The sequence below is a fragment of the Deinococcus sp. genome, from assembly GCF_018260555.1.
GTDB lineage: Bacteria > Deinococcota > Deinococci > Deinococcales > Deinococcaceae > Deinococcus.
This window is the reverse complement of record NZ_JAGLBB010000022.1, coordinates 1-41,045: the sequence shown is the minus strand read 5'-3', so window position 1 is coordinate 41,045 and position 41,045 is coordinate 1. Positions and strand designations below refer to the sequence as shown.

Here is a 41,045-nt window from a genome sequence, read left to right as displayed (position 1 = left end):
ATTTGAAAGCAGCTTCTTAGCAATTTATAGGGCTGAATTCAGATTCTGAGCAATTTACCCTGCTGAGCAGTTACCAATCGGAGTCCGTATCAGTTCAGGCGCAGCCAGTAGTAGTCGTACTTGCCCAGAATCATCGGGTACGCGCTGGCACCCACGACCGGGAAGTGGCTGGCACCGGCCAGGGTGACCGGCGTGCGTCCAGCGTACGCACCGAGGTCCAGGTGTGCGGACTGGGCGTTCGCGGCGAAGTTGCTGACGATCAATAGCGTCTCGTCGGCGGTGCGGCGCACGAAGGCCAGGATGGCCGGGTTGTCCGTATCGATGAATTCCAGCTCCCCGACCGCGAAGGCCGGGTGGCGGCGGCGCAGTTCGAGTTGCCGGGACGTCCACTTGAGCAGGCTGCTCGGGTCCTGCTCCTGGCTCTGGACGTTCACGCGGGCGTACCCGTACACGGCGTCACTGATGGGCGGCAGGAAGCAGGCTTCGGGGTTGGCAGTCGAGAAACCGCCGCTGATGCTGGCGTTCCACTGCATGGGGGTACGCACGCCGTTCCGGTCGGCCTGTGACAGGTCGTCGCCCATGCCGATCTCGTCGCCGTAGTACAGGATGGGGCTGCCGGGCAGGGCCAGCAGGACGGTGGTCAGCAGTTCGATGCGGCGCCGGTCGTTGTCCAGCAGCGGCGCCAGGCGGCGGCGGATGCCCACGTTGAGCTTCATGCGGGTGTCCGGCGCGTACGCGGCGTACATGAAGGCGCGTTCGTAGTCGCTGACCATTTCCAGCGTCAGTTCGTCGTGGTTGCGCAGGAACGTCGCCCACTGCCCGAAGCTGGGAATGGCGGGCAGGCGGTCCATGATCTGGCGAATAGAGGTGGTGTCCTCTTTTTTCAGGCTCATGAACAGGCGCGGCATGACCGGAAAGTTAAAGCACATGTGGAATTCGGGGTCCTGATCGGTCCCGAAGTACTCGGCGACCTCCTCAGGCCACTGGTTCGCTTCGGCCAGGAGCAGACGGCCGGGGTACTCGCGGTCAACCATCTGGCGCATCTTTTTCAGGATGTCGTGCGTTTCGGGTAGGTTCTCGCAGTTGGTGCCTTCCCGCTCGATCAGGTACGGCACGGCGTCCACCCGGAAGCCGTCCACGCCCAGGTCCAGCCAGAAGCGCGCGGCGGCGAGCAGTTCCTCGACCACGCGGGGGTTGTCGAAGTTCAGGTCCGGCTGGCTGGAGAAGAAGCGGTGCCAGTAGTAGCGTCCGGCCTGCTCATCCAGCGTCCAGTTGCTCGTCTCGGTGTCCGTGAAGATGATCCGTGCCCCGGCGTACTCGGTGCCCGTGTCGCTCCAGACGTAGTAGTCATGGTACTCGTTGGGGCTGCCGTCGGGCAGGGTGGGGCCGCGCCGCGCCGCCTGGAACCAGGGGTGATCGCTGCTGGTGTGGTTGGTGACCAGGTCGCTGATCACGCGCAGGCCGCGTGCGTGCGCCTCGCGCAGGAACACCCGGAAGTCATCCACGGTGCCCAGGTCCGGGTGGACGCCTGTGTAGTCGGCCACGTCGTAGCCGTCGTCGCGCAGGGGGCTGGGGTAGAAGGGCAGCAGCCACAGGCAGTCCACGCCCAGGGCTTTCAGGTACTCCAACTTGCCGGTCAGGCCGGGAAAGTCTCCCCTGCCGTCGCCGTTCCCGTCGGCGTAGGTGCGCACGGACAGTTCGTAGAAGACGGCGCTCTTGTACCAGTCGGGGATGGTCTGGGTCATGCCCCACAGTCTAGTTCAGCCCGCGATTGGAAACGCTGCCACGAGGGTTTCTTGCACACCCTGACGCGCAGGCCCCCGCGCAACAACGGACGGGTCTGCACGAACGAATCACGAAAAAACCCCGTCCGGAGACGAGGTTCTTTCAGTTGGCTGGGGCACTAGGACTCGAACCTAGATCGACAGTGTCAGAGACTGTTGTCCTGCCATTAGACGATGCCCCAACGCGGCTTCGCTCTGACCGAACTTCCCTTCAGGGGAAGCGTGAGGGAGTATAGCCACAGCCTGGGCTGCGCGTCAAGCCTCCTCCCCCAGCCCCGGTGCAGTCCCGCCCAGGCGAACGCCGCTGAAAACTCAGTGCACTGCGTACAGACCGCAGTTGCCGCCTTGAGCGGACTCTGATACACTAAGGTGTTGCCGCGCCGTATGCACCGGACCCCCAGGGGGCGGAATAGCACGGAAAGCAGGTATCAGGCTGGCGCGAGACCGAAAGGCCGCGCGCCCAGGAGGACAGGAGTTCATGGAAGACAACACCCAGACCCCCGCCCAGCAAGGCGGGATTCAGCCCGCGACGGGCACCACCCAGACCAGCGTTCCCACCCCCGTGGAGGAACGCGAATACCCCGCCATGACCATGGAGGACATCCTCGCCAGTGAGGCGCAGGAACCCCAGAGCGTCACGCGTGGGGACATCGTGGACGGCACCATCGTGTTCATCGGCCAGGAAGGCATTGCCGTGGACATCGGCGCGAAGGTCGAGGGCATCATCCCCCTCAACCAGCTCGGCGACGAGCCCGTCACACTGGAACAGGCGCAGGAAATGTACAAGTCCGGTGAGCAGATCGAGGCGTACGTCGTGCGCGTCGACCTTCCCAACAGCCAGATCGTACTGAGCAAGAAGCGCGCCGATCAGGACAAGGGCTGGCGCGTCCTGGAGAAGATGCAGGAGGCCGACGAAGCCTTCGAAGTCGAGGTGCTCGAGAAGGTGCGCGGCGGTCTGGTCGCGCAGGTTGAAGGCATCCGCGCCTTCCTGCCCGCTTCGCAGGTGGACACCCGCCGCGTGAACGACCTCGACCCCTACGTCGCCAAGCCCCTGATGGTCAAGCTCATCGAGCTGAACCGCAAGCGCAACCGTGTCATCATCAGCCACCGCGCGATCCTCGAAGCCCAGAAAGCCAAGGCCCGCGAGGAAACCGTCGGCCAGCTCGAAGCAGGCGCGCAGTTCGAGGGTGAAGTCGTGGAAATCACCGACTTCGGCGTGTTCGTGAACCTGGGCGGCATCGACGGCCTCGTTCACCGCAGCGAACTCACCTACGGCCGCTTCAACCACCCCCGCGACGTGGTCAAGGTGGGCGACAAGGTGCAGGTGCAGGTCATGGACGTCGACGGCGGCCGCGAGCGCATCAACCTGAGTATGAAAGCCCTCACCCAGGACCCCTGGGAAGGTGCCACCGACCGCTACAGCATCGGCCAGAAGGTCACCGGTAAGGTCACGAACCTCACCAACTTCGGCGCCTTCATCGAACTGGAATCCGGTCTGGAAGGCCTGGTTCACGTCAGCGAGATGAGCTGGACCAAGCGCGTGCGTCACCCCAACGAAGTCATGAAGGAAGGCGACGAAGTCGAGGCCGTCATCCTGCGCATCGACCCGAAGGACCGCCGCATCTCGCTGGGTATTCGTCAGACCACCGACGATCCCTGGAGCGCCCTGCCTGACCGCTACCCGCCCGGCACCCCCGTCAAGGGCAAGATCACCGGCATGACCGACTTCGGCGTGTTCATGGAGATCGAAGAAGGCATCGAGGGCCTGATCCACATCAGCGAGCTCGACGTGCAGCGCGTCAACAACCCCGCCGACCTGTTCAAGAAGGGTGACGAGATCGAAGCGGTCATCCTGAACATTGACCCGGTCGAGCAGCGCGCCAGCCTGAGCCGTCGCCGCTTCCTGGGCGGCGGTCCGGTCCCCACCCAGCGTGACTACGTCAGCCAGGGTGGCGGCGCCCGCAGCGACCGCTTCAGCAGCGGCCCCGGCGGCGCTCCCCGCGCCGGTGGCCGTGGTGGCCGCCGCGGCGACGCCGACTACGCCTACAACGCCAAGGACGCCAGCCAGGGTGGCAAGATCAGCACCAAGCTGGGCGACGTCTACGCGGACCTGTTCGCGCAGTTCGGGCTGGCCGGCGACAAGAAGGAAGAAGTGCAGGCTGACGCCAGCACCAGCACCACCGAAGAAAACCAGAGCTGAACCGGACCGCTCAGGCCACTGCGCCTGAGCCTCCGCAGCCCTGACAGGCAGCGCCCGCACCGGAAACGGTTGCGGGCGCTCTTGCGTTATCCGATAACCAGTAGGAGGGAGCCGCCGCGCAGATTCACGGTGGCCCCCTTTCGAAATCCCACCGGTTTACGCGGGGTGCCGGGCTGCTGCGAAGACCTGCTGGGCGCTGAAGTCTCCTGGCAGTTTCTGGTACTCACCGGTGGCACTCAGTTCCCAGGCACCACGGGTATCGGCCCACTCGGTATCCAGGATGCTCAGGAAGGTTTCGCGGTGCCGGTCATCCAGGACGGGCGCGATCACCTCGACGCGGCGGTCCAGGTTACGGCTCATCCAGTCGGCGCTGCCGAAGTAGACCTCGGGGCTGCCAGCGTTCCCGAAGGCGAAGACCCGTGCGTGCTCCAGGTAGCGGCCCAGCAGGCTGCGCACGCGGATACTGGCCGACAGGCCGTTCACGCCGGGGCGCAGCCCGCACACGCCACGAATGATCATCTCGACCCGCACGCCCGCCTCGGCCGCCCGGTACAGCGCGTCGATCATGCCGGGGTCGGTCAACTGGTTGACCTTCACGCGCACCCAGGCGTCCAGTCCGGCGCGGGCGTGCATGGCCTCGCGCTCCAGCAGCGCCTCCAGGCCCGTGCGGGCGGTATCGGGGGCGACCAGCAGGTGCGTGTATTCGGCGGCGGCGTACCCGGTCAGGTGGTTGAACAGTTCGGCCACGTCCGCGCCCAGGTCCGGGTGCGCGGAGAGGAGGCTCAGGTCCGTGTACAGGCGCGCGGTCTTGGCGTTGTAGTTCCCGGTGCCGATGTGCACGTAGCGGCGCAGACCGCCCGACTCGCGCCGCACGACCATCGTCACCTTCGCGTGCGTCTTCAGGCCCGGCACGCCGTACACCACGTGCGCGCCCGCCCGCTCCAGTTTCCGCGCCCAGGAGATGTTGCGCTGCTCGTCGAAGCGGGCCTTCAGTTCGATCAGCGCCACAACCTGCTTCCCGTTCTCGGCGGCGGTTCGCAGGGCGCCCAGCAGGCGCGGGTCGTCACCGGTGCGGTAGAGCGTCTGCTTGATCGCCAGGACCTGCGGGTCGCGGCTGGCTTCCTCCAGGAAATCCAGGATGTTCGTGAAGCCGTCGTACGGGTGGTGCAGGATCACGTCGCCGCCGCGCAGCGTCTCGAAGATGCCGCTGTCATCGTCACCGTCCAGGTCCGGCACAGCTGGCGCGTACGCCGGGTACGACAGGTCCGGGCGGTTCACGGGCAGGCCCATCAGGTCGGCGGTGCCCAGCGGCCCTTCCAGCTGGTAGATGTCCTCGGACGCCAGTCGCAGCCGCACCTGCAGGAAGTTCACGATCTCCGGCGGGGTGTCGCGCATGACCTCCATGCGGACCGCCGCCCCGAACCGGCGCCGCCGCAGACCGTCCTCGATGGTGGCCAGCAGGTCCTCGGCTTCTTCCTCCTCGAACTCGTAATCGGTGTTGCGTGTCACCCGGAAGACGTGCGCGGCCAGTACCTGCCGCCCCTTGAACAGCTCGGCGATGTGCGCCGCGATCACGTCCTCCAGCAGCAGCAGCGACTCACCGATCACCACGGTGCGGGGCAGCACACCCACCGGCACTTTCACGCGCGCAAATTCCGGCTCCTCGTCGTTGCGGGCTTCGAGCAGCACGGCCAGGTTCAGGCTGAGGTTGCTGAGGTACGGGAACGGATGACTGGGGTCCACGACCAGCGGCGTCAACACCGGCTGAATCTGCGTGAGGTAATGCTCGCGCAGTTGCGCGCGCGCCCGCTTGCCCAGTTCATGCACGCGAACGAGCTTCACGCCCTGCACGTGCAGGTCCCTCAGGGTGCGGCGCGTGGCCCGCTCGATCTCGCGCAGCATCACCTGCGTGCGCTCACGCACCAGCGCCAGCGTCTCCAGTGGCTGCAACCCATCCGGGCCAGGGGTATTCACGCCCGCCGCGATCTGCCGGTGAATGCCGGCCACGCGCACCATGAAGAACTCGTCGAGGTTACTGCCACAGATGGCCGCGTACTTCAGGCGCTCCAGCAGCGGATTGCGTTCATCACGCGCCTCGGCCAGCACCCGCTCATTGAAGGCCAGCCACGACAACTCACGGTTCAGGAAAGGACTGTCGGGATTCGCGACCGTACTGTGCGTCACCGTCTCACCCACCCCGGCAGGCTGCGGCGCACGGCGCTTACGAGAACCAGCCGAAGCCGCTGAGGACGGATCGGAACGCTTGGATTTACTGGGGGACACAGTCATGACTCCTCTTCACTAAACAGGCAGGTGGTCAGGGGAACGTCACCCCCGATCCTTGCGGTGACACCCACACTGTTAACTCTTCCCCGTATTAAAGCAGAAACCCGCACCCCGCGGCCCGGTCCTCTTATCCGGCCGTGTCGTCCTGCGGAACTTCCTCGCTGTCCAGCGGGGCCAGCATCACGTCCCGGAAGGCCCGCACCGAATCCTGCACAAGCCCCAGGTAACGCGGCAGGAACGCCATGAACGCCTCCGGGTTGCCGTGCAGGGCCTCGACTCCCGCCCACACGTCACCTTCGACCGTGTGCAGTTTCACGAGTTTGGACTCGCGGTTCACGGCGTCACACGCCAGCAGCGCCCGACCGTATTCCTCGTCCGATTCCAGCTCCCAGAAGTTCGGGAACAGCAGGTGGTAGAACGCCGTGTCGTCCCCCTGCGCGGGTATGTAGTATTGCCCGCCCTCGAACATGAACGACAGCCCGGACTCCGCGTCCGACTGCACCGCAAACCCCAGCGCTCCCAGCGCAGCCCGCACCGCCGCCAGACCCTCCGGCAGGGGCGCAGCCGCCCGGGGTGGAGGGGCGACCTTCACGACCTTCTTCTTTACCGTCTGCGTAGCCATGTCATTCCTCCGGTACACACCCGCCCGCCCACACCGCAGCGGCCGGACACACTTCCTAAGTACGTTGGTAACTGCTCAGCACGATAAACACGGCAAAAAACGCTTGTTCCCGTTTTGTATGAGCATAATATTTACTGCAAATCTGCCTTGGACGAACCAATTCGCCCATATCGGCAATTTCAGTCATTTGAAAGCAGCTTCTTAGCAATTTATAGGGCTGAATTCAGATTCTGAGCAATTTACCCTGCTGAGCAGTTACGTTGAAGCTAACATTGCGAGATTCCGGGAAAGCGCCGGAACCTCTCCATTCCCGCTCCAACGTACTTTCTTCTGGTACGCGCTCCGCGCGGTTTATCTACAAGATAAACACAGTGTACTTAGTTGGGTCGGTTCATTTCATCCGAGTACAGGTCCTCCGGGAACTCCTCCGCGAGGAACGTCAAGTACCGCATGTTCAGCAGGTGCCGCGTCGCCACCCGCTCGAACGCCGCGCCGTTCTCCTCGGTCTTCGCGTTCCCGAACCCGTACTCGCCCACCACGAACGTCCCGTCCCGCCGGAAGTACGCAATCGCCGACCCGCCCGGATCACGGAAGTTCCAGCCGCTGTCCCCCGCGTTCCCCGGATCCCGCACCGACTGCGAGAGCCGCTCCTGAATCCGCACGTACCGCCCGTCATCGGTCACGGCGTGCCGGAATCCGCGCGTCCCCGTCTCGACCATGTACCCGAACCGCCAGCCGAAGAACCGCACGTCGAACCGCAGCGGCCCCGATGCAAGCAGAATCGACGTCGCGTCCCGGCGCAGTTCCTCGGCCTGGTACTTCTTGCGCATGAACACCGCGAACGCATCCGACGCCGTCGGGTACACGTTGAAGCCCTCGCCGTAATGGAAGCCGCCCTGCCACTGCGTCACCGAGGGCCGCGCGGCCTCCGTGAACGGCAGCCCCAGGTACGCCCGCGCCGCCATGACCCCCTCCTCTAGCATGAACAGCGCCACGTCGATGAGCGTATCCGCGCGGAACTGCCGGTCGAACCCCGCCGACTCCACGGCTAGCACCAGCTCACCCGACACCGGATCGAACCGCGCACGCACACCCGCGCACGTCACGCACACATGATCGATGCAGCGGTACGCGAACGCCTTCTCCGCCACCGACCCCGCCCGCAGCACATTGCACTCCGGCACCCGGGTCGTCAGCGACAGACCGAGCACATTCCGGGTGAACAGCGCTTCTATGCGCAGTCCCCGGTAGGTCAGGTGAATATCGGGCAGTTCCGTACCGATCTCAACATTCTGGAATCCAGCGTCCACTTCGGTCAGGGTCTGGATCGCATTGATAGCGGACTCGCGCATCTCCCCCACCTCGACGCCTTGACGCAGGTGGGGTTCCGCCTGCTTTTTCCTGAACAGGCCTAACATCAGTCGTCGGCCTTCATGTTCAGCTGCTTGGCGGCGTCATCCAGAATTTCATCTGGGTTCAGGCTGGGGAAGACTTCATTCAGGACGTCCTCGGTGACCGGGGAGGCGACCTTCACGACCTTCTTCTTCACCGTTTGCGTAGCCATGTCATTCCTCCGGTACACACCCGCCCACCCACGCCGGGGCGGCGGGACACACTTCCTAGTTGGGTCGGTTCACTGCATCCGAGTACAGGTCCTCCGGGAACTCCTCCGCGAGGAACGTCAAGTACCGCATGTTCAGCAGGTGCCGCGTCGCCACCCGCTCGAACGCCGCGCCGTTCTCCTCGGTCTTCGCGTTCCCGAACCCGTACTCGCCCACCACGAACGTCCCGTCCCGCCGGAAGTACGCAATCGCCGACCCGCCCGGATCACGGAAGTTCCAACCGCTGTCCCCCGCGTTCCCCGGATCCCGCACCGACTGCGAGAGCCGCTCCTGAATCCGCACGTACCGCCCGTCATCGGTCACGGCGTGCCGGAATCCGCGCGTCCCCGTCTCGACCATGTACCCGAACCGCCAGCCGAAGAACCGCACGTCGAACCGCAGCGGCCCCGATGCAAGCAGAATCGACGTCGCGTCCCGGCGCAGTTCCTCGGCCTGGTACTTCTTGCGCATGAACACCGCGAACGCATCCGACGCCGTCGGGTACACGTTGAAGCCCTCGCCGTAATGGAAGCCGCCCTGCCACTGCGTCACCGAGGGCCGCGCGGCCTCCGTGAACGGCAGCCCCAGGTACGCCCGCGCCGCCATGACCCCCTCCTCTAGCATGAACAGCGCCACGTCGATGAGCGTATCCGCGCGGAACTGCCGGTCGAACCCCGCCGACTCCACGGCTAGCACCAGCTCACCCGACACCGGATCGAACCGCGCACGCACACCCGCGCACGTCACGCACACATGATCGATGCAGCGGTACGCGAACGCCTTCTCCGCCACCGACCCCGCCCGCAGCACATTGCACTCCGGCACCCGGGTCGTCAGCGACAGACCGAGCACATTCCGGGTGAACAGCGCTTCTATGCGCAGTCCCCGGTAGGTCAGGTGAATATCGGGCAGTTCCGTACCGATCTCAACATTCTGGAATCCAGCGTCCACTTCGGTCAGGGTCTGGATCGCATTGATAGCGGACTCGCGCATCTCCCCCACCTCGACGCCTTGACGCAGGTGGGGTTCCGCCTGCTTTTTCCTGAACAGGCCTAACATCAGTCGTCGGCCTTCATGTTCAGCTGCTTGGCGGCGTCGTCCAGAATCTCATCTGGGTTCAGGCTGGGGAAGACTTCATTCAGGACGTCCTCGGCGACTTTCAACAGACCACTGGCTTCTTCCTCGGTGGCATTCTTCTTAGGCTTCTCGTCCTTCTCGCCCTTGAGTTCCTTCGCTTTCGCCTTCACGGGCGCGGCGACGGCCGCCTCGACGGCCTTGCTGAGCACCTCGTCCACGGCATCCGATCCGAGGGTGACCATCGACGCCAGCGGCGTGGTGGATTTCAGTGCCTGAATCACCTTGCCGTACTTCTCGATGCGCTCGTTGATCGGCACGCGCGCCGGGGTGGTCAGCGCCATGCCCAGCCGCTCGAACGCACCCTTATCGGCGGCGTTCTTCCCGAAGTAGAGTTCCATAGCCTTCTTCGACGCGTTCAGCGCCTCGGTCTTCATGGCCAGCGTCTGGAGGATCGTGGAGGGATGCCGCGTGACGAATGTCTCGGCCTGACGGATCAGCAGGTCGGCTGCTTGCTTGACCGCATCTTCGGCCGCCCGTCGACCGACGGTGACAGCCTCGGCCTGCATGGCTGATGTCACCTGGCGTCCCTGTCTCCCCATCAACGCGAGGTAAGCAGCTTCCGCATCCTGCGCGACCTTGTCCCGCAGGCGGCTCTCGGCCAGGGCGCGGGCGTGGGTGACCTCTGCCTGGTACGTCAGGGGGGCGCCCTGCTCGGCCAGGGCCTTGAAGTCCGCCTGGACGTTACCGTGGCGGCCCAGCAGGCGCGAGAGGTCCTTGTTCAGGTCGTGGCTGGCGTCCGTCCAGACCTTGTTCAGGTGCGTGCGGATGGCCGTGCCGCTGACGCGGAATTCCACGATGGCCTTGGCGACGTGCCCGTCGGGGTTGCGGGCGATCAGGTCGTCAAGGCGCTTGACGGTGGTTTCCTTGAGGTGCCGGGCGTGCCGGGCAACGCTGGTCTGACTGACCTTGCCGCCCAGGGTGGTCTTCCAGGCGTCCACGTGATCGGCGGCCTTGACGCGGGCGTTCGTGAGGCGGCGACTGAGGGTGTTCCCGGCACCGTCCACGGCGTCCCGGAGTCTGCGCGCGGCCTTCAGGACACGGCTCTTGCGGACGTGGTTGCGCAGGCCCGTCAGGAGATTCTGGTCGAGGGTGCGCAGGCCCTGCACGCCCTTGCGGACCGTGCCGGTGATCGCAGCTGCCCCTTTGCTGGCCAGTTTGCGGAGGGTGGGCGTGTGGGCTTTCAGGTACGCGCGGGCCTGGCGGGCGCGGCGGGTGGTCATGACGCGTACCTTGCGGGCGGCGTATCCGGCTTTCGTGGCGGCGTTGCCGATGCCGGTAGTGACGGCATTCTTGACCTTGGTGGCGGCGCGGGCCACGGGTCGCGTGAGGTACTTCTGCGCGAGCCGCCCGGCGTTCTTCAGGACCGTTTTTGCGCCTGGTGGCAGGACTTGCCGGGCGAGGGTCGCGGCGGCTTTCCCGCTGCCTTTCAGGGCGCCCTGCGCGAGGTGCGCCAGTCCCCGCGCAGCGGGCGTGAGACCCTTCCCGAGTGCGCGGCCCACGCCGACCACGGCCTTCCCGGCGAACTGGAACACTGGGCCGCCCACGCTGCCGACGACGGCGTCGATAGCCATACTCTTGGCGGTGACGCCCTGCAGGGCAGAGCGCTCCTTGAACTTGTAGGCTTTGTCTTTCTGCGCCTTGGCTTTCGCGGCGGCGTTGAAAACCTTATTCTCCACGACCTGCGCGACCACGCCGCCCCCAGCGCTGATTCCGGCCGCCAGGGCCAGGGCAGGGGCGGTCAGGGCTCCGCCGCTGGCGACGGTCGCAACCCCCACGGCGGTCAGGGCGACACCCTTCCAGAATTTCGCTTTGCCTTCCGGCGTGGCGTACCACTTCTTGAACTGCTTGACTTTCGCACTGGTGAACCGCCCGGCGGCGCCGGCAGCCTTCCTGACGGGGTTCGTGGCGAATGCGGCGGCGTCGGCGGTGACCTTGCGGGCGCCGCTCATCAGGGCTGGCAGGGCTTTGCGGGTGTTGGCGTGCAGGGCCGTGAGTTTCTGCCGGAAGAAGCCCATCACGCCGCCAGCGCTGGGGGCGGCGGCGGCCGGTGGTCTGGCGGGCCGACCCTTGAGCGAGTTGGGGTTCAGGGATGGCCGCTGGAGCGTGGCAGAACGGGGCGCAGGACGCATGACCGCCGTGCTGGCTCCGCCGGGCGCCGGTTTGGCTGCGTTTCTGGGCAGTTGCGGCCCGAGTTTCGCGGCGGCCTTCGGCGTGGGGGGCGTGCGGCCCGGTCTGGCGGCGGTGGCGGCAGCTTTTGCCGTCCGATTTCCGCCGGTTCCCTTGTTGCCTGACGCCTTACTACCCGCCCCTTTGTGGCTGGCAGTGGTCCTGCCTGCGCTCACCCTGGTCTGCGCGGACGAGGCGGGCGCGCGGGCCTGGGTGGGCGCGGCGGCCTGAGCCTTGGGCTTCTTGCGGGCGAGAACCTGGGGAGTTTCGAACATCACGTCACCTGAGGGGATGGAAGCCGCACAGAGGGCAGCGCAGCGGGAGAAGCCAGCAGAAGGCAGTCTGGAGACAAGTGTAGAGCTGACCCGGCACCTTATCCAAGCGAACATGACCAGGGCGTCCCTCATGAAGGTCGTTCCAACAGGTCATCCCACCGATACGGATTCCGTTTTATTCGGTGCAGTCCCGCATCAATCCCAGCGGATACGAGTGGCCACACCAGACGGATTGGGCGGTAGGGAGCGCAGTCCGTATCCGTTGAGCTGGCAGTCTGTCAGGCGCGTTTGAATAGCAGGGCTGCGTTCTGGCCGCCGAACGCGAAGGAGTTGCTCAGGGCGTACTCGACCTGCTGTTCACGGGCGCCTCCGGGGATGTAGTCGAGGTCGAGTTCCGGGTCGGGGTCGGTCAGGTTGATGGTGGGCGGCAGGATGCCGTCACGCAGGGCCTGCGCCACCGCGATGGCCTCGATGGCGCCGGCCGCGCCGAGCAGGTGGCCGGTCATGCTCTTGGTGGAACTGACAGCCAGCGTGTGCGCGTGCTTGCCGAACACGTGCTTGATGCCCTGCGTCTCGTGCAGGTCGTTGAAGTGCGTGCTGGTGCCGTGGGCGTTGATGTACCCGACCTGTTCGGGATTCACGCCTGCGGTGCGTAGGGCCATGCGCATGGCGACCTGCGCGCCGCGTCCCTCGGGGGCGGGCGTGGTGATGTGGTGCGCGTCGGCGCTGGTGCCGTACCCGACGATCTCGGCGTAGATGGTCGCGCCGCGCGCTGCGGCCTTCCCGTACTCTTCGAGAATCACGACGCCCGCGCCCTCGCCGAGCACGAAGCCGTCGCGGGTGGCGCTGAAGGGGCGACTGGCGCGCTGGGGGTCGTCGTTGCGGGTGGACAGGGCTTTCATGTTCGAGAATCCGCCGATGGCGATGGGCGTGATGGCGGCCTCGCTGCCCCCGGCGATCATGGTGTCCGCGAGCCCCAACTGGATGTAGCGGGCGGCGTCACCGATGGCGCCGGTGCCGGTGGCGCAGGCGGTCACGACGGTGCTGCTGGGGCCGGTCGCGCCGTAGCGCATGGCGACGTGCCCGGTGGCCATGTTGGCGATCATCATGGGAATGAACATGGGGCTGATGCGCCCCGCGCCGCGTGAGTGCAGCACCCCGGCCTGATCCTCGAAGGTTTTCACGCCGCCGATACCGCTGCCGACGATGGTGCCGGTGGCCTCGCCGCGCAGCTCCTCCTCGGTCAGGCCGCTGTCCTGCACGGCCAGTGCGGCGGCAGCCAGCGCGAGTTGAACGTACCGGTCGAGCTTGCGGGCCTCGCGGGGGTCCACGAAGGGCGACAGGTCATCGTTGACTTCACCGGCGATCCGGCTGGCGGTGTCGGCCGGATCGAAGTGCGTGATGGTGGCAATGCCGCTCTTTCCGGCGCGTTGCGCCTGCGCGTAGGCCTGCGCGCCCACCCCGATGGGCGTGACCGGCCCGAGGCCCGTGATAACAACCCGTTTCAACCCTGAGACGCTCACTGCATCCCCCCCTTTGGTGTGCCGGAGGTGCGCGCGAAGACGGCGCCGCGACCTGCGGGCAGTGGTGCTGGCATTGGCTTGACCTGCGGCGTGGCAGGTGTTCGGTCCCACAACGGCGGGGGGCGGGAGCGGCCATGCACCGCGCCCCGCCCCGTCATCCTGCGCCCCCCGAGAGTGGAGGGCGAGGCCACCGCGTTTACTGCTTGGTCTCGATGTAATCCACGGCGGCCTGGACCGTGCGGATCGTTTCGGCGTCCTCATCGCTGATGGTGATCCCGAACTTGTCTTCGAGACCCATGATCAGTTCCACGGTTTCGAGGCTGTCGGCGCCCAGGTCCTCCACGAAGCGGGCCTCAGGGACCACCTTGTCGCCGTCCACACCGAGCTTGTCAACGATCACGTCTTTCACATCATCAAAAGTTGCCATGAGTTCGTACCTCCTGATACTGAAGTCTGCGCCAGTCTACACGCGGCGCCTGTGAGAGGCGGCTGATCTGAACGGGGTTCAAGTCGGCTCCCCGGGGGCACGTTGGGTCAGTGGGGATTCAGGCCGCCGTCCACGCCGATGGTCTGCCCGGTCACGTACCCGGCGGCGTCGCTGGCGAGGAACGCCACGACCGCCGCGACCTCCTGCGGCTGCCCGAAGCGGGCCAGCGGAATGCTGCCCAGGTATCCCTGCTGCACGTTCTCCGGGAGTTGCGCGGTCATGTCGCTCTCGATGAAGCCCGGCGCGACGGCGTTCACGGTGATGCCGCGCCCGCCGTACTCCTTGGCCAGCGCCTTGCTCAGGCCGATCAGTCCGGCCTTGCTGGCCACGTAGTTCGCCTGCCCGGGGTTGCCGGTCAGGCCAACCACGCTGGCGATGTTGATGATCCGGCCCGAGCGGGCGCGCATCATGTGCTTGATCGCGGCGCGGCACGCGCTAAACGCACTCGACAGGTTCGTCTGGATGACGGCGTCCCAGTCCTCGTCCTTCATGCGGATCGCGAGGTTGTCCCGCGTGATCCCGGCGTTGTTCACGAGAACGTCCAGGCGGCCCATCGTCCCTATGACGTTCTCGACGAGCGCCCCGGCGTTAGCGGGCACGGTCAGGTCGGCCCCGAAGACCTCGGCGCGGACGCCATGCGTGGCGGCCTCGGCAGCGACCTTGCGGGCCTCGTCGGCGTTGCGGCCGTAGTGAACGGCGATATCAAAGCCGTCCTGCGCGAGTTTCAGGGCCATGGCGCGGCCCAGGCCACGGCTACTGCCGGTGATCAGGGCAACTTTACGGGGGGTTTCGGTCATGGGTGGATTCTCCGGGGAAAGGGGGTTGGGAGCTTCACAGCGTGAAGTCCTGCACCTGCGCGGCCGTGCCGACGTTGATGGTGCGGGCGTCGGGCAGGATGCGTTTGATCAGGCCGGCCAGGACGGTGCCGGGGCCGAACTCGATGAACACGTCCGCGCCGGCCGCCGCGAGGGCCTGGATGGTCTCGACCCAGCGCACGGCCCCGGTGATCTGTTCGGTCAGCAGGCCGGGCAGGGCAGTGGGGTCCGTGTTCGGCTGCGCGGTCACGTTCGCGTACACCGGGAAGGCGGGCGGCGCGAACGCGGTCGTCTGGAGGTCCGGGGCGAGGCCAGCAGCGGCCGGAGCCATGAGCGGGCAGTGGAAGGGCGCGCTGACCTTCAGGGGAATGGCTTTCAGGCCGCGCGCCTTGAGGGCAGCGTTCGCGGCCTGCACGCCTTCGGTGGTGCCGCTGATGACGGTCTGGGCGGGCGCGTTGAAGTTGGCGGGCTGCACGCCGTCGGTCTGGGCGCAGACCTCCAGGACGACGGCCGGGTCGCCCATGACGGCGCTCATGGCTCCGGCCCCGACAGGCACGGCGTCCTGCATCAGTTCGCCGCGCCGGCGGGTCAGGCGCAGCGCGTCCCCGAGACTCAGGGCGTCGGCGGCGACCAGTGCGGAGTACTCGCCCAGCGAGTGCCCGGCCGCGAACGCGGGTGTCAGGCCGGTCCGTGCGCGCCACGCGCGGTAGGCGGCGACGCTGGCGGCCACCAGGGCGGGCTGCTGGTTGGCGGTCAGGGTCAGGTCGTCGGGTGGGCCGGACTCGATCAGGGCGCGCAGGCCCGGCAGGACGTGCTCGACCTGCGTGTAGACCTCGGCCGCCTCGGGGAACGCGGCGGTCAGGTCGGCGCCCATGCCGACGCTGTGGCTGCCCTGGCCGGGGAACAGAGCAGCGATCTTCATGCGCTCACCCCGGCCTGCGGTGCGGGGCGCAGGCTGGGCGCGCCGCTCCACCACTTCATGGTGCCCGCCACCCAGCTCAGGCCACCGCCGAACGCGATCAGTAGAAGTTGCTGGCCGTCCTGCACGCGGCCGTCCTGCACGGCCTCGTCAAGGGCCATGGGGACGCTCGCGGAACTGGTGTTACCGTAGCGGTCGAGGTTCACGACGGCGCGCTCCATGGGCAGTCCGAAGCGGTCCATGGCCGCCTCGATGATGCGGACGTTCGCCTGATGCGGAATGACCCACTCCACGTCGGCGGTGGTCAGGCGGCTCTTGGCGAGGACCTGCCCGCCGCTCTCGACCAGCACGCGCACGGCGAACTTGAAGACCTCGCGGCCGTTCATGCCGACCGAGTGGCCCATGTCGAAGCCGCCGGGCAGGGTGGGGGCCACGCAGCGCAGGTACAGGCTGGACCCGCCGTTGCCGTCGGCGCCCATCACGAATTCCTGAAAGCCGTACCCGCTGGGGACCGGACCGACCACAGCGGCGCCCGCGCCGTCCCCGAACAGAATGGCAGTGTTGCGGTCGTCCTGATCCACGATCTTGCTGAGGGCCTCGGCGCCCACGACCAGTACGCGGCGGGCCACGCCGCTCATGATCAGGCCCTGCGCGACGCTCAGGCCGTACACGAAGCCGCTGCACGCGGCGCTCAGGTCAAAGGCGGCCGCGCCGACCAGACCGACCTGCATGCCGATCAGGGCGGCGGTCGATGGCATCAGCGCGTCGGGGCTGACAGAGGCGCAGATGATGGCGTCCACGTTCTGAAGGGCCTGCGGGTCGCGTTCCAGCATGTTGCGCACGGCCATGACGCCCACGTCGGACGTGAACTGTTCCGGCGCGGCGAAGCGGCGTTCGCGGATGCCGGTGCGGGATTCGATCCAGTCGGCGTTGGTGTCGATGCGGGCCTCGAATTCCGCGTTGGGCACGATGCGTTCCGGCACGTACATGCCCAGCGCGGTGATGCCGAGGCTGGGGCGGGCGGCGGGGTCACTCATGCCACGCACGCTAGCATTCTTTGAACGCCCGTTTAATGAATTTGGGACAGAGTTCAGGGCAGAGTTCCGGAAGACCCGCATGGCCCCGCACCGCAAAAAAGGTGGGGAGCGCCCCTCAGGACACTCCCCCCTTGACCGGACGCCGGTTTACTCGGCGGCTTCCTGGCTGCTGTCTGCCGCGCCGGTTTCCCCGGTGCTGGCTTCCTGGGCAGGGGCTTCGGTCTGGTCGCCCGTCAGCTGCGCGATGGCCTGCTGCAGCGCCTTCTCGCGGATCAGGCTGGTGTAGTACGAGTTGATGCCGTTCGGCCCGAGCTGCTTGCTCAGGTCGGCGGGGCTCAGGCCGTTCGCCTGCGCCAGCGCCATCATGGTCTGGTTGAACTCGGCGTCGCTGACCTCGACCTTCAGGTCCTCGGCCAGGCGTTCCAGGGCCAGGTCGCGCTTCACGCGGGTCTCGGCGTTCTTGTCGAGGTCCGCCATGAACTCGTCGAGCTTGCCCTGCTCCTTCATGAAGGTCTCGTACTCGCCCCACTTGACGCCCTGGCGGCTCAGGTCATCCTGAATCTCGGCCTGCATGGCCTCGCGGCGGCGGTCCAGCAGCGCCTGGGGAATGTCGGCGTTCATGCCCTCGACCAGGTGAGTGATGAACTCCTCGCGGCGGCCGGCTTCGCCTTCCTGCTGCGCGCGGCGTTCCAGTTCAGCCTTCAGGTCGGTGCGCAGGCGCTCCAGCGAGTCGAAGTTCAGGCTCTTGGCGAACTCGTCGTCCAGTTCCTGCAGCTTCTTGGTCTTCACGTCCATGATCTTCACGGTCACGGTGTGCTCGGCGTGCTCGTGGTCGCCGTGCTGGTGGGCAGGCACGGTGATTTCCACGGTGTCGCCCTTGTTCTTGCCCAGCAGCGCGTCGCGCACGTGCGCCTCGGCGACATCCAGGTACACGGGGTAGGTCCCGCCGTCCTCGCCCTGCTCCTCGATGGTCACCTGATCGCTGGCCTCGATGGCGCGGTCGGCGTCGTCGAAGGTCGCGTTGCGCTCCTGCAGGTCACTCAGGGTGCGGTCCAGGACCTCGTCGGTGATCTCGGGCGCGGCGGCCGTGAGGCGCAGGCCGCTCCAGTCGCCCAGGGTCACTTCAGGGTAGGTTTCGCCCTTCACGGTGAATTCGAAGGACTGACCGCTCTTCAGGGGCTGCGGGTCGATGTTGGCGTCCACGAGGCTGAGCTTCAGTTCACGGGCAGCCTGGGAGTAGTGGGTTTCCAGCAGACGGTCACGCACTTCCTGCTCGACGTAACCTTTCCCGACGCGGCCCTCGATGACCTTGCGGGGCGCTTTGCCCGGGCGGAAGCCGGGAACGCGCACGTCGCGCGCCAGTCCGGACCACACCTGGTCGTATGCGCGGTTCACTTCGGCGGCCGGCACCGACACCTTGAATTCCACCTTGTTGCCTTCTCTGCTGATCAGCTCTGCCATTGGGTCTCCCGTCTGCGCCCGCAGCGCCCCGCCCCACGTGTGGGACCAGCCGCCAGGGCGCGTTTCTCGTTGATTCTGCCGTGTCGGCCGCGCCCCCACCCGGGCAGGGGCGCGCGACATGCCGCCAAGCATCATAGTGCATTTACCCGGCCGCACCTGCGGGAAGCGGCGGCCGGACCCCCTGGGAGATCCGGCCGCCGCTGCGCCGTACTGGTGCGGGAAATGGGACTTGAACCCACAACCTGTGAAGGGCCAGATCCTAAGTCTGGTGCGTCTACCAATTCCGCCATCCCCGCGTGTGTTCCCTGACCCTGGTGCGCTCAGGGAAAAAAGACGTTCCGGCCCACTGCATCTCTGCGGGGGCCGGAACCGGTCTGGGGTGGATTAGGGGACTTGAACCCCCGGCCTCCGCTTCCACAGAGCGGCGCTCTAACCAACTGAGCTAAACCCACCGTTCGTTTCACCCACCTGCTCACGGGCCTATACAGCTTAAAGGCGCGGGGGCGGCGTGTCAATCCCGCCCCCACGCCTCGCCGCTCAGGGCAGGGTCTTCAGGTACGCCTGAATGGCGTTCAGTTGCGCCTCGGTGGCGGCCGAGCCGTCCAGTCCCGCGGTCTCGAAGCGTGGCATCACGGTGCTCAGGGTGCGGCCGTCCGGCGTGCGGCCGTGCAGAACGGCCTGCGTGAACTCTGCGGCGCTCCAGCCGGCCGGGGCAGCCAGGGCCGGGCCGAGGGCTCCCCTGGCGTCGGCGCCGTGGCAGCCGGCGCAGTTCCCGGCGTACAGCGCGCCGCCGTCTGGGACGGTACCGGTGGCGGCCGAGACGGCGGCGCCGCCACCCGTGCCGGCCAGCCGTTCTCCCGCCTGGTACGCGGCGGTGCCCAGCGCGGCAGCCACGGCCAGCGTGGCCACGAAGGCCGTGATCTGCCCGCGGGTGAATCCGCGGTCCTCGGCGCCGCTCACCAGAGCCTCTGGCCAGGAATGAACTGGTAGTTTGCGAGCATCGGGGCGATGACCGGGCCGTACACCAGGATCACCAGGATCAGCGCGGCGAAGGTCAGGGCCAGCAGCGGTTCGGTGCGGCGCACCAGCAGGCTGGCCTCCCGCAGGTTCTGACCGGCGGGGCTGATGGCCTCACTGGTGGGGATGGGGGTGCTTTCCGGGTCGTCCACGCGCGGCGAGAGCAGCGTGCGGATCAGGACCGTGTAGAACAGGATCGCCGCGACGAACAGCACGCCGCCACTGAGGGCCGTCAGGAGTTTGGGCAGGGCGATGTTCATGCTGTCGTACATGCCCTGCTGCGCCGAGGCGCTGACCTGCGCGCGCCGGGGCACGCCCGCCAGTCCCTGCCAGTGCATGCCGAGCGCGAACAGCATCATGCCGCCGAACCACCACCACGCCGAGGCGAGCGCCATGCGCGGCGAGAACAGGCGCTTGCCGGTCAGGTGCGGCACCAGCCAGAACATCACGCCCATGAACGTCAGGGTGGTCGCGGTGCCCACCGTGATGTGAAAGTGACCGGGAATCCAGGCGGTGTTGTGCACGACCGGCGCGAAGGCCATCGAGGCGTTCACGATGCCGCCCGCCCCACCGAAGATGAACGACACCATGGCGAGCACCTGCGCGGTCACGCTGGCGTTCCCCCACGGCAGGCGGCGCACCCAGCCGACCACGCCCCGGCCCCCGCGGGCGCGGGCGGCGTCTTCGAGAGACGCGGCGGCGCTGAAGGCGGTCAGGAGGCTGGGCACGGCCACCAGGAACGTCAGGAACATGTGAATGACCTTCCAGTTGTTCTGCACGTTCGGGTCGGCGTACTGGTGGTGCAGGCCGACCGGCACGCTGAACACCAGGAACATCGCGAACGCCAGTCGGGTCAGGCCCTCGCTGGCCATGCGGCCGCCCGCCTGCCGGGGCAGGAACGCGTACCACGAGATGTACGCGGGCAGCAACCAGAAGTACACGATGGGGTGCCCGGTCCACCAGAACAGCGTCCTGGCCAGCAGCGGGTCCACGCCGCGCGTGAGGCCCAGCGACCAGGGAATCAGCATGCCCACGACCTCGACCACCAGGCCCAGGGCGGCCACGCCCCACATCAGCCAGGTGGCGACCGACGCTCATGTACGTCACGATGGGCGTCACGCGGCCCGGGTTGGCGCGTTTCCAGCTCAGCCACAGCGCCACGACCTGCGCGGCGACGAGCAGGCTCGCGGCGACCATGACGGCCGCGCCGATGTAGAACACGGGACTGCCTTCTAGCGGCGGGTAGAAGGTATACAGCACCGTGGCGTTGTTCATCAGGAGAGGAACGGCGGCCGTGAGCAGCCCGGCGGTCATGATCAGGTACGTGATCCACGCAAAGCGCATGTTCGGCCGGACGTTCAGGTCGCGGGCCGGTAGGTACAGCATCCAGCCGCTGATGAAGAACTGCGTGAACACCAGCGCGTTCAGGACGCCGTGCAGCGTCAGCCCCTGGTAGTAGGACTTGATCAGGACTTTCAGCAGCGGAAACTCGTACACGTTCACGCCGCCGTAGTTCAGGGCCTGCAACGGCCCCAACAGCACGCCGATCATCAGGGCCAGGAAGGCCGTGACGGCATAGTACTGCGTCAGTTTCTTCAGGCTGGTGAGGGTGGCGCTGTCCAGGGCGGGCAATGCCGGGTTGGAAGCCGTCTGGGACGGAAGGGCGGTGGTCATGGGGTCTCCGTAGGCGCTTCGACGATGAAGCGGGTAATCATGTTGTGGTGACCTACCCCGCAGTACTCGTTACAGATGATGTGCTGCTCGCCGGGGTGGCGGAAGGTCACGGTGAGCGAGGCGACGTGGCCGGGCAGGATCTCCACGTTCACGTTCGTGCCGGTCAACTGGAAGCCGTGCACGACGTCGGTGGCGGTCACGTGTAGCGTGACGGGCACGCCCGCCGGGACGCGCAGCACCGACGGCTGGTACGTGAACCCCCCGGCCACGAGGTAGGCGTCCAGGGTGCCCTGGGCGTTCATGACCGGCTTGCCGGAATCGTCCATCACCAGGCCCGGTTTCGCGAAGGGCGTGGCGGCCAGCTGCGCGGGGTCCACGTGGCCCTTCACGATCGCCGCGTCGTGTGCGTGGCCGGTGCCGGACCCGAGCAGCGGGTACGTGCCGCTGATCAGGCTGGCCAGCACGCCCACGAACAGCAGGATCGTCAGGACGACCGCGACGCCCAGCCACGCCGTCTCGTAGCGTTCCAGGGTGTGGTGGTCCAGGCGGACGGGGTCGGTGCCGCTCACGCGCGCCCCTGCAAGACGCCCAGCACCAGCATCCACAGGCCCAGGATGCTCAGCAGCAGCGTGAGGACCACGGCCAGCGTGCCGCGTGGAGCCGCGCCCCGCGTGGGGGGCCTGTCCTGTGAGAGCGTGTCTGCTGGCGGCGCGCCGCGCCCCTGGGGTGGGACGCTCACGTCGAGGCTCCCGCGCCGGTTGCGGCCGGACTGGCCGCCGCGTAATCGCGCAGCACGTCACTGACGGTCACGACGCCCACCACGCGCCCGGCTGGGTCGATCACGGGGAGCGCGCCCACCCGGTGCAGCAGCATGGTGTGAGCTGCGTCACGGGCGTCCGCGTCGGGGGTGGTGGTCAGGACCGAGCGGCGCATCACGTCGGCGACCGTGACGGCGGACAGCCGGGTGGTGGCCTCCCAGGGGGACACGCCAGACACGCGGCTGGGCGTGGCCTCGCGCAGGTCACGGTCGGTGACGATCCCGACCAGCGTGCCTTCGTCAACGACCGGCAGGCGCCGGATGCCGTGCGACCGCATCAGGTGCGCCGCCGCCAGGAGCGAGAGGGTGGGAACAGCTGTGATTACCGGGGTACTCATTAGGGTATGAATTCGCATGGGGAACCCTCCATGCGTGCAGGCTCCCGTGGGGGCATTACGGGAGCATTACGGGGGCATTACGGCCGCGTGCCAGGCTCCCCCCGGCCTCCTTCCCGGCCCCCTCCCGGCCACTGTGCGCCCGGATCAGTCGCGCGAGCCGACCGGGCGGAACGGGGTGTCCGCGCAGGGCAACTCGCCGCCTTTCAGGCGCTCGGCCAGGGCAACGGTGTCTGCCATGGGCGTGTCGCCGATCTCGGCCGCCAGGAAGGCCCGGTAGCGGCGGTAGTGTTCGGTGGCGGCGTAACGCCCCTTGGTCGTGGCGAGACAGGCCATCAGGCGCTGGTGGTGGTCCTCACCGATCAGCGGGTCGGTCGCCGCGGCCCGCACGAGCGCCTGCGCGGCCAGTGAGCACTCGTGCGAGTCGCAGTGCAGCCGCGCCAGGGTCAGGTGCGCCTCGACGACAGCGGCGCGGTGGGCCTGCCGGGCCGCCTGCACCCATTCGCCGCTCACGTGCGGTAGGTACTCGCCGTCCGCGCTGGCCAGGGCGCGGCGCAGCAGTTCCTCACGTTCGCGTGGAGGGGCGGCCTGCCGCGCGCCGCGCAGCGCGTCGTGCAGGGTGTGGGTGTCGCTGGCGGCCAGCAGGTCCGGGTGTAGCGCGTAGCGGCCCCCGCGTTCAGTCACGGCGTCCGGGTGGCCCAGCGCGTGCCGCAGGCGGTGCAGCGCCACCCGGAAGCGGTTCAGGGCGGCGGGCGTGTCGTCCAGGTCCCACAGGTCGCGCAGCAGGTCGTGGCGGTAGCGGCCTTCGGGGTGGGCGTGCAGGTACCACAGCAGCTCCCCGGCGCTGCGGGCGGGCCACACGACGGCCGCGCCGTTCACGAGGACCTCGGCCTGCCCCAGCGTGCGCAGGAGCCACGTGGGCACGGGAGGGCCGCCGGGTGTCTGGGGCTGGGGAATCGTCATACGACCTCCGGGAAGACCTGCCAGTATTCTGATACGGATTCCGGTTGATTCGGTGGGGTTCTGAATCAATCCGAGCGGACGCGAGTAGGAACAGCAGACGGATTGGGCGGAATGGAGCTCAGTCCGTCTGACAGGTTCCGGCCGGTCAGCGTGCGGGGTGCACGTCCCTGACTGGGGGTAGTGTGTACCCACATGAATTTCAATCTACCAGAGGACCTGCGCGGGGTGCAGGCGACTATCCGTGACTTCATGCTGTCGCGCGTGGAGGCCCGCGCGCACGAGATTGAGGAGACGAACAGCGTTCCCCCGGAACTGCTGCGCGAGGCCGCCGACCTGGGTCTGTTCGGCCTGAGCATCCCCGAGGAGTACGGCGGGGTGGGCCTGGGCACGCTGGGCCGCTGCGCCGCGTACGAGGCGCTCGGCATGGGCCACATGGGATTCGGGGGTGTGATCAGCGCGCACGCCAGCATCGGCACCAGCGGCCTTGTGAAACTGGGCAGCGACGAGCAGAAAGCGCGTTTCCTGCCGCGCATGGCGACCGGCGAGTGCGTCGCGGGCTTCGCCATCACGGAACCCAGTTCCGGCAGCGACGCCGCGAACATCCGCACCCGCGCCGAGAAACGCGGCGACGTGTACGTCCTGAACGGCACCAAGCACTACATCAGCAACGCGCCCATCGCGGGCCTGCTGACCGTCATCGCCATCACTGACCCCAGCAGGGGCACCAGGGGCATGAGTGCTTTCCTGGTCGAGCCGCAGACCACGCCCGGCGTGAGCATCGGCACAATCGACGAGAAGATGGGCCAGAAGGGCGCCCTGAGCGCAGAAGTGATCTTCCAGGACGCCGAGATCCCGGCTGCGAACCTGCTGGGCCCCGAACACATGGGCTACCGCGAGGCGCTGGGTATCCTCACGAACGGCCGCGTCGGCATCGCCGCGCGCTCTACAGGCGCCATGCAGCGCCTGCTGGACCTCTCGGTCGCGCACGCCAAGGCCCGCGAGCAGTTCGGGAAGCCCATCGCGGAATTCCAGGCGGTGCAGTTCATGCTGGCCGAAATGGAAATCGCCGTGCAGACCAGCCGCGTGCTGTGGCAGAAAGTCGCGTGGATGGTCGACGAGGGCCAGGACGTGCGCCGCATGGCCAGTGTGGCCAAGTACCACGCCACCGAGGCACTCTCGCAGGTGGCCGACAAGGCCGTGCAGGTCGCGGGCGGCATGGGGTACATGAAAGGCAGCCCCGTCGAACGCTACTACCGCGACCAGCGCCTGCTGCGCATCTACGAGGGCACCAGCGAAATCCAGAAGATCATCATCGCGGGCGACCTGCTGCGGTAAGTACCCTGCGTTTATCTCGTCGATAAACCGCGCGGAGCGCGGAGCAGAAGAAAGGACGTTGGAGCGGGAATGGCGAGATTCCGGGAAAGCGCCGGAACCTCTCCATGTGAGCTTCAACGTCCTCAGTCAGTCCTGACCTGTCCGCCACCAGCGCAGGAAGGCGGGCAGGCGGGGCATGTGTGAACGCCTCGTCAGGTTCCCGTGAGGGTTGTGTCAGGCTTTCAGGGGTAGGATTTCAGCGTGAAGCACGAGGAATAGGCTGTTTGGCGGAGGGGCGCGGCAGGCTTGCCGCAACGCCCCCAACTTGATATAGTGGCACTCAAGTTTCTTGGTATCAAGCACGCCAGGAACCCCGCATCTCAGCCAGACCCGACCGGGCCAAAGGAGTTCCGCATGCCCACCGAAACCCACACCCTCCCCAGCAACGTTCCCGTCTGCCCCGTTCGCGGCAGCGTCATCTACCCCACCATGGTTCAGCACATCGACGCCAGCCGCGCCATCTCCATCGGCGCGATCGAGGCGGCCATGGCCAGCGACAAGGTCATCCTGATCGTCTCGCAGAAAGACAAAGACATCGACGACCCCAAGGGCAGTGACCTGTACGACGTGGGCACCGCGTGCAACGTCCTGCGCGTCCGCAAGAACCCGGACGGCACCGTGCAGATGCTCGTGTCCGCCGTGGCCCGCGTGAGCGCCAGCAACTACACGCGCGGCGACTACCTCAGCGCCGACATCATGCCCATGCCCACCGAGGCCGACGAACCCGTGGAACTGCAGGCCCTGAGCCGCGAACTGCGCGAACGCTTCGAGGCGATCTCCTCGGGCGGCAAGTTCACGGCCGAGAACGTGCAGAGCATCGGCGGGAAGGAAGACATCGGCGAGATGGCCGACCACATCGCCTTTAACCTGGATTTCAAGCTGGAAGACAAGCAGGCGCTGCTGGAACTGCCCAGCCTGACCGCCCGCATTCGTAAACTGCTGACCCTGCTCGACACCGAGCAGGAAGTGCAGGCCGTGCAGGCCAAGATCCGCGCGCAGGTGAAAGAAGAGATCGACAAGAACCAGCGCGAGTACTACCTGCGTGAGCAGATGAAAGTCATCCAGAAGGAACTCCAGGGCGGTGAGGACGGCGAGGAAGGCGACGAGGCCGAGCAACTGCGCGCCAAGATTGACGCGCTGGGTCTGAAACCCGAGGTGAAGAAGGAAATCGACCGCGAGGTCAACCGACTGGCCCGTATGCACCCCGACGCCGCCGAGGCCAGCGTGATCCGCACGTACCTCACCTGGGTCACGGAACTGCCCTGGAACGAGCGCAGCGAGGATCAGCTGGACGTGGGCGCCGCCGCCGCCATCCTGGATGACGACCACTACGGCCTGGAGAAGGTCAAGGACCGCGTGCTGGAATTCCTGGCCGTGCGCCGACTGCGCAAGGAACGCGCCGCGCGCGGCGAACTGAGCGCCGAGGACGTGAACAAGGGACCCATCCTGGTGTTCACGGGCCCTCCCGGCGTCGGGAAGACCTCCATCGCGCAGAGTATCGCCAAGGCGCTGGGCCGCAAGTACGTGCGCATCGCCCTGGGCGGCGCGCGTGACGAGAGCGACATCCGTGGTCACCGCCGCACGTACATCGGCGCGATGCCCGGCCGCCTGATTCAGGGCATCCGCACCGCCGGGACCAAGAACCCCGTCATTCTGCTCGACGAGGTCGATAAGCTCGGCTCCAGCTACCAGGGCGACCCCTCGGCCGCGCTGCTCGAAGTGCTAGACCCCGCGCAGAACCAGCACTTCACGGATCACTACCTGGGCGTACCTTTCGACCTGAGCGAAGTCATGTTCATCGCCACCGCCAACTACCCCGAGCAGATCCCCGCGGCGCTGATGGACCGCATGGAAGTCATCGACTTTTCCAGCTACATCGAGCAGGAGAAACTGGAGATCGCCAAACGCTACCTGCTGCCCCGCCAGCTGACCCAGAACGGCCTGAAAGGCAACCAGATCGCGTTCACGGACGCCGCGCTGGAAAAACTGATCAGCCACTACACCCGCGAGGCCGGGGTGCGCAACCTGGAACGCGAGATCGGCACGGTCGCCCGTAAGGTGGCGCGCCGCATCGCCACCGGCGAGACCAAACGCGCCAAGGTGACGGACAAGGAACTCGAACGCTACCTCGGGCAGGCCCGCCACACCCCGGAAACCGAGGGTAAGGAGGACACCGTGGGCGTCAGCACCGGCATGTTCTACACCCCGGTGGGCGGCGACATCCTGTTCGTGGAGACCAGCATCAGCCCCGGTAAGGGCCTGGTCCTGACCGGGCAGCTTGGTGACGTGATGAAGGAATCGGCCCGCGCCGCCCTGACGTACATCAAGAGCAACGCTGAACGCTTCCACATCGACAAGGCACGTATCGACGACAGCGAGATTCACATTCACGTGCCGGCTGGCGCGATCCCCAAGGAAGGCCCCAGCGCCGGGGGCGCCATGGTCACCAGCCTCATCAGCGCCCTGACCGGCATTCCTGCCCGCCACGACGTGGCCATGACCGGCGAGATGACCCTGACCGGCCGTTACCTGCCCATTGGCGGCCTGAAGGAGAAGGTGCTGGGTGCCCGCCGCGCCGGGATCAAGCACATCATCATGCCCAAGGCGAACGAGAGCGACCTGCGGGACATCCCGGTGCACCTGCGCACCAGCATGCGCTTCCACCCCTGCGAGACCGTCGATCAGGTCCTCGACGTGGCGCTCGTGGGCGGCCTGAAGGCCCTCGAAACACCCCGCGACGGCAGCGCGCCCGCCGAGCCACCCGCCAAACGCAGGGGCACCCGCCGCAGCCCCGACGCCCGCGCCTGATACGGACCCGGATTGAATGGCAGCCGGGCGGGTTCCGGGCGTGGAGTTGATCACCCGTAACCCGTATGAGCCGAACACTCCGATCAGGCGCCCTTCCCTGCCCCCACCCGCTGCGGTGGGGGTTTGGCTTGCCCGCTCCTATGCGGGCCGATGCGCCGCCTCCTGACCCTGCTGCTCGCGACCCTGGGGGCGACCCTGGGCATGGCCCACGCCGCGTACTGCTTTGACGTGCCCGGCGAGGACCGCACGCTGCTGCCCCGGTTTCAGGGCAGCCCACGGCAGGTGACCGAGATTCGCAGCGAAACGAACCCGGGCACGCCGGACGCGCCCCCGCGCACCACCCGCACGTTCACCTTTCAGGGCGGCCGCCTGACGCAGATCGAGACGCAGGCCCCGGGCGACCAGACCCGGACGCTCCTGACCCTGACCGGCCGGGCCGGGTACCAGCGCGCCTGGGTCGGCCTGGAGGGCGCGTTGAGCGGCAGTCCGTGTCACGCCCGCGCAGGTGCACAGGCAGCCGCGCCAGCCGGTCACGCTGATCTTCGACCCGCAGGGACGGCTGACGGGTGACAGCGGCGTGTGGGAGGACCCGACCCTGCAAGCCGTGAAGGAACAGGTCAGCTGTACCTATTCCAGCGCCAACCGGCAGGTAGTGGAGCGGGTCACACGCGCCGGGGCCGGGTCCCAGGTGACGACCGCGCAGCTCGATGAACGCGGCCGCCTGATTCGGCGGGAGATCACCGTCAGCCTCCCCGGTTCAGGCGCAGGCAATCTCCGCCAGAGCACGTACACCTACGCCCCGGACGGCACGGGCATCCGCGTGAAGGACCATGCGAACGGGGAGCTTCTGCCTGCGCAGCAGATGGACACCGACCCGAACGGGCGCGTGACGCGCGTCCGCATGGCCGACCTGGGCGAGGTGCAGGAACAGTGGGCCTGCACCTACGACCGCGCCGGTAACTGAACGGCGCAGACCGGCACCATGCAGGGGCAGACATTCATGACAGTGACGCGGCGCATCACGTACTGAACGCTCCTGAAGAGCCGCGCAGGGCGCGCTATCCTGCCGGGTGATGAGCGGCCCACTGACTTTTCTCGTGGCGAGCCCGCACCTGCGCGGCGAGGTGTTCGGGGGCGCGGTGATCCTGCTGCTGGAACACGACCAGCAGGGCGCGATGGGACTGATCGTGAACGCCCCCATGGATCAGAGTGTCAGCGACCTGCTGCCCGACACGCCCGGGCAATCCGACCCGGCCTGGATGGGCGGCCCGGTGGACCCGACACTCGGGTGGTGCCTGTACCCGCAGCCGGTGGGCCTGGAGGGCGAGATGCGGCTGACAGCGAACCTGAACGTATCGAGCAGCCTGGACGTGCTGCGCGCCGTGATGGCCTCGGGGCAGCGCTTCATGCTGGTCCTCGGGTACGCCGGGTGGAGCGCCGGGCAACTCACCGAGGAAGCCCGGGAGGGCAGCTGGGTGTGGGTGGAGCAGGACACCCCGGAACTCCTGTGGGACGTACCCGCCGGGCAGCGCTGGCAGGCGGCGCTGGACCGGCTGGGCGTGACCCCGGAAACGATCATGCCGGGCGGCGCTCAGGCCTGACCGGACCCCCACAGCGGGGGCCCGAACTGGCCCTGACCCGGGCCAGGAATCTGCCTACACTCGCGCCCCACCCCCAAGGGCTTGCGCGGCATATGGGTGCGTGCTACTATCCCTCTCGCGCCGGAAACGGCCCGCCACAGGTATTCGGCAGTAGCTCAGTGGCAGAGCATCCGACTGTTAATCGGACGGTCGTTGGTTCGACCCCAACCTGCCGAGCCAGATGCAGCCCCCACTTCGGTGGGGGTTTTTCATTTCCGGTATGGGCCTGGATGGAATGGTGGGCAAACACAGCTCGCCTCCGTGTGGGCGCGAGCGGGATGAGGGCGGCCTGTCAGATGGACTGCGTTTGTTTCGCTGGCTACCTGGCGCTGGCACGGGCCGTGAACGAACGGGCCACGAACGGGACAGACGCCAGCCCGTGTAGCCCACTCCGTATCAGAGCAGGCGGCCCTGTTCCGGACCGTGGCCGGGGTCGGGTGTCTGCACGGGAACGCCGTGGGCGTTCAGGGCTTCGCGTAGCTGGGGAATGTTGTGCAGCGCGTGGCCTTTGGTGGTGTTCTCGAACAGGACGTACAGCTCGCTCAGGTCGTCGGCGGCCAGGGCGATCTTCTGGGCCCACCCGTCCATTTCGGCGCGGCTGTAGCGGTAGTCGTGGCGTTCGGCGGCACTCTGCCCTTCCCACCAGCTCCCGGCGTTCCGGCCGTGCAGGCGCAGGTAACCCACGTCCCCGGTGACATGCAGTTGGGGTTCGGGCAGGCCTCCGGCAGGCGGGTAGTCGGGGCTGACCCAGATCAGGCCGCGCTGCGCCATGCCTTCACGGACTTCGGGGCGGTCCCAGCCTTCGTGGCGCATCTCGACAGCCAGTTCATGCCCGGCGAAGCGTTCGGCCAGCTGGCCCAGGTAGCGGCGGTTGGCGGGCGTACGGTGAAACGAGAACGGGAACTGCGCGAGGTAGGGGCCCATGACGCCCGCCTCGCGCAGCGGTTCGGGGCTCTGGAGCATGCGGTCGAAATCGGCGTCGGTGGGCGCGCGGTCGTGCGTGAAGACCCGGTGGAGTTTCACGGTGAAACGCACCCGGCCGCCGCTCTTGCGGGCCATGCCCTCGAAGGCCTTCAGGCCGGGAATGGCGTAGAAGGAGCTGTTCAGTTCGGCGGCGTCGAAATGCCGGGCGTAGGTGGCGAGGTAATCGTCCTTGCGCACGCCCTCGTAGATCAGGCCCTGTTCCGTCCAGTCGTCGTTGCTGTAGCCGCCGCAGCCGATGTACACGCGCATACCGTTCAGGGTAACGGCGCGGGCTGCGCGCCGGGCCCACCGCGCCCTTGCGGTGGCCTTGAGCGTTCCGCGCGTCCCTCATACGGACTCCGGATTGTATGGTCTTTGCAGCCCATTCAATCCGAGCGGATGTGAGTGGGAGCGGGGCGGGTTCCGGACGTGGAACTGGCAATCCGGTGAAGTTCCGGATTGTCAGCGAAACAAACGCAGTCTGTATCCGGTGGTCAGCCGTTGAGGCCGGGGGGGCGGTTGAGGGTGGTCCAGAAGGCCTGGATGGTGCGCATGGCGTCGCGGAATTGCGTGAAGTCCATGGGTTTGATGACGTAGGCGCTGGCGCCGTGCGCGTAGGATTCGCGGATGTCGCGGCCCTCGCCGCTGGTGGTGAGCATGACGACCGGAATGCCGCGCAGCGCAGAGTCGGCGCGGATGGCGTCGAGCACGGCGATACCGTCCATGTGCGGCATTTTCAGATCGAGCAGGATCAGGTCGGGCAGGGTGCCCCGCTCACGGGCCTGTTCGAGCAGGGCGATGGCCTGCGCGCCGCTGCTGGCGACACTGACCTCGTGGCTGTCGGGGCCGACCCGAGCCTCGTCGAGAGCCGTCAGGGCAAGTTCCACGTCGTTGGGGTTGTCGTCGATGAGCAGGATCCGGCGGGTATTCACAGTGCCCCCCACGGCCGGTTGCCGGGTCGGTGAAACAAGAGACCTGCGACCGGGCGCCGCAGCCGAACAACAGCTTAGCAGGTACCATGAGAGATGTATAAAGCCGGGTTAACATTTGAGGAGGTCGCAGACGGACCCCGTCTGTTTCGTTGAGGGCGCACAAGGACGCGGGGCCGGGGTGCCAACTCCAGGCCCGGCACCCGCTCCGTTCCTGCTCGCCCTGCGGCGCCGCCGTACGAGTTCGCCCGGATGCGCCGTACGAGTTCGCCCGGATGCGCCGTACGAGTTCGCCCGGATGCGCCGTACGAGTTCGCCCGGATGAAAGGGGACTGTTGTCCACGCCGGACCCGCGCCGATCAGGGCCGTCACGCACGGTGAGGGCCGCGCCGAGCGCGTAGACTTGCCGTCATGTTGACCAAGCGCATCATCCCCTGCCTGGACGTGCAGAGCGGCCGCGTGGTGAAGAACGTCCGGTTCTTCGAGGACCACCGGGACGCCGGGGACCCCCTGGTCCTGGCCCAGGCGTACGAGGCGCAGCAGGCCGACGAACTGGTGTTCTACGACATCACTGCCACGCATGAGGGCCGCAGCCTGATGCTGGACGTCGCGGCGCGCGTGGCCGAGCAGGTCATGATGCCCCTGACCATCGGGGGCGGCGTGAACGCACTGGCGTACTTCCGGCAACTGCTGAACGCCGGCGCGGACAAGATCAGCGTGAACAGCGGCGCCGTGGCCCGCCCCGAACTGATCCGCGAGGCCAGCGACCACCACGGCGCGCAGTGCGTGATGCTGAGCATCGACGCCAAACGCCGCCCCGACGGCCAGGGCTGGAACGTGTACCGCGCTGGCGGGCGCGTGGACACCGGCCTGGACCTGATCGAGTGGGCGGTGCGCGGCCAGGCGCTCGGCGCGGGCGAGATCTGCCTGAACATCATGGACGCCGACGGCACCCGCGCCGGCTTCGACCTGAACGCGACCCGCACGGTCGCCCGGGCGCTGGACATTCCCGTGATCGCGTCCGGCGGGGCCGGGAAACTCGAGGATTTCCGCGATGTCCTGCGCGGCGGCGACAGGGGTGGGCACGCCGACGCGGCCCTGGCTGCCAGCGTCTTTCACTTTGGGGAACTGACCGTCCCGCAGGTCAAGGCCTACCTGAAAGGCGACGGCCTGCCCGTGCGGCCCGACTGGCACGACACCCACCGCTGAGCGGACCCAGTTGCGCCCAGATGTCACCAGCACTCACGTCACTTGCCCAGGCGTCACCAACCGTGAACGACGGGCGGGGAGAGGGGCGCCCGGTGAAGCTCTCCTCTACTGTTCTGCCTGCTTTCCTGCCCCCGGAGGGGCCTGACATGACCACCCGGACTTCCGATACCCTGAGCCCCAACACCCCGAGCCCCAACACTCCGGGCCCCGGCGCCCTGAACCTCGATGCCCTGAATTTCGATCCGCAGACCGGCCTGATCCCGGTCGTCACGCAGGACGCCCGCAGCGGCGCCGTGCTGATGCAGGCCTACGCTGACCGCGCCGCCGTCGAGCGCACCCTGGACACCCGCGAGGCCACGTATTACAGCCGCTCCCGGCGGGAGCAGTGGGTGAAAGGCGCGACCAGCGGCCACACGCAGCAGGTTGTGGACGTGCAGGCCGACTGCGACGCCGACAGCCTGCTGTACCGGGTCGTGCAGACGGGTCCTGCGTGCCACACCGGCGCGTACTCCTGCTACCACCAGCCGCTGATGCCCGCTCAGGCCCCCCAGGCCGGGCTGGATGGCACGCTGGAGCGCGTGTTTGCCACCATTACCGAGCGGCTGGCCACGCTGCCCGAGAACAGTTACGTGGCCCGCCTGCACGCCGGAGGCCTGGACCGAGTGCTGAAGAAGATCAGCGAGGAAAGCGGCGAGGTCCTGCTGGCCGCCAAGAACCATGACCGCGCCGAACTGGCCACCGAGGTCGCCGACCTGCTGTTCCACACCCTGTTCGCCATGGCCGAGGTCGGCGTTTCACCCGCCGACGTGGCCGCCGTGCTGCACGAACGCGAAGGGAAAACCGGGCTGAAAGGACCAAAAGAAGCGGGGTGATCCGGATCATACGGATTCCGATTGATTCGGTGCACTTCTGAATCAATCCGAGCGGACGCGAGTAGGAACAGCAGACGGATTGGGCGGTGTGGAGCCGCAGACGGCGCTTTTCCGACTGTGGTGGCATGGAGCGGCAGTCCGTATGAGAGGCGCGGACGGAGCACAATGACGGGCGTGACCCGACCCGACCCACCCACCGACCTGTCAGACAAGGCCGCCTGGAGGGCGTGGGCGCGGGCCGTGCGGGCAGAGGTACCGGACGTGTCGGGCGCGGTCGTGGCGTGCCTGCGGGTGTTTCTGCGGTCGGTGGGGGCGCGGCGGGTGCTGGCGTACCGGGCCCTGCCGGGCGAGCCGGACGTGGCGGCCCTGCACGGCGAGTTCGAGTTACTTACCACCCGCGCCCGCTTTCGACCCGCCCCGAGGTTGACGCTGCACGCCTGGGAGTCGGCGACGGAACCCAGCCGCTTCGGGGCGCTGCAACCGCCGCCCGGCGCGCCGGAGCTGCCGTTGTCGTCGGTGGACGTGGCGCTGCTACCGGCGCTGGCGTTCGACGTGCGGGGTGTGCGGCTGGGGTACGGGGGCGGGTTCTACGACCGCCTGCTGCCGGACTTTGCGGGGGTGACGGTGGGCGTGACCGCCCGGGCGCTCGTGGCGGCGCGCTTGCCACGTGACCCGCACGACTGCCCGGCCGCGTGGCTGGCGACCGAGGATGGTGTCACGGCCACCCTGAGCGGCGAGGAGCGGCCTGTATGCCATGCTGGGCGTATGACGCAGACGATCACGGTGCAGGTAGAGGGGTTCGGAGAGATTCAGGCGCGCAGCGGCGAGCGACTGGTGCTGGCACTGGAGCGCGGCGGCGTGGATATCCTGCACCGTTGCGGGGGCGTGGCACGCTGCACGACCTGCCGCGTCAGTTTTCAGGAGGGAGAACCGAGCGCCATGACGGCTGCCGAGTTCGACAAACTGACCGAGAAGAACCTGATCGGGCAGGCGCGCCTGTCCTGTCAGATCGAGTGCGCCCCCGGCATGAGCGTCACCCCGCTTCAGACGGCGCGCAGCACCGGGCTGGAACCCGGCAAGGCCCCCGCCGAGGAGATCGAACCGGAACCCGTCTGGAGTACCCGGCCCGGCGCGTCCACCGAGGGCTGACCTGCGCCTCTGCTGGAATGGATGGGGGGTTGTTGCCCGTCATTTCACCAGAGTCAGCGCCCACAGGGCCGTGCTGCCGTAGCCCCGAAGTGCGGGGGCACTCAGCGGGGGCCAGTGGCAGCCGGAGAGTCCGCGCCGCCGTCGGTCGGCCCAGAGCTCGGGGGGTTATCGGGGGCGGAGGGGTGGTCAGCGTGCCGGCGGGCCAGGGGGTCGGTCAGGGCGGGGGTCCAGCGGGTTTCACCGCACCCACACGCCCCGCTGCTGTCCTGCGGCGCGCTGCCCGCACGGCCCTGGCCCGCGCGGGCGTGCCGGACCTGACCGCAGCGCAGGCAGGCGAGCGGGCCAGCGAACGCCTGCGCCTCGGCCACGCCGAGTTCACGGGGCGGTTCCAGGTCCCAGGGCGGCACGACCGGCAGGCCCGGCGGCGGGTCGTGCGGGTGCGTGAACACGGTCAGGCTGCCGTCCTGCTCGAAGTAAGCGCGCTGCACCGCGCCCAGTTGCCGCACGCCCTGGGCCCGCAGGCGCTCGAACACGTCCTCGCGACTCAGGTTGGCGCGTTTCAGGCCCAGTGGGGTCAGGACGCCGTCGCGGATCAGTTCGACCGGCGTGCCCTCCACGAACGTCTCGACGCGCTCGCTGACAATCACCAGGTGCGCGGTGAGGCGTTGCAGCCCCACGACCACCGCCATGACCAGCATGGCGTGTAGCAGCGGCACTTCCGGGTAGAACATCGGGTCGCCCGCCGCCGAGCCCAGCCCGATCACGATGGCGACCTCCAGCGGACTGAGTTGCGCCAGGCCGCGCTTGCCGGTCACGCGCAGCAGCAAGAGCAGCCACAGGAACATCACGGCCGTGCGGAACACGATCTCCAGCAGGAACAGAGGCGGCGTGTCGCCCAGCAGCATCCGCGCCCAGTCGAACGGAACGATCTCGGCGCTCATGGTTGCCTGAGCGGCAGGCCCAGCCCGGCCAGAATGCGCGCGCGGTCCCAGCCGGTCAGGATTGAAAGTTCAGTCAGAGCCGCCTTAAAGTCCTCGCCGGGCACGGCGTCACCGACCGGGGTCAGGGCACGCAGACGGCTCCACAGGGCGTTGCGCCGCTCCAGAAACGCACGCCCAGCACTGTGCTCGCCCCCGCGCTTCACTGCGCCGTCTCCGACTGGGTTCATGCCCGGAGTGTAGTGGGCCACACACACCCGGGTCTTGAGCAACGGTTCAGGAACAGGCGCGCCCCCAGCGGCCTGCGTTCAGCGGTAGCGGGCCACGTCCCGCAGGTGCGCGGCGTAATCGTTGTTCACGTAGATCTTGCCGTTCAGGCCGTGCAGGAAGTACAGCGCGTCCCGGCCGTCCGCCATCTTGCGTTCGGGCTTCAGGACGGCCAGCAGCGCCGCCTGACCGGGGTTGTTGATCGGCCCGGCCGGCAGCCCCTGGCGGGTGTACGTGCTGTACGGCGTGTCCTTCTTAAAGTCCCCGGCGCTGCGGTCGAGTTCCGGCAGGTCCTTGCCCAGTCCGTACGCGACAGTCGGGTCGCTACCCAGCGCGATGCCGTCGCGCAGGCGGTTCAGGAACACGCCCGCCACGACCGGCATCTCGGCGTCGTTGGCGGCCTCGGCCTGCACCATGCTCGCCAGGATCACCCAGTCGCGCACGCTCAGGCCCAGGGCTCTGGCGGCCGCCACGTTCGCGGGCGTGAATTCGGTCTGCATGCGGTCTAGCATCGTCTGCACGATCCTACGGGGCGTTTCTGCCGGGCGGAACTCGTACGTGGCGGGGAACACGAAGCCCTCCAGGTCCGGCTGGTCCCCGGTGTACGGGCTGAGATTGGGGGTGCGCAGCGCCTTGAGAATGGCCGCGCCGTCGAACCCGGCCTTCTGGAAGATGGCGGGCAGGTCCCTGACGCGCCGCCCCTCGGGAATGGTGACGACGACCGTCGGAATGCGGGCCGGGCCAGCCAGCTTCTGCGCGACCTGCGTGGCCGTCATCTGCCCGTTCAGGTCGTACAGGCCCTCTTTCAGGCTGCCAGCCGTGCCGTTGCGCCGCATGATGAACCGCAGCGCGTCGGCGTTCTTCACGACGCCGTTCTCCTGAAGGGTGCGGGCCACGCCGCCCAGCGTGTCACCGGGTTTCACTTCCAGCGTGTACGGGCCGCCGCCCGCCGGGCCCAGCAGACTGCGTGCGTACAGCAGCGCCCCCCCGGCCACCAGCAGCGCCAGCAGCAGCGCCAGCAGCAGCGCCCGCGCCCACACGGGCAGGCGGCGGCGCGCCCTCAGGCGGGTCACAGGGCCACCGTCACGCCGTAACGCCGGAGCCGCTCATGCAGGTCCGCGTCGGCCGGGGGGCGCGCTCCGAAGCGCGACACGACCCAGCCGCCCACCTGCACGGCCAGCCCCGCCGCCCGCACCGCGTCCCCGTGCGTCAGCCACCCGGCCAGGAACGCCCCGCCGAACGAATCCCCGGCGCCCGTGGCGTCGATGACGCGGTCCTGCGTGGCCGGCACCTGCACCCGCGCCTGCGCCGGACCCTCGATCAGCACGCCGTCCTCGTCGAGTTTCATGACGATCAGCGCCCGTGGGTACCGCGCCCGGAACCAGTCCATGGCCGCGTGCCGGTCGGCGTGACCGCTCATGGCGCGCGCCTCGTCGTCGTTCGGGAAGAACACGTCGAACGGCACGTCCTCCAGCACGCGCAGGAACGACTCGCGGCCCATCTGCTGAATCATCTGGAAACTACCGGGGTCCAGGCTCAGGGTCGCGCCCGCCCCGCGCGCCACCCCGGCCGCCAGGAGTGCCGCCGCGCGCGGCGGATCGCGGAACAGACTCCAGGCGGTCAGGTGCAGGTGCGCCGCGCCGCGCAGCGTGTCCAGCGGCAGTTCCTCCGGCAGCAGTTCCCAGTCGGCGCCCTGCCCAGTCAGCATGGCCCGCTGCCCGCGCCGGTCAATCAGACCCAGAATCACGCCCGTCGGATGCTCCCGGCTGAGCAGCAGGTCCGTGCCCACGTGCTCGGCGTGCAGTTCAGCGGTCGCCAGTTCCCCGAATCGGTCCAGGCCGATCTTGCCGGTAAACCGGGCCGGGTACGCGCAGCGGGCAGCCCACACCGCCAGGTTCGCGGCGCTTCCCCCCCCGGACAGTTCGATGCGGCCCGTGCTGTCGCCGCCCGGCAGCAGCATGGTGTCGGGTTTCGCCAGCACGTCCCACGTCAGGTCACCCAGCGAAACAAGAGGTTTACGTTCAGTCATCGCAGCACAGAGCATAGCGCCTGCCCGCGCGCTACCCGACACGCCCGCAAGGCCCGAGACGCCCAGCCCCGCCCGCCGGTCTCAAGGTCTTGAGACCGGCGGGGCACAACCGTTAGCATGCAGGGCGTGTTCCCCCACAAGTCACACCTGCTGCTGTACGGCCTGCTCCTGGCCGGCACGCCGGGCCTGAACGTCGCTGACGCCGAACGCGCCACCCCGGCCAGCGCCCAGCCCGGCAGCAGCGGCATTCAGCCCGGCAGCAGCGGCATTCAGTACGTGCCGACCGCCCGGCCCTTCCCGAAAGCCCGGGCTGGCGAACCCGTCCTGCTGACCCTGACCGGAACGCGCACCGAACGGCTGACCCTGAACCAACTGCGCGCCCTGCCTGCCGCGCAGTACGCCAGCTGGCATCCTCAACTCCAGCAGACCTTCACGTACCGGGGCGTGCCCCTGCGGGAGCTCGCGCAGCGCGGCGGGTTCCTGGGCCGCGACATCCGCGTCACGGCCGACGACGGCTTCATTGCCATCATCCGCGCCGACGACTACCAGAAGGCACCCATCATGGTCGCGTACGAAGCCGACGGCCGCGACATCCCCATCCTGAACAAGGGCCCGCTGCTGATCGTGTTCCCCCCGGACCGCCGCTTCCCCGCCAGCCGGTACAGCAGCCAGTGGGCGTGGTACGTCACGGGCATCAGCGCCCGCACCCCATGACCCCCAGCCCACCCACGGCACCCGCGCCTACCGCCCCGCCGCGCCGCCTGCTGGGTGTCCTGCTGTGCCGACAGGACCTGATCCTGGCCCTGCTGCCCAGCCTCCTGTCGGTCGCGCTGCTCACCGTGGCGTTCCTGCCCGCCTTCCGGTCCCTGAACAACCCGGACACCACCTGGAGCGGATACAACTACCAGGGGTTCCTGAACCGCGTCCTACAGTACGCGCGCACCACCACGGACCCCGACGCCACTCCCGCCCGGCAGATCACCAAACGCGACCAGGTCCTCTCGGACATCCTGCTGGCCAGCAGGCAGGCCACCAGCGGTCACCCGGACCCCCTGTTCGCCGAACTTCCCGAACGGGAACGCGACGCGGGTGTACGCCTGAACAACATCATTCCCCTGGTCAACAGCGGCACCCCCGCCGACGCCGAACACGCCGTCCGTATCGCCGAACAACTGAACTCTGCGGCGCACACCCACCTGACCAGCGTGCGTAACGAACTGACCCGCAACCTGCGCTTCATGCAGATCACCGTCCTGGTCGCCGCGCTTGTCAGTGGCAGCCTCGGCTCTGCGCTGATCCTGCGCGCCCTGAACACCACCCGTCGGGAACAGAACGCCCGCGACGCCCGCGACGCCCAGCACCGTGAAGCCCTGGGCATGGCCGCCCACGAACTCCGCCGTCCCCTGCAGGCCCTTCTGCTCTCCACCGACGCCCTGCGCGGCACCGACAACCCCCGCCTGCGCGAACATCTGCTGCGCAGCATTGAAGACCAAGCCGCGCAACTCGCCGTGCGCACCGACCTCGAACGCCTCGAACTGATGTACGTGAACATCGAACCCCGCCCCGAACGCACCGACCTGAACGCCCTGCTCGGCCGCCTGGAAACCGAACGCGTCCGCACCCGCCGCCCGCCCACATCCATTCACGTTCAGGCCGACCCCAACCACCTGCGTCAGATCCTGGAAAACCTCATCGAGAACGCCCAGCGCTACTCCCACGACCTGATCCTGCTGACCCTCGACGGCCCCGCCCCCGGACGCGGCCCCATGATCCGCGTACTCGACAACGGCCCCGGCCTCCCCCACGATCTGGTCGAACGCGTGTTCGATATCGGCTACCGCAAGCCCGGCACCCCCCACCGCGAAGGCCAGGGCCTGGGCCTGCCTGTCGCCCGCCGACTCGCCCGCGCCAACCACGCCGACATCACCCTGCACTCCCCCGAGGGGGGCGGCCTCGAAGCCCGCGTGACCTTCTCCGCCCCCGCCCCGGAGCCCGCCACCGACCCCCCTGTCCCCTACTCCCTGTCCCCTACACCCTGACCACTGCCCCCTGACCGCTGCCCACTGCCCACTGCCCCCAGCGGCAACCATGCCACCCGATGTACTACCCTGAACGCTCATGCCTGACGCCCACCCCAACCCTCCCCCGAGAAGCTGGAGTTCGAGCGGACGCAGGCAGCCACGGAGATCCAGCGCACGGCACTGGGGCAGGCACGCAGTGAGGTGACGGCGCTGCACGCGCATCTGGAGTCGCGGGTAGAGCAGCGGACGCCGGAGCTTCAGGCGGCGAATGATACGGACTGCCGTTTGTTTCGTGAACAGATCGGAACACCACCGTTCTGTTCACTCCACGTCCGGAGGGGCGTTTCTCTCCTGCTCGCTCCGCTCGGATTGACCCGGAACTGCAGCGAATCAATCGGAATCCGCGTGAGGAGCTCAGTGGGTCTGAAATGGCCGCTGCCTGATCTGCCCGGCCTCTGACAGTCAGGGGGTGAGAGTGCCATGCTGGGGCATGTCGCCTTTCGTGTTCCTGCTCCCCCTGTTGGCCGGGTCTGCCCTGGCCGCCGCTCCGGAAGCCCATACGGGGCCGCCAGCGTTTCTGGTACAGCTGACGTTGCTGCTGGGTGTGTCGGCGCTGGCGGCGTACCTGTCGTTCCGGTTGCGCCTGATTCCGATCATCGGGTTTCTGGTGGCGGGCGTGGTGGCGGGCCCGGGCGCGCTGGGCCTGATCCGGGATCAGGAGCTGATCGCGGCGGCGTCCGAGGTGGGCGTGATGCTGCTGCTGTTCACCATCGGAATCGAGTTCAGCCTGGAGCGGCTGTCGCGGATTGCGCGCCTGATTTTCCTGGGCGGCGGGTTGCAGGTGGGCCTGACCATTCTGGTGGCGGCGGGAGCGCTGCTGCTGACGGGGGTGGGCGCGCCGGACGCGGTGTTCACGGGCTGCCTGATCGCGCTGTCGAGCACGGCGATCGTGATGCGCCTGCTGGGCGAGCGCGGGGAGACGAACGGCCCGGCAGGGCAGGTGAGTCTGGGCATCCTGATCTTCCAGGATCTGGCGGTGGTGCTGATGGTGCTGCTGATTCCCATGCTGGCCGGGCAGGGCGGGGGCGCGCTGGGCGTGCTGGTGGCACTGGCGAAGGCGGGCGGAATCATTGCGTTCGTGCTGATCGCCGCGCGGCGGATCGTGCCGCCCGTCATGGAGGTCGTGGCGCGTACGTGCAGCAGTGAGATTTTCCTGCTGGCGGTCGTGGCGCTGTGTTTCGGCACGGCGAGCCTGACGGCCATGGCGGGGGTCAGTCTGGCGCTCGGGGCGTTCCTGGCGGGGCTGCTGGTCAGTGAGAGCCGGTACGGGGCGCAGGCGATGGGTGAGATCCTGCCGCTTCAGATTCTGTTCAGCGCGGCGTTCTTCCTGTCGGTGGGGTTACAACTGAACCTGGGGTTCCTGATGGGGCACCTGGGGGCGGTGCTGGGCGCGGCGCTGTTGATCGCGGTGTTGAAGGTGCTGGTGACCTTCATCAGCGTGCGCCTGCTGGGCGAGCCCACGCGGACGGCGCTCCCCGTGGCGTTCCTCACGTCGCAGGTGGGCGAGTTCTCGTTCGTGCTGGCGACCACAGGCACGGCGCTGGGCCTGAGTTTCGCGGGCATGGGCGCGCAGGGCGGCGGGGTGTTCATCGCGGCGACGGTCCTGCTGATGGCGTTCACGCCGGCCATGAGCGCCCTGGCAGACGCGCTGGGCCGCCGACTGCCCG

The 41,045-nt window shown here is 67.9% G+C and carries 38 protein-coding genes, 4 tRNA genes and 2 pseudogenes; 15 read left to right on the top strand and 29 right to left on the bottom strand.

The window, feature by feature from the left end; translation table 11 throughout:
• Window positions 1-89 precede the first annotated feature (89 nt).
• Together treS and QZ271_RS06215 are read right to left on the bottom strand one after the other, a co-directional pair.
• Window positions 90-1,745 (bottom strand): maltose alpha-D-glucosyltransferase, encoded by a 1,656-nt coding sequence (treS, locus tag QZ271_RS06220; protein ID WP_291429855.1) that lies wholly within the window; start codon window positions 1,743-1,745, stop codon window positions 90-92.
• Window positions 1,746-1,892: 147 nt separating this feature from the next.
• Window positions 1,893-1,966, bottom strand: a tRNA-Gln gene (locus QZ271_RS06215).
• Window positions 1,967-2,262: 296 nt separating this feature from the next.
• On the opposite strand from QZ271_RS06215, the gene QZ271_RS06210 reads away from it, so the two are divergent.
• Window positions 2,263-3,984 carry a 30S ribosomal protein S1 gene (locus QZ271_RS06210; protein WP_291429854.1) on the top strand — a complete coding sequence of 574 codons (1,722 nt, stop codon included), beginning with the start codon at window positions 2,263-2,265 and terminating at the stop codon, window positions 3,982-3,984.
• A 156-nt stretch (window positions 3,985-4,140) separates the two neighbouring features.
• Here QZ271_RS06210 and ppk1 read toward each other — a convergent pair whose 3' ends face one another.
• The 6 genes from ppk1 to QZ271_RS06180 all read right to left on the bottom strand — a co-directional run bounded on the left by ppk1 (window position 4,141) and on the right by QZ271_RS06180 (window position 11,759).
• Window positions 4,141-6,273: a polyphosphate kinase 1 gene (gene ppk1, locus QZ271_RS06205; protein WP_291429853.1), complete on the bottom strand. Its 2,133-nt coding sequence runs from the start codon at window positions 6,271-6,273 to the stop codon at window positions 4,141-4,143.
• Between the two features lie 124 nt (window positions 6,274-6,397).
• The gene (locus QZ271_RS06200) at window positions 6,398-6,892 is read right to left on the bottom strand and encodes a hypothetical protein (protein ID WP_291429852.1); all 495 of its coding nucleotides are present in this window, start codon (window positions 6,890-6,892) and stop codon (window positions 6,398-6,400) included.
• Window positions 6,893-7,269: 377 nt separating this feature from the next.
• Window positions 7,270-8,244: a hypothetical protein gene (locus QZ271_RS06195; protein ID WP_291429851.1), complete on the bottom strand. Its 975-nt coding sequence runs from the start codon at window positions 8,242-8,244 to the stop codon at window positions 7,270-7,272.
• Between the two features lie 65 nt (window positions 8,245-8,309).
• Window positions 8,310-8,456, bottom strand: coding sequence for a hypothetical protein (locus QZ271_RS06190; RefSeq protein WP_291429850.1), 147 nt, complete (start codon window positions 8,454-8,456; stop codon window positions 8,310-8,312).
• Window positions 8,457-8,511: 55 nt separating this feature from the next.
• Window positions 8,512-9,486: a hypothetical protein gene (locus QZ271_RS06185; RefSeq protein ID WP_291429849.1), complete on the bottom strand. Its 975-nt coding sequence runs from the start codon at window positions 9,484-9,486 to the stop codon at window positions 8,512-8,514.
• Window positions 9,487-9,551: 65 nt separating this feature from the next.
• Window positions 9,552-11,759, bottom strand: a complete 2,208-nt coding sequence (locus tag QZ271_RS06180) for a hypothetical protein (protein ID WP_291429848.1) — start codon at window positions 11,757-11,759, stop codon at window positions 9,552-9,554.
• Between QZ271_RS06180 and QZ271_RS06175 the strand changes: the two genes are divergently transcribed.
• The gene (locus QZ271_RS06175; RefSeq protein ID WP_291429847.1) at window positions 11,758-12,027 is read left to right on the top strand and encodes a hypothetical protein; all 270 of its coding nucleotides are present in this window, start codon (window positions 11,758-11,760) and stop codon (window positions 12,025-12,027) included. The two genes, QZ271_RS06180 and QZ271_RS06175, sit on opposite strands and share 2 nt — an antisense overlap.
• 322 nt (window positions 12,028-12,349) lie before the next feature.
• On the opposite strand, the gene fabF is transcribed toward QZ271_RS06175, so the two are convergent.
• The 15 genes and pseudogenes from fabF to QZ271_RS06100 all read right to left on the bottom strand — a co-directional run bounded on the left by fabF (window position 12,350) and on the right by QZ271_RS06100 (window position 23,119).
• On the bottom strand, window positions 12,350-13,594 hold the full coding sequence (gene fabF / locus QZ271_RS06170) for a beta-ketoacyl-ACP synthase II (protein WP_291429846.1): 1,245 nt from the start codon (window positions 13,592-13,594) through the stop codon (window positions 12,350-12,352).
• A gap of 196 nt (window positions 13,595-13,790) precedes the next feature.
• Window positions 13,791-14,021 (bottom strand): acyl carrier protein, encoded by a 231-nt coding sequence (gene acpP / locus QZ271_RS06165; RefSeq protein WP_273987320.1) that lies wholly within the window; start codon window positions 14,019-14,021, stop codon window positions 13,791-13,793.
• A 107-nt stretch (window positions 14,022-14,128) separates the two neighbouring features.
• Window positions 14,129-14,878 (bottom strand): 3-oxoacyl-[acyl-carrier-protein] reductase, encoded by a 750-nt coding sequence (fabG, locus tag QZ271_RS06160; protein WP_291429845.1) that lies wholly within the window; start codon window positions 14,876-14,878, stop codon window positions 14,129-14,131.
• A 34-nt stretch (window positions 14,879-14,912) separates the two neighbouring features.
• Entirely contained in the window at window positions 14,913-15,818 is a 906-nt protein-coding gene (gene fabD, locus QZ271_RS06155; protein WP_291429844.1) for an ACP S-malonyltransferase, read from the bottom strand.
• A complete protein-coding gene (locus QZ271_RS06150; protein WP_291429843.1) occupies window positions 15,815-16,852 on the bottom strand; it encodes a beta-ketoacyl-ACP synthase III in 1,038 nt (345 codons plus the stop codon). Before QZ271_RS06150 ends, fabD begins: the two co-directional genes overlap by 4 nt.
• A gap of 147 nt (window positions 16,853-16,999) precedes the next feature.
• Window positions 17,000-18,313 carry a trigger factor gene (gene tig, locus QZ271_RS06145; protein WP_291429842.1) on the bottom strand — a complete coding sequence of 438 codons (1,314 nt, stop codon included), beginning with the start codon at window positions 18,311-18,313 and terminating at the stop codon, window positions 17,000-17,002.
• Window positions 18,314-18,524: 211 nt separating this feature from the next.
• Window positions 18,525-18,609, bottom strand: a tRNA-Leu gene (locus QZ271_RS06140).
• 79 nt (window positions 18,610-18,688) lie between these two features.
• Window positions 18,689-18,765, bottom strand: a tRNA-His gene (locus QZ271_RS06135).
• An 85-nt stretch (window positions 18,766-18,850) separates the two neighbouring features.
• Complete coding sequence (locus tag QZ271_RS06130; protein WP_291429841.1) at window positions 18,851-19,273, bottom strand: cytochrome c; 423 nt, start codon at window positions 19,271-19,273, stop codon at window positions 18,851-18,853.
• Window positions 19,270-20,394, bottom strand: a complete 1,125-nt coding sequence (locus QZ271_RS06125) for a cbb3-type cytochrome c oxidase subunit I (protein WP_291429840.1) — start codon at window positions 20,392-20,394, stop codon at window positions 19,270-19,272. Before QZ271_RS06125 ends, QZ271_RS06130 begins: the two co-directional genes overlap by 4 nt.
• Before the next feature lie 88 nt (window positions 20,395-20,482).
• Window positions 20,483-20,881 (bottom strand): annotated as a pseudogene (locus tag QZ271_RS06120) (cbb3-type cytochrome c oxidase subunit I); the annotation flags it as partial.
• A gap of 119 nt (window positions 20,882-21,000) precedes the next feature.
• Window positions 21,001-21,573, bottom strand: a complete 573-nt coding sequence (locus tag QZ271_RS06115) for a cytochrome C oxidase subunit II (protein ID WP_291429839.1) — start codon at window positions 21,571-21,573, stop codon at window positions 21,001-21,003.
• On the bottom strand, window positions 21,570-21,743 hold the full coding sequence (locus tag QZ271_RS06110; protein ID WP_291429838.1) for a hypothetical protein: 174 nt from the start codon (window positions 21,741-21,743) through the stop codon (window positions 21,570-21,572). The genes QZ271_RS06115 and QZ271_RS06110 overlap by 4 nt, the downstream gene beginning before the upstream one ends.
• Entirely contained in the window at window positions 21,740-22,177 is a 438-nt protein-coding gene (locus QZ271_RS06105; RefSeq protein WP_291429837.1) for a CBS domain-containing protein, read from the bottom strand. Before QZ271_RS06105 ends, QZ271_RS06110 begins: the two co-directional genes overlap by 4 nt.
• A gap of 126 nt (window positions 22,178-22,303) precedes the next feature.
• A complete protein-coding gene (locus QZ271_RS06100) occupies window positions 22,304-23,119 on the bottom strand; it encodes a bacterial transcriptional activator domain-containing protein (protein ID WP_291429836.1) in 816 nt (271 codons plus the stop codon).
• A 192-nt stretch (window positions 23,120-23,311) separates the two neighbouring features.
• Between QZ271_RS06100 and QZ271_RS06095 the strand changes: the two genes are divergently transcribed.
• From QZ271_RS06095 to QZ271_RS06070, 6 genes are all read left to right on the top strand, one after another.
• Window positions 23,312-24,454 (top strand): acyl-CoA dehydrogenase family protein, encoded by a 1,143-nt coding sequence (locus tag QZ271_RS06095; RefSeq protein ID WP_291429835.1) that lies wholly within the window; start codon window positions 23,312-23,314, stop codon window positions 24,452-24,454.
• Between the two features lie 393 nt (window positions 24,455-24,847).
• Window positions 24,848-27,301 (top strand): endopeptidase La, encoded by a 2,454-nt coding sequence (gene lon, locus QZ271_RS06090; RefSeq protein WP_291429834.1) that lies wholly within the window; start codon window positions 24,848-24,850, stop codon window positions 27,299-27,301.
• Between the two features lie 150 nt (window positions 27,302-27,451).
• Entirely contained in the window at window positions 27,452-27,871 is a 420-nt protein-coding gene (locus QZ271_RS06085; RefSeq protein WP_291429833.1) for a hypothetical protein, read from the top strand.
• Window positions 27,807-28,265, top strand: coding sequence for a hypothetical protein (locus QZ271_RS06080; RefSeq protein ID WP_291429832.1), 459 nt, complete (start codon window positions 27,807-27,809; stop codon window positions 28,263-28,265). Before QZ271_RS06085 ends, QZ271_RS06080 begins: the two co-directional genes overlap by 65 nt.
• A 109-nt stretch (window positions 28,266-28,374) precedes the next feature.
• Window positions 28,375-28,902, top strand: a complete 528-nt coding sequence (locus QZ271_RS06075) for a YqgE/AlgH family protein (protein ID WP_291429831.1) — start codon at window positions 28,375-28,377, stop codon at window positions 28,900-28,902.
• Window positions 28,903-29,046: 144 nt separating this feature from the next.
• Window positions 29,047-29,121: transfer RNA gene (locus tag QZ271_RS06070), tRNA-Asn, on the top strand.
• Between the two features lie 216 nt (window positions 29,122-29,337).
• Here QZ271_RS06070 and QZ271_RS06065 read toward each other — a convergent pair.
• Both QZ271_RS06065 and QZ271_RS06060 read right to left on the bottom strand, forming a co-directional pair.
• A complete protein-coding gene (locus QZ271_RS06065; protein ID WP_291429830.1) occupies window positions 29,338-30,174 on the bottom strand; it encodes a DUF72 domain-containing protein in 837 nt (278 codons plus the stop codon).
• Window positions 30,175-30,398: 224 nt separating this feature from the next.
• Window positions 30,399-30,836, bottom strand: coding sequence for a response regulator (locus QZ271_RS06060; protein ID WP_291429829.1), 438 nt, complete (start codon window positions 30,834-30,836; stop codon window positions 30,399-30,401).
• A gap of 408 nt (window positions 30,837-31,244) precedes the next feature.
• Here QZ271_RS06060 and hisF point away from each other — a divergent pair, with 408 nt between their 5' ends.
• The 4 genes and pseudogenes from hisF to QZ271_RS06040 all read left to right on the top strand — a co-directional run bounded on the left by hisF (window position 31,245) and on the right by QZ271_RS06040 (window position 34,063).
• Window positions 31,245-32,042, top strand: a complete 798-nt coding sequence (hisF, locus tag QZ271_RS06055) for an imidazole glycerol phosphate synthase subunit HisF (protein ID WP_291429828.1) — start codon at window positions 31,245-31,247, stop codon at window positions 32,040-32,042.
• A 146-nt stretch (window positions 32,043-32,188) separates the two neighbouring features.
• Window positions 32,189-32,914, top strand: a complete 726-nt coding sequence (gene hisIE / locus QZ271_RS06050; RefSeq protein WP_291429827.1) for a bifunctional phosphoribosyl-AMP cyclohydrolase/phosphoribosyl-ATP diphosphatase HisIE — start codon at window positions 32,189-32,191, stop codon at window positions 32,912-32,914.
• 165 nt (window positions 32,915-33,079) lie between these two features.
• A pseudogene (locus QZ271_RS06045) lies at window positions 33,080-33,598 on the top strand (5-formyltetrahydrofolate cyclo-ligase); the annotation flags it as partial.
• A gap of 81 nt (window positions 33,599-33,679) precedes the next feature.
• A complete protein-coding gene (locus QZ271_RS06040) occupies window positions 33,680-34,063 on the top strand; it encodes a 2Fe-2S iron-sulfur cluster-binding protein (protein WP_291429856.1) in 384 nt (127 codons plus the stop codon).
• Window positions 34,064-34,164: 101 nt separating this feature from the next.
• Here the strand turns inward: QZ271_RS06040 and QZ271_RS06035 are convergent, their stop codons facing one another.
• From QZ271_RS06035 to QZ271_RS06020, 4 genes are all read right to left on the bottom strand, one after another.
• Window positions 34,165-35,004 (bottom strand): DUF421 domain-containing protein, encoded by an 840-nt coding sequence (locus tag QZ271_RS06035; RefSeq protein ID WP_291429826.1) that lies wholly within the window; start codon window positions 35,002-35,004, stop codon window positions 34,165-34,167.
• On the bottom strand, window positions 35,001-35,231 hold the full coding sequence (locus QZ271_RS06030; RefSeq protein WP_291429825.1) for a hypothetical protein: 231 nt from the start codon (window positions 35,229-35,231) through the stop codon (window positions 35,001-35,003). Before QZ271_RS06030 ends, QZ271_RS06035 begins: the two co-directional genes overlap by 4 nt.
• A gap of 78 nt (window positions 35,232-35,309) precedes the next feature.
• The gene (gene mltG, locus QZ271_RS06025) at window positions 35,310-36,341 is read right to left on the bottom strand and encodes an endolytic transglycosylase MltG (protein WP_291429824.1); all 1,032 of its coding nucleotides are present in this window, start codon (window positions 36,339-36,341) and stop codon (window positions 35,310-35,312) included.
• A complete protein-coding gene (locus QZ271_RS06020; protein ID WP_291429823.1) occupies window positions 36,338-37,297 on the bottom strand; it encodes a carbohydrate kinase family protein in 960 nt (319 codons plus the stop codon). Before QZ271_RS06020 ends, mltG begins: the two co-directional genes overlap by 4 nt.
• Window positions 37,298-37,423: 126 nt before the next feature.
• On the opposite strand from QZ271_RS06020, the gene QZ271_RS06015 reads away from it, so the two are divergent.
• The 3 genes from QZ271_RS06015 to QZ271_RS06005 all read left to right on the top strand — a co-directional run.
• Entirely contained in the window at window positions 37,424-38,011 is a 588-nt protein-coding gene (locus tag QZ271_RS06015) for a hypothetical protein (RefSeq protein ID WP_291429822.1), read from the top strand.
• Window positions 38,008-39,336, top strand: a complete 1,329-nt coding sequence (locus QZ271_RS06010) for a HAMP domain-containing sensor histidine kinase (protein ID WP_291429821.1) — start codon at window positions 38,008-38,010, stop codon at window positions 39,334-39,336. Before QZ271_RS06015 ends, QZ271_RS06010 begins: the two co-directional genes overlap by 4 nt.
• A 472-nt stretch (window positions 39,337-39,808) precedes the next feature.
• Window positions 39,809-41,045: cation:proton antiporter (locus tag QZ271_RS06005; RefSeq protein WP_291429820.1), on the top strand; the 1,237-nt coding region annotated here is incomplete at its 3' end.

What these genes read in the sequence shown, in the direction of transcription:
- fabG (WP_291429845.1), bottom strand. Translation starts at nt 14,878, where the DNA reads ATGACCGAAACCCCCCGTAAAGTTGCCCTGATCACCGGCAGTAGCCGT.
- QZ271_RS06185 (WP_291429849.1), bottom strand. Translation starts at nt 9,486, where the DNA reads ATGCGCGAGTCCGCTATCAATGCGATCCAGACCCTGACCGAAGTGGAC.
- QZ271_RS06085 (WP_291429833.1), top strand. Translation starts at nt 27,452, where the DNA reads ATGCGCCGCCTCCTGACCCTGCTGCTCGCGACCCTGGGGGCGACCCTG.
- acpP (WP_273987320.1), bottom strand. Translation starts at nt 14,021, where the DNA reads ATGGCAACTTTTGATGATGTGAAAGACGTGATCGTTGACAAGCTCGGT.
- QZ271_RS06190 (WP_291429850.1), bottom strand. Translation starts at nt 8,456, where the DNA reads ATGGCTACGCAAACGGTGAAGAAGAAGGTCGTGAAGGTCGCCTCCCCG.
- QZ271_RS06095 (WP_291429835.1), top strand. Translation starts at nt 23,312, where the DNA reads ATGAATTTCAATCTACCAGAGGACCTGCGCGGGGTGCAGGCGACTATC.
- tig (WP_291429842.1), bottom strand. Translation starts at nt 18,313, where the DNA reads ATGGCAGAGCTGATCAGCAGAGAAGGCAACAAGGTGGAATTCAAGGTG.
- QZ271_RS06150 (WP_291429843.1), bottom strand. Translation starts at nt 16,852, where the DNA reads ATGAGTGACCCCGCCGCCCGCCCCAGCCTCGGCATCACCGCGCTGGGC.
- QZ271_RS06105 (WP_291429837.1), bottom strand. Translation starts at nt 22,177, where the DNA reads ATGCGAATTCATACCCTAATGAGTACCCCGGTAATCACAGCTGTTCCC.
- QZ271_RS06100 (WP_291429836.1), bottom strand. Translation starts at nt 23,119, where the DNA reads ATGACGATTCCCCAGCCCCAGACACCCGGCGGCCCTCCCGTGCCCACG.
- QZ271_RS06210 (WP_291429854.1), top strand. Translation starts at nt 2,263, where the DNA reads ATGGAAGACAACACCCAGACCCCCGCCCAGCAAGGCGGGATTCAGCCC.
- QZ271_RS06030 (WP_291429825.1), bottom strand. Translation starts at nt 35,231, where the DNA reads ATGAACCCAGTCGGAGACGGCGCAGTGAAGCGCGGGGGCGAGCACAGT.
- QZ271_RS06065 (WP_291429830.1), bottom strand. Translation starts at nt 30,174, where the DNA reads ATGCGCGTGTACATCGGCTGCGGCGGCTACAGCAACGACGACTGGACG.
- QZ271_RS06075 (WP_291429831.1), top strand. Translation starts at nt 28,375, where the DNA reads ATGAGCGGCCCACTGACTTTTCTCGTGGCGAGCCCGCACCTGCGCGGC.
- lon (WP_291429834.1), top strand. Translation starts at nt 24,848, where the DNA reads ATGCCCACCGAAACCCACACCCTCCCCAGCAACGTTCCCGTCTGCCCC.
- QZ271_RS06020 (WP_291429823.1), bottom strand. Translation starts at nt 37,297, where the DNA reads ATGACTGAACGTAAACCTCTTGTTTCGCTGGGTGACCTGACGTGGGAC.
- hisIE (WP_291429827.1), top strand. Translation starts at nt 32,189, where the DNA reads ATGACCACCCGGACTTCCGATACCCTGAGCCCCAACACCCCGAGCCCC.
- QZ271_RS06040 (WP_291429856.1), top strand. Translation starts at nt 33,680, where the DNA reads ATGACGCAGACGATCACGGTGCAGGTAGAGGGGTTCGGAGAGATTCAG.
- QZ271_RS06200 (WP_291429852.1), bottom strand. Translation starts at nt 6,892, where the DNA reads ATGGCTACGCAGACGGTAAAGAAGAAGGTCGTGAAGGTCGCCCCTCCA.
- ppk1 (WP_291429853.1), bottom strand. Translation starts at nt 6,273, where the DNA reads ATGACTGTGTCCCCCAGTAAATCCAAGCGTTCCGATCCGTCCTCAGCG.
- hisF (WP_291429828.1), top strand. Translation starts at nt 31,245, where the DNA reads ATGTTGACCAAGCGCATCATCCCCTGCCTGGACGTGCAGAGCGGCCGC.
- QZ271_RS06010 (WP_291429821.1), top strand. Translation starts at nt 38,008, where the DNA reads ATGACCCCCAGCCCACCCACGGCACCCGCGCCTACCGCCCCGCCGCGC.
- QZ271_RS06195 (WP_291429851.1), bottom strand. Translation starts at nt 8,244, where the DNA reads ATGCGCGAGTCCGCTATCAATGCGATCCAGACCCTGACCGAAGTGGAC.
- QZ271_RS06175 (WP_291429847.1), top strand. Translation starts at nt 11,758, where the DNA reads ATGACCGCCGTGCTGGCTCCGCCGGGCGCCGGTTTGGCTGCGTTTCTG.
- QZ271_RS06035 (WP_291429826.1), bottom strand. Translation starts at nt 35,004, where the DNA reads ATGAGCGCCGAGATCGTTCCGTTCGACTGGGCGCGGATGCTGCTGGGC.
- treS (WP_291429855.1), bottom strand. Translation starts at nt 1,745, where the DNA reads ATGACCCAGACCATCCCCGACTGGTACAAGAGCGCCGTCTTCTACGAA.
- QZ271_RS06180 (WP_291429848.1), bottom strand. Translation starts at nt 11,759, where the DNA reads ATGCGTCCTGCGCCCCGTTCTGCCACGCTCCAGCGGCCATCCCTGAAC.
- fabD (WP_291429844.1), bottom strand. Translation starts at nt 15,818, where the DNA reads ATGAAGATCGCTGCTCTGTTCCCCGGCCAGGGCAGCCACAGCGTCGGC.